Source organism: Acutalibacter sp. 1XD8-33 (genome assembly GCF_003612555.1).
Classification (GTDB): Bacteria; Bacillota; Clostridia; order Oscillospirales; family Acutalibacteraceae; genus Acutalibacter.
Window position 1 is genome coordinate 1 of sequence record NZ_RAZF01000020.1, and the last position, 51,132, is coordinate 51,132.

Sequence of the window (51,132 nt, forward strand, 5' to 3'; positions counted from 1 at the left end):
ACGGGGTTGTATGCGGGCCGCTGGTTGCGGTCAAGGATAACGGCCCCGCTTTCGTCCGTTTCTTCCCCGCGCTTCAATTCAAGGTAGATCGTTTTCACGCTCATTCCCAGCCGTTCTGCTATGTCCGCCGCCCGGTCGTTTAACTGATACCACGCGGAAATCTGCTTTCGGTCTGCGAATGTCAAATATCTGTATTTCCGCAATATTTCTCACCCCCGGTTCTGTTGTTCTCCTATTTCTTTGCAAAAAAATTAGGCTACACAGGCCGTTTGACCTTGTGTAACCTAATTGTAATGCTTGCCTATGGGAGACTTTTTTCCAAAACCTCTTGATTTGTCCTTGCTACAAGGAGTATAATGTACTATTAGATGCAAAATGAAATGATGAGGGGAAGGTTGTCTTGCGGATGAGGTTCAAATTTAGGCCCCGGACCCGGGTCCGGCGGAATTCCTATGAGATCAACATGACAGAAGGGCCCATTTTAAAGAAACTGGTGCAGTTTTCCGTTCCACTGGCTCTTTCGGGAATCCTTCAGCTTCTGTTTAACGCTGCAGACATTGTGGTGGTGGGCCGCTTTGCCGGCAGCCATTCTCTGGCTGCTGTGGGCTCCACAGGCGCTCTGAACAATCTGATTGTCAATCTGTTTATCGGCCTATCCATTGGAGTCAACGTGCTGGTCGCGCGGTATTATGGCGCGGGCCAGGGAAAAGACCTTTATGAGACGGTACACACCGCCATCCTTACCGCCGCTATCTGCGGGGTGGCCCTTATTTTTTTGGGAATCGGGCTTTCCCGCCCGCTGCTGGAGATGATGGACACACCTGCGGATGTCATTGACCATTCCGTACTGTACATGCGCATTATTTTTGCCGGTATGCCGGCGGGAATGATCTACAATTTTGGCGCGGCGGTGCTTCGGGCGGTGGGAGACACCCAGCGTCCTCTCTATTTCCTGCTGATCGCCGGGGTTATCAACGTGGTGCTGAATCTGTTTTTCGTCATTGTCTTGCATATGGGCGTGGCTGGAGTGGCTACCGCCACCGTGATTTCCCAATGCGTCTCCGCCGTCCTGGTGGTGCTTTGTCTGATGCGCAGCGAGGGAGTCTACCGCCTGAACCTGAAGGAACTGAAAATACATAAATCTAAACTCATTGAGATGACCCGCATCGGCATTCCGGCGGGCATCCAGGGGTCCATGTTCTCCATCTCCAATGTACTGATCCAGTCCACGATCAATTCTTTTGGAGCCATCGCCATGGCGGGCAGCACTGCCGGAGGAAATATTGAGGGATTTGTGTGGACAGCTATGGACGCCTTCACCCAGGCGACCCAGAGCTTTGTGGGGCAGAATTACGGGGCGAAAAAGATGGACCGGGTCAGGAAGATCATGTGGAGCTGCATGGGCCTGGTGACAGGCGTCGGTCTGGTGCTGGGCGTAAGCGCCTATCTGGCGGCGCGTCCTCTCTTGGGCATCTACTCCTCCGACCCGGCGGTGATTGAGTATGGCCGGGCTCGGATGCTGCTGGTCTGCGTGCCCTATTTTACCTGCGGGGCTATGGGGATCTTCGTGGGCGGAATGCGGGGCCTGGGCTCCTCTCTGACCCCCATGATCAACACAGTGTTCAGTGTGTGCGTGCTGCGGGTGGTCTGGGTATACACCGTGTTCGCCCTTTGGTCCACCTGGGAGGTGCTCTTCCTCTCCTACCCGGTGACCTGGGTGGTGGCCTCGGTGATCGGCGGAATCTGCTATATGGTCATCAAGAAAAAGGCTGTAGCCCGGCTGACTCCCCAAGGCGCGAGGTCCCAATAAAAATAATCTTCCCTGTTACATGCGGGCCGTCTGCCTTGATTATGGCAAGCGGCCCGCGTTTTCGCGCCCTGCCGCTGGCTGAATCCACTTGTGAATTCGGGCAAAACTCCTGTCAGTGCAGGCTCCCAATCCAACGGCGCTGGTTCTGCTCCCGGGATTTTACACATATATTGCAGTGTATCGTAATTTATGGTAACCACACTTGGAAATCGGTATTTACCGATTTCCAAGCTGGGCGGCTAGGCTGCCTGGTTCAAAAGAGGTGGAGTACCTCTTTTGAACTGCGTTAACTATAACGGTAGAACCGCGCCCTTTGCGGCGTAGAGGGGAGAGTGCCGGTATGTCCAAGTCTTTTGAGAGGGTCCGCCGCCATCTGGCGGCAATCGTGGTGGCCGTGGTGGCGATTGCACTGACACTGGCCGCGGCGGCAGACCTATGGGGCCGCTGGGAGAGAGAAAAGGCTCCCGCAGAGGCGGTTTCCGGAGAAATCACCAACTGGGGGCTAAGTTTCCAGCAGGAGGGCCAGCCTCCGGTGGCCAACGCTACGGAAGAGTATCTGGCTCAGTTCGACAGCGTATACTGTATGCCCACAGAGGAGAAGAAGCTGTACCTCACCTTTGACGCGGGCTTTGAAAACGGCAGCACAGAGAAGATTTTAGACGCTCTGAAAAAACACGGCGTCAAAGCAACATTTTTCCTGGTGGGGAATTATTTTGAAACCCAGCCAGGTCTGGTCCGCCGCATGGTAGAAGAGGGCCATACCGTGGGCAACCACACCTACAGCCATCCGGATATGTCCTCCATTGGGGACGAGGAGAGCTTCCGTCAAGAGCTGGAAAAAAACGAGGCCTTATATAAAGAAGTGACCGGGGAGGAAATGCCGAAGCTCTACCGCCCGCCCCAGGGAAAATTCTGCGAGAGCAACCTGAAAATGGCGCAGAAGCTGGGCTACCGCACCATATTCTGGAGCCTGGCCTATGTGGACTGGTATGAGAACGACCAGCCTACCCCCCAGCAAGCCTACGACAAGTTGCTGCCCCGGGTGCATCCGGGGGCGGTGGTGCTGCTGCACAGCACCTCCAAAACCAACGGGGAGATCCTGGATGAGCTCCTGGGCAAGTGGGAGGAGCTGGGGTATTCCTTTGGAGATTTGGCTGGGGACTTGCAATAGAGCAAGAAATGGCATATAATTGCCGAACCGGCAGGGATGGTCTTTGAACGGGAACAGCTCCAAAAGGTTGGTACAGACAATCTCTTCCTTTTCGGCGCGGAAGTGTCCTGGGCAGGAGTACCCTCCGGGCCAGCATCGAACAACCTCGTCGCATTTCATGATGTAGATAAGACTTATTTAGAGATTATTATTTGTCGAGCTTTTCAGTCAATTCCGTTTTTTCAATAAAATCGAGTATCTTCATTCTAAAATAGTCCTTTGTTTTACTTTCTTGGTCCTAAAAATTTATCCCCATTCAAATGAATCATATGATCGGGCATATCTGCAATCCAAACTTCAGTTTCCCAAGCCAGCGATTCTGAGAACTTCTTAAAAATTTTAAAATCAAGGAAAGCGGTAACATAAATCTTTCCTGCTGTAACGCCAGCAGTCATTTCTTCAATTTCTTTTATTCGTTTTGGCTCCATCGGTCCGACAGAAGTAACGAATTCGATAAAATAAAGCCAATTTTTTCTTCAGAGTAGAGGACAACATCGGGCATTTTATCATGAAGAGTAATTGTAAATCCGAGATCTTGTAGCCTTGCTACATTTTTTACCAAATCCTTTTCTGTAGTATCACCAACATAAAGACACTCGGAATTTGGAGCAAAGCGAGGGGCAAACTCTTCAATAATCGCCTTTTGCAGTTCATTGTGCTTGCCAGGTGAAAAAGTAAAATCCTCACCGTTAATCCGAACAGGCATTTTTCTCATTGTCCGCTTAGATGCATAAAGGTCAATCAATGTTTCGTGAGATTGTAAGAAATTTATCTTTTCTGCCTCCCAATACGCTGTACCAAAGCTATGGATAAGAGCGAGCATTTCATCTGTTAGACGATAGCGATAATTCGGACTGTTGGTCTCTTTTCCATTATCCTCAATAAACGCAGCGTTTCTAAAATGGTGCATAGCTTGTTTTCGGAAAGTCTCTCGGCTGTTTTCTGCATATGTAACGCCATAGTTTTCTTTTGTAAATGCAATAACATCGTGAATACGAATCCAGTTGTTTGTTGCACTCGTCCACAAGTCTTGCTCTTTTATATTTGCCATAGCAAGGAGAGCAAAACAGCACAAATCTGCCTGCTGTTTTGCTGGCACTTGCAACTCTTTCAGTATTTCTCCTGCTTCCTCGATTTTGCTCATAAATAAAACTCCTTAAAATTTGATCGCAGCCTGTTTCTGTCATATCCCGCAATTTTATCAGTTCTTTTCCCATTCGCTCTATACTTTCCAAAGGCGGCACAGGCATAGAGTTGATTTCTGTAGAATTGACCTGTGTAGATCCGTTTAATATTCTGTAATAGCTATCATAGAGGGTGGAATTGAACAGCACATATAAACCATAAACAATACACTCAGACAAATCCCTCAAACCGCCGATAAAATTGATTTTATTTTGTGTGCTGGTTTTTGCGTAATCGGGATATTTTCTTGCCAAATATACGCCGCACTGCAAGCGTCGGTGTTCTTCCTTAGCGGTAAATCTTTTTACAAACAGATAATTTGCATTGGGCTGTAATAATCCCGCTTGACTTGTAAGAATATATTCATGCTCTTTTCCGATAGGGAAAATGACTTTTCCATCTTGAATGTGTTGTGCATAGAAAAGAGGAACTGCTTGATCTTCTGCCATATCACGCAAAACTTCTCTATTTCTAAAATCAACAGTCAAGCCTGTTTTCATCTTTAACCCAATACTCGGCAATGTGTTTGTCCATCTATTGAGCTGTTCAAGTGTTTCTATCTCTTGCTCATTTGTAACCAAATATACATAGGTATCCTCACCTGAAACAACTGTAGAGTAAGGAGCTTCAAAGACAGTTTTATCAGAGAAGTCCCTGTTACTTTGTGTTGTTGTAATAGATATTTGTGAAGGAACATTTGTCGTCTTTCTTACTTTAATTATGATAGTTTCACTTTCCTTTTCAAATACTTTATCACGGCTGACAAACAAGTGAATATGTTCCAAAACTCCTTCACTCAAAAACTTTTGACGGAACTTTTTGAAATATGCTCCTGATGTCCAAGAGCGAGGAATGATATATACTAATTCGCCATTTGGAATAAGATTAAACATTCCCATAGCGGCAAACAGAAAATATAAATTAGGGGCACCATAGCAAACATCAGGCATTGCCTTAGCCTCTGGAGCATCTTTTGCAATCTTCATATACGGCGGATTTCCAATCACCATATCGTATTTAAGAGGATTAGGTTCAGCACCAAGCATTCCATTATACTCTATCATGTGACTCAAAATATAGTTATCTTCTCGTATTTCATAGTCAACTCTTAATGTAGAATGCTGACAAACCCACTGAAGATTTGCTCTCAACAACTCAATGATTTGAGGATCATTTTCATAACATACCAAGTGTATATGCCGTAACTGTGGTATCCTTTGTAATCTTTCAATTAACGCAATAGACAATATGCCAGAGCCAGCTCCGGCATCAAGAATATAAAGCTGCTCTTTATTTACAGGCACTTCAAATAACTCAGCCATAAATACAGCAGTTTCTTTACTTGTAAAAAACTGACCGTAATTTTTTCTCTGAGTTTTTGGCATCTTTTCAATATATCTGTTTGTTGTCTGAATAGCAAAATCAAGTAGGCTCATTTTCGATAAACTCCATTACATCACCAATATCGCAAGTTAAAGCAGAACAAATTTTACAAAGACTCTCCAAAGATACAAACTCATTGCGACTCATCTTAGCCAGTACATTAAAACTAACTCCTGCAACTTTTTTCAAATCAGTCCGATTCATTTTCTTATCTATAAGTAACTTCCATAGTTTATCATAGCTGATAGTCATTTCGACACTCCATTCATTGGGACTATTTGTATTATATCACACAATAAACGGAAAATCAAGCTACACTCATATATACATGAGAAAAACTTCCGATTAAATGAAAAAATGGCAGAACAGCAATTGCCATCCTGCCATACTATTTATACATAAATCAGATCTGTATTTACAATCTCAATTGCCCTGCCACGGATATTATTCATTCTCCGCACCCATTCAAGCTGATTGTCTGATTTCAACTGTTCCGTCACGCCTTCACGCTCTGCCATCTGCTTTACCAGCCGAGAAAACATTTCCTCTGCTTGCTTATCAATATCAGCAAGGTAGCTGTTTAACTTACCGCTTGTGAGCAGAGTAGTATAAGTCGCTCGCCTATGCTCTTTCAAATAGCATTTGTGCCGCTGTCCCCCATACGCCGATGAGCTTTGTTTCTTCTTCGGGCACTTCGGTCATGTTCTCAGAATTGCACAGAAATTGATCTATTTGTGTGGTTGGCAGGAGTTGTTTCATGAGAACGGACTAATGGACGATGGGACTGCAAATCTGTTAAGGGGTATGAGGGGTAAAGTGGCGGGATCAGGAGAATCGATGGCCTTTCCGATATCATGAATGGAGGGGGGAGCGCAAGGGGTACTTCACTAAGGAAGTGCCCCTTGTTGCATTTTAGGAAATTTGTAAAGACGGTTGGCTATGATGAATTTGTAGGAATAATTAAATATACTGGAGGAAACTACAATGAAATCATTATTTGAACAATTCGGCGGCACATACCGAAAGGAAAACGACTATGTCATTCCAAATCTTGAAATGCCAGATATAGCAAATTTTGAAATTGGTATTTACGGTCAACGGCATCTATATTTTTTGCAGCATTATCGGTATCCTTTAGGATTGCTTGGGAAGATAATTTGTAAGTTAGCGGAGGTAAGCCTACCTGCTTTTCAAATTGCTTTATGAAGTGGCTTTGGTCGCAAAAACCTGTGGTCAAAGCCACTTCTGTTATTGTTTGGGTGTTGTGCATCAATCGTTGTGCCTTGCGGATGCGGTTTTGAAGTTGAAACTGGTGCGGTGTAAGCCCCACTTCTGCTTTAAAACTTCGGATAAAATGGTATTTACTGATAAATGCGTTTTGTGCCATTTCTTCAATACTAAATTTAGCTTCGGGATATAATTCCAACCGCCTTTTTAGGTTATTGATAAATGGATTTTGGTTTTCAGAGTGCCAATCTGTATAAGCGGCAAGCGAGTTTAAGCAGTCCAATAATTGTAATATCTGATACTGATTGATTCTTTCTGTGTTGAAAGCATTCATTAACAGAGCCATTATGTTATGCCTTATTTTATCGGCGGTATAGTGTGCGGCAATATTTTTATCAATACATAAACTCAGCAAAGTATAGCTGCTATGTGCTGAAATACTATGCGGCATATATGGGCAAATAATAAAGGTCTGATTTTTTCATAAACCTTTTCATTATTATTCGCAGTATGCACAATAGAGCCATCTAACACAATGCCGATTGTATGCACGGAAACATGGTTATGTGTGGGATAGGATATTGTTGAATTTTCGCAGAAAATCAATTCTATGCCCATATTTGAATTGTATATGTAGCGTATGCTGTTTGCTGCCATAAGTATTACTTCCCTAACTATTTATGTGCCTGCCAGATATTGTGCTTTATTTCTCGCTGAGGTTTTCATCTCCCCATTGTTTCATGTGTTCAAAAACGGGAATGAAACTTTTGCCTAAGTCAGTAAGGTTATACTCCACACGGGGAGGTACTTCTTTGTAGTCATAACGGGTAATGAAGCCGTCGGCTTCCAGTTCCCGAAGCTGCTTTGTCAGGCTTGATTCCGTAATGTCACCAATATGCCTGCGAAGCTCTCCAAAGCGGTGTATATCCCGAAAGGCGATGTAATAGATGATTTCAATTTTCCATTTACCGCCCAAGATTTTCTGTATGGTAGAAACTGTTTTGCAGCGTTCAACAGCCAATGTACTTTTTTTCATTCCTGCCACTCCTTTCTGACATAGTATAACACACCTTTTCTCAAAAATCAATGTACCGTTTCAATATATGTACTACAAAAAAGTACAGTACTTGTAAAATAATTGTACGCAAGTACAATTAGTATAGACTACAGAAAAGGAGAGGTGTTTATGCACTACACAGGAACAATTTGGCGACCGCCGTATGAAGCGGCATCATTTTTGTTAGAAGTAACGGCAGGCTGTACGCATCATAAATGCAAGTTTTGTACCTTGTATAATGATTTGCCGTTCAAATTCAGAATGTCCCCTCTGGAGGATATTGAGAGTGATTTACGGGAGGTTAAAAGAGCAACAAAAGGTTGGAACAGCGGGCGTATTGACCGAGTATTTTTGACGGGAGCTAACCCCTTTGTTTTGTCTTATGACAAATTAACTGCGATTGCAGAGCTAATCCGTAAATATCTCCCGTCAGTTACATCTATCGGCTCATTTGCGAGGATTACAGATGTTACCCCTAAAACCGATGAGGAACTTGCCAAACTGCGGGCTTTTGGGTATGACGGTCTGACAATAGGAATAGAAACAGGCGATGATGATGCCCTGCGGTTTATGAACAAGGGATATACCTCAGCGGACATTCTGGAGCAATGCCAGAGATTAGATGCAGCAGGCATTCATTACAGTTTCTTTTACTTGGTGAGCATTTCTGGAGCAGGTCGTGGAGAAATCGGAGCAAAATTGACGGCTGATATATGCAATCAGATACACCCTACGCTTATCGGGGCAAATATGCTTACGATTTATCCCGATTCTGAACTTTATGCTGAAATACAGCGTGGGAACTGGCAAGAGGAAGGCGAACTTGAAAAATACAAAGAGGTACGGACGCTCATTGAAAATTTGCAGATACCGACCATCTTTGCGGCAATGGGAGCTTCCAATGCGTACCAGTTTCATGGGAAACTGCCGAAAGACAAGAAAAAGCTGTTGGCGTTTCTCGATGAAATCATAGGAAATGTCAGCGAAGAAGAATTACAGCGGTATAGAAAAAGTGTTCATCATCTATAAGTGAAAGGAGGAGCAATCATGCACTTTACAGGCAGAACTTGGCGACCACCGTATGAAGCTCATTCGGTCATCATACAGGCTACCTCTGGCTGCACCTATAATAAATGCAAGTTTTGTAGCCTGTATAAAAATGAGTGCTTCCGAATGTCGCCCATTGAGGAATTTGAGGAAGATTTAGCGGAGATAAAAAGCTATCAGCCAAACGCCCGAAGAATTTTCTGGACGGGAGCTAACCCTTTCGCAATGAGTTATGAAAATCTCAAGCTGCGGGCGTTGACGGTAAGGGACTATCTGATTAAGTGTCAGACAATGGCTATGTTTGCGAGCATCCGTGATATTAAAGACAAAGAAGTATGGCAGCTTAGAAAATTGAGAACGATGGGCATTAACGGACTGAGCATCGGCGTGGAAAGCGGCGATGATGAAACGCTTGCCCTTGCCAATAAAGGATATACCTCGGCGGATATTCTGGAGCAATGTAGGAAATTGGACGAAGCGGGCATTGAATACTACTTTGTTTATATGACAGGGCTTGCGGGAAAAGGCGGCGGATACCAGAATGCAAGGAATAGTGCAGAGCTGTTCAGTCAGCTTAATCCGTATTTTATTTCCGTGGACTCTCTCACGCTTTTTCCAGACACAGAGCTTTACCAGATGGCACAGCAGGGCTTGTTTGTACCTGCCGAAGAAAAAGAGCGTATCCGTGAATTGCAAATTCTAATCAATAACCTAAATATACGCACACACCTGTTTGCGAACACGGTATCTAATTTCACGCCCGTAACGGCGTATCTTCCCTATGACCGTGAAAAGGTAACAAACGAACTGCAATTTGTTTTAGATAATACAGACGAAAGGGAGATGCAGGAATATAGAAATAATTTGAAGTCTTTGGGATAAAGCTTGTAATTGAAGTTATAGCCCACCAAATAAAAAAAACAGCGTTTTGGTGGGCTGTATCTTCACGCCCAAATGAGAATAGTTTAGCCCTTCAGACCTGTTTTAAAGTTTGGAGGGATTTTTTATGTTCTTTTTTCGGGCAGTATTCTATCTACTCATGTACCGCAGAGTTTATTCATACATAGCATATCGGGGATTGACAAAAAGCCAGTCAATGTGGTTCAACGCCACCTGACTGACGCTCCCGATCAGCATATCCGTTGTCGTTCCGGCCCGTAATGCGTTCGAATAATAGTTGCCGCTGATTACTTCATCTACCTTCCGAAGAATCTCTAACAGCAGTCCCTTCACGGGGGAATCAAAGGGACACTGGACGCAGATACAGGGAACGATCTTGGTGTGAGGATTCTTCTACCTCGATGATACGATTCTCGGTAATCAGTGTGATTGCCCTGCTGATAGCACTACTCTTTCCAATACCAGGGGCCCCAATAGCTTCTGACGGTCTGCTTTGTCACTCCATGCTCCTTAGCTACGGAGCAGATCAACCGGGAGCGCATCCGGTCATTAGCTACGAAGGACAGCACAGGATCTATCATCGTGTACCTCTCGTACATGGTTTTCCTCTGGTCAGCATTCAGATCATTCACACCTACAGGCACAACCCCTGTAGTCTCAGACAGCTCACCACTGGTACACTCAGAGCAGGATTTCAGAAGAGTATCCAACCCCATCTACACGGGCATTGTTCTCTTGATGCAGTCGCTCACCAGCCCCCTGTCACCCTGCACGTCCAGCACTCGGATGATGGTATCACCAGACCGGAGCAGATCATGCTTCTTCACCAATGCCCCCCAATCAGTGACACCATGCCTGAGCCAGTAGTCCCTTGAAGCATCCAACAGCTTCACCGTCAGCGGCTTCATCAGGAACTTTCGATAGACACACTCCCTGACCATCAGATTACTGTCCGCTTTGGTGCATACGAAGTCCGAGGTATACTCCCCGACCTCCAATCCATCCAGCAGGACATTGCATCTGATCTCCTTGATTTCATCCGATGCTTGCAGCAGGTCGGCGTAGACATACTGGATAGTGTCATACGTTCTGCACACCTCGGCGCACTTACCCAGCACCCGCTTCTCACATCGACCCTTAAAGTTTTTCTTTCTCCTGTTGGCAGTCCTCCCCTGTGGGAACATCCTGCATCAATCCCCAAAAACAGTCCCCAAAAATAAAGTCAGCTTACTTTTGGGAATTGGGGCCTGTGCTTTTGAGAAAACTGACTGCCTCAAAGCCCCTGATTGCAAGAGTTCCAAGCCTGTTGCCATTTCCCCAAAAACGCACTCATCAAATATCACCATGTCGTAGGGCAATGTGATTTATCCTGTAAGGGGCAAAGTCGTTTATCCACCCGGCCCCCAGGCCGGTAGCCCCTACTCCATGGTGATATAGCGCAGAATGTTCCCAAAATCCTTGTATTAGGCAGGGAAAGGATAGTCCGGAGGACAAAAATAAGGCCCTGCGTCGTCAGACGCAAGGTCTTATTTTTCTATGTCGGAGGCTAAGTGTTAGTGCCCTGAACAGGATAGATCACATTGCCCTACGACATGACCGTTACTCCCACTCAATCGTAGCCGGAGGCTTAGAGGTTACATCATATACCACACGCGTAACGCCAGGCACTTCGTTTACAATTCGATTGCTGACGCGGCCCAGCAACTCATATGGCAGCTCTACCCAATCAGCTGTCATAAAGTCAGTCGTATTTACCGCGCGCAGAGCAATCGTCTCGCCGTAGCTGCGGCCATCTCCCATTACTCCCACGCTGCGCGTGCCCGTTAATACCGCAAAATACTGGCCAATTTGGCGTTCTAACCCAAAGTGGGCAACCTCTTCCCTAAAAATTGCATCAGCATTCTGCAGCGTTTCTATCCGGTCTGGGGCTATTTCACCTATAATTCGTACAGCTAGGCCAGGACCAGGGAAAGGCTGACGCCAGACTAATTTTTCCGGAATACCCAGTTCCAGCCCCACACGGCGGACCTCGTCCTTGAACAGGTCCCGAAGAGGCTCCACCAGCCCCTCGAAGCCGATGTCCTCCGGCAGTCCGCCTACATTATGGTGAGATTTAATCACTGCGGCCTGTCCTGTGCCGCTTTCTACCACATCTGGGTAAATGGTTCCTTGACAAAGTAGCTCAACCCTCCCCAGTTTCACTGCCTCAGCCTCAAATACTCGAATGAACTCTTCTCCAATGACCTTTCGCTTTCGCTCAGGATCGGTAACTCCCGCCAGCTTGTCCAGGAACCGGCCAGCGGCGTTGACTCGGATCAGGTTCATGTCGAATTCTTGCCGAAAAACCTGTTCTACCAGGTCCCCCTCATCCTTACGCAGCAGGCCATGGTCCACAAAAATGCATGTCAAATTTTTCCCGACAGCCCGGTGTACCAGCATAGCCGCCACGGAGGAATCCACCCCGCCGGAAAGCCCGCAAAGCACCTTTCTGCCGCCGATGCGCTCTTTCAGGGCCTCTACTGTCTCCTGAGTAAAGGAGTTCATTTCCCAATCTCCTGTACAACCACACACTATATATAGGAAGTTGTGGAGAATCTGACTGCCATGCTCTGTGTGAGCTACTTCAGGATGGAACTGTACGCCGAAAAGTTTGCGCTCCCGGTTTTCCATGGCGGCAACCGGACAATGAGCACTTTTCGCGCAGGAAGAAAACCCTTTCGGCAGCTGGGCTACCGCATCATTATGGCTCATCCAGGTGACACTCTGGGGCACTCCCTCAAAAAGCGGGCTCCCGATCTCAAAGCTGGTCGTAGTTTTCCCAAATTCCGGCGCAGACGCGGGTTGAACCATGCCGCCCAGCATATGGGCCATTACCTGAGCGCCATAGCAAATTCCCAGCACTGGGATCCCCATCTGGAAAATTCCAGGGCTGCACAGCGGAGCGCCGGAAGCATACACGCTGCCCGGTCCGCCAGTAAAAATAATCCCTTTATAATGAGAAAGGGATTCTGGAGAGGAAGAATAGGGTTTGATTTCACAGTAAACATTCAGATCCCGTACCCGGCGGGCGATCAGCTGGGCGTATTGGCCGCCAAAATCCAGCACCACCACAGCCTGATGACCGGACTTGGGAGAAACAGGAGCATGTTCCATAATTGGCACAACCCTTCTTTTGAAAAATTACTTTTAGTCTACCATATTCCTCCTTGGAAAGCAACTGCGAAAATCCAAGAAATTTCACCTTATGGCCGCCTTTGCCGAGATTTTCAAGCGAAAGCCCAGATTGAGGGGGCAGAAGCCTCTTGCTCGTTCCGATACGCAGACAAAAAAGCCAACGCAGCTTCCGCCGCGCCGGCTTTTTTGCTTCGTACTTAAATTACTTGGAAGGTAAAGGAAATGATTGCTCTTACTTCAGCTTGTAGACGTCATAGTCGTCGCTGTAGGCGTCGAAGCCCTGCAACTTGATGTTATCGTCATACTTGCCCTGGTAGTTCTTACAGACCTCATCCACATTCTGGCCTTCGCAGTAACTGACCAGATCGCTGAGCAGCTTGTCGAAGGTAGCCTCGTCCTCGGCCATGAGGATCTTCGGGATCTCAGACTGGCACTGGTCCTGAATGGCCTTCAGGTTGATGCCGATGGGGCTCTGGGGATCCATTACGTCGCCCAGGTTGGTGCACTGGTCGGTCTTGAACTTCTGGCCGATCTTGGGATTCTCCTCGTCATAGGTGCACATGTTGCCCTGGATATAAACCACCCAGTTCTTGGTCTCGGCCTTGTCGTTCAGAGCGAACTTCATCGCGTCCACATAGTCGGAGTGGGCGGGCTGAGTCCACATCCAGGCACCGGCAGCGTCCTTCTGTTCGGGAGTGATCGCGCCGTAGTCCAGCAGCAGCTTGGGCAGACCGTCCTCGTCGTGCTCGCCGTTCCAGATGGGTCCCTCGGGGCCGCCGCAGACCTGATAGTCGGAGCCTTCCTTAGAGATCATCCAGGTGTACAGGTCAAAGATACGCTGGGGACGCTTAGCATCCTTGGTGATTACATTCACGTTCCAGCCGGGAGAACCGGCCTCGTCGCCATAGGTAACGGTTACGCCTTCCGCAGGGGGGAACTGGGGGAAGGAGGCGAGGTCGTCATAGTTGGGCGCGCCGATAACCTCATAGGAGGTGGGCTTGTCGGTAGAGCTGGAATTCTGTATAGTCAGACCACGGAAGTTGTTGCCATCGTCCTGAGAGAAGTCATACCAGAACAGAGCGGGACGACCATTGGTCATCTTCTCTTCCCACTGCTGCTGGTTGTCAGAGAACACATCGGCAGTCCACAGGCCCTCGCGGTACCACTGGTTACCGATCTTCAGAGCTTCCACGAACTTGGGTTCGCGGACAGCCAGATTGATCTTGCCGTCCTCCTGGGTGAAGTAGCTCTCAACCACATTGCGGCCGCCCAAGGAACGGAACAGGGGACGATAGATGAAATAGCCGTTGTTGCCGTTGGTGCAGGCAAAGGGGATGATGCCCTGATCGGTGTAAGAGGTGTTGCCGGCATCGGCGAACTCCTTGGCCTTCAGCAGGTACTCGTGCAGGCCGTCCAGAGTGCTCAGGTCGGGCTTGCCTACCTGGTCGTACACATAGGTGTTCACAATCCACTGCTCGTTGCCACCGGTAGAGGCCTTGCCAGGAGCGCGGGGCCAGTTGGGAATGCTGTAGAGCTTGCCGTCCACCTTCAGCAACTCGCGGGTCTCCTCGCCCACGTCCTCCGCGAAGGTGCAGCCGTCATACATGAACTGCTCAATGTCTACCAGAGCGCCGGCACGGACCACGTTGTTCAGCACGCGGCCGCGGTCCAGGATCATGGCGTCGGGCAGTTTGCCGCCGGACAGCATCAACTGCAGCTTGGAGTCCTGGTCAGCGTCAGGCTTGGTATAGGTAGCCTTGACGTTGAACTTATCCTGCATGTACTTGGAGAAGCCGTCCTTGCCCCACTCCTTGATGATAAACCAGTCGTAATAGGCGTACATGGTGAACTCGTAGAGCTCATCGGTGGGGTCAGGGCCGGTGGAGACGGTGCTGGTCTCGCCGCCCTCGCTGGAGCTGCTTTCGCCGTCGTTGGTGCCGCCGGCACTGCTATTGCCGCCGTTATTCCCGCAGGCCGCGAACACGCCCACGATCATAACCAGAGCCAGCAACAGGGCCAAGATTCTCTTGCTCATAGTTTTCGTCCTCCTAAAATAATATTTTCATTCAGGCTGGGGCGGACTCCCATTGCCGCCCCGCCGGGAATGACATGGTGGAGCTTATCCCTTGATGGAGCCGATCATGATGCCCTTGAGGAAGTAGCGCTGCAGGAAGGGATAGATGGCCACGATGGGCACAATGCTGGTGATCATGGTAGCCATGGTGATGGACCGGGCGTTGGTCTGCTTGCCCTTCATGGCGTCGCCCACATGGCCCGCGCCGCTCACCGTGGCCGCCATGCGCTCCGCGTAGGCCGCCTCGCTGATGATGTTCAGCAGCACGGAGGTCATGGGCTTCAGGTTGGGGTCGGTGATGTAGATGTTGGGCATGAACCAGTCGTTCCAGTGGAACACGCCGAAATACAGGGCGATGGTGGCGATGATGGGCGTGGAGACGGGCCAGTAGATCTTGAAGAAGATGGTAATGTAGTTGGCGCCGTCAATACGGGCGGACTCCTCCAGGGCGTCCGGCACAGACTGGAAATAAGAGCGCATGAGGATCATGTTCCAGATATTCACCAGATTGGGGATGATGTACACCAGGAAATTGTCCTTGAGGCCCATATTGTTGATCAAAAAGTAGGTGGGAACCAGACCGCCGCCGAAATACATAGGGATCAGGCAGAAAAAGGTATAGAACTTCTTGCCTACCAGACCCTTTCGGGAGAGGCCAAAAGCCAACGCGCCGGTAACCACAAGGCCCGTGGCCGCGCCGATGATGGTGCGGGCGAAGGTGATACCGTAGGCCTTCCAGATGGTGGGATTGCCGAAGATCTGGGCGTAGTTCTGCAGGGTGAAAATCCGGGGATAGATGGTGATGCCGCCCAGGATGGTATCGTTGGCGTTATTCAAGGAAATGGCCAGCGAGTTCAGGAAGGGATAGAGCGTGGTGACGAACACCGTGAACATGATCACCACCATGAGGATGATAATAACATAATCGCTGAACACTTTCTTTGCTTTCATCTTATGCTTGGATGCTTTTACACCTGTCATTTGGGATATGCCCCCTTTCTCCTCTTATTTTTAGAACAGCGCGCTCTCACCGGCTTTGTCCGCAATCTTGTTAGCGGCCAGAAGCAGGATGAAGTTGATGACGGATTTCAGCAGACCGGCCGCAGTACCAAAGGAGAAGCGGCCCTGGGAAATGCCCGTGTTGAAGATGTAGGTGTCGATGACGTTGGCGGTCTCTTTCAGCATGGGATTGCCCATCTGCCGGGTCAGCATCATGATCTGGTCGAAGTTGGCGTTCAGGATGCCGCCCACGTTCATAATAAGCAAGAGGATAATGGTGGGCTTGATTGCCTTGATGGTGATGTGCCACATCTTCTGGGCCCGGGTGGCGCCGTCGATGTCCGCGGCCTCGTACATTTCCGCGTCTACGCCGGCCATGGCCGAGATGAAGATGATGGAGTTCCAGCCCAGTTCCTTCCAGATGTCCGTCACCAGGGCGATGCCCCAGAAGTACTTGCCGTCCTGGAAGAAGCCGATGGGCTTGTCGATGAGACCGGCGCCCATGAGCATCTCGTTTACCGCGCCGCCGTCTGTAGACAGGAAATCGAACATCAGAAGAGCGCACACGGTCCAGGAAATGAAGTGGGGCAGATAGCTGACGGTCTGGATGGTCTTTTTGATGGTCTGATTGCCCATCTCATTGAGGAACACCGCGAAAATAATGGGACACACAAAGCCGATGGTCAACTTCAAAAGGCTGATAACCAACGTGTTGCGGAGCACCAGAGGCAGGTTGGGGTCGCCAAAGATGTACTCAAATTGCAGGAGGCCTACCCACTGGCTCATGCCCGGGAAGTCTCCCAGGCGGTATTCCTGGAAGGCCATAACCAAGCCATAGATCGGTATGTAGCTGAACACGAACAGCAGGAGAATGCCCGGAAGCACCAGCACCTGCAGGTCCCACTGTTCAATCGCCCGCGAGAAGAAGCCAGGTTTCTTTTTCGGGGCCGAGGCTGCGTTTGGATTAGTCAATGCTCATCACTCCCATTGGCTTTCCCGACTGAGGGAAAGCCATAATTATTGCGGGGGGTATACCCCCCAAAAAATTTGCCTGAACCTGAAAATCCTTGGCGATCCCTCCCCGTATCATTTCTTCCGCGTTGCGGATATTAGGCCCATGCCGCCGTACCCGTTTTCGTCAGGACGGGCCTGTACCGGCGGTATCCGGCCTGGGAGAGAGCGTCTCTCCGGAATCGCTATATAACAAAACTACTAAGCTATATAACAATCTTCTTTGGACATTATATCATACCAATCACAAAATTGCAAGCAAAAAACAGATTTTTTATAAATAAATTGTTAACTATGCCGCACTGTAGTGAAAATGTGCCGAAACAAGCCCGATTGCCATATGGATTTTTACCCCTTTCCCCTTGAAAATCCCAGGAAACACGCCCGGAATCCCTTGCTATTTTTCCCATTTTAGGGTATACTGGCAATACTTGGTGCTGTCTATTCAAGCATTGGGAGAAAGGATAGATCCGCATGCCACTTATTGATGGAAAAGCCGGCTGTGCAAGTACCGTAGGCCCTCCGGGAACGCGGTTATGAAACTGCCGCAAGCCCTCACCCCGCTTTTAACTCCTGATTTCGGGCAAAACGCCCCCTTGCTTTCTATAATAAATGTAGAGCAGGTTGAAACTCAATGTAAGAAAGGAATGTGATATTTATGAAAAAAGTCGCGTTGATCTTAGGCAGCGACAGCGACGCCCCCACCGTCTCCCCTGCCAAAAAACGTCTGGACGGCCTTGGGATTCCTGTGGAAGCCCATATTATCTCCGCCCACCGTACCCCAGAGGCCGCTGCGGAGTTTTCAAAAAACGCTCGAAAAAACGGCTTCGGGGTAATTATCGCCGCCGCCGGAAAAGCCGCCCATCTGGCGGGAGCCCTGGCCGCCAACACTTCCCTGCCGGTTATCGGCATCCCCATCAAATCCTCTACTATGGACGGATTGGACGCCCTGCTTTCCACCGTGCAGATGCCCTCCGGCGTCCCCGTTGCCACGGTGGCCATTGACGGCGCGGACAACGCCGCCCTTTTGGCCGCCCAGATTCTAGCTGTGGAGGATCTGGACCTGGCCGTCCGGCTGGAGAACCTGAAATCTGATATGAAGCAGGGCGTTTTGGCAAAAGACGCCGCGCTGCAGAACAGGGACTGGTAGCGTCCTCATTTTGCCCGCCAAAAAACATATCGAATTCCGTCATAGAGACTCACCTTCAGAAAGGATGCCGTTTAGATGAAAAAAAGCATTATGAGAAAGTATGCTAAGCTGGCCGTACAAAAAGGCGTAAACCTGCAAAAAGGCCAGGGGACTGTCATTCGCGCCAGCGTTTCCGAACACGAATTCGCCGAGATGGTTGCCGAAGAAGCCTACCGGGCCGGGGCCAAATGGGTGCGCATCGACTGGAATGATCAGGCCGTCACAAAGCTGGCTTACCGCCACGAAACCGTCACCCAGCTCAGCCGGGTGGAGGACTGGGAAGTGGAAAAGGCGAAGCACAGCGTCAAGGAGCTCCCCTGCATGATCGCCATTGCCTCCGCCGATCCGGACGGCATGAAGGGCGTAAATCCCGTAAAGCTCCAAAAGTCCATGATCGCCCAGAGCAAGGTGTTCAAGCCCATTCAGGACGAGATGGAGAACAAATACCAGTGGACGATTGTGGCCGTGCCCTCCAAGGCCTGGGCTAAAAAAGTATTTCCCGGGGAACGTACCAGCACCGCCGTGGAAAAGCTCTGGGGAGAAATCCTTAAGGCTGTGCGTATCACCGAGGACAATGATCCTGTTGCCGAGTGGAACCGGCACAATGAAACCCTGCGGGAAAAATGCCAGGCCCTCAACGCTCTGAACCTGGATTATCTCCACTATAAGAGCTCTAATGGCACCGACTTCACCTGCTGGCTAATTCCCGGCGGAAAGTGGTGCGGCGGTTCTGACACCCTAAAAACCACCGGCGTAGAGTACAACCCCAATATGCCCAGCGAAGAAGTCTTTACCTCTCCCCTCCGGGGTAAGTGCGAAGGCACCGTGGTGTCCACCCTGCCCCTCTCCTATCAGGGCACGGTCATCAACCAGTTCTCCATGGATTTTCAAAATGGCCGGGCGGTGGCCGTCCACGCTCCGGAGCATCAGGAGCTTCTGGAAAAGATGATTTCCATGGACGAGGGCGCCGCTATGCTGGGCGAGCTGGCCCTGGTGCCCCACGACTCCCCTATCTCCAATTCCGGCGTGCTGTTCTACAACACCCTGTTTGATGAAAACGCCGCCTGCCACATCGCCATGGGCCGGGGCTTCAACGAGACGGTGGAAGGGGCTGAAAACATGAGCGACGAGGAACTCAGAGAGACAGGCGTCAACGACTCCTTCATCCATGTGGACTTCATGATCGGCTGCAAAGACCTGAATATCACCGGACATACCCGGGACGGCAAAGAAGTGGCTATTTTCCAAGACGGAAACTGGGCTATCTAAATTTATACTTTTTGAGAGTGATACTGTGTAGCCTCCGAACGCACAGAAACGCGTTCTCCGGCGGGAGGGGCTTCGAGTCTCGCCTGCCGGCTCGGTCGGCGACGGGAAATCGCCTCTGGCGATTGTCACCCCCTTCCACCCCCACCACCTTTAAAAAGGTGGACGAAACTTTTACGCTGGTTAGCTGAGTGCGCTAAAGTTAGCGGAATGCGTGGTGGCGGATCCAACGCCGCCTTTGCGTTGGCGAGGATTCTCAAGGGCGAGTAGCCCTTGAGTCGCCGAAGGCCATGCCCGTACTACTCCAAAAAAGTATAACTATTATTAAAAAGGAGCTGCATATATGACTACCGACTGTGAACACCTGGCTCCCAAGCAGGAGCAGAATTTAAAAAGCTACAGCGACAGCTACAAAGCCGCCGGAGTGGACGTTACTGCCGGATACCAGTCTGTGGAGCTGATGAAAAATCATGTGGCCCGTACCAAAATTCCCGGCGTTGTCTCGGGGATCGGCGGGTTCGGCGGGCTGTTCGCTCCGGATCTGTCCGGAATGAAGGAGCCCCTGCTGGTTTCCGGCACAGACGGCGTGGGCACCAAACTGAAAATCGCCATGCTCATGGACAAGCATGACACCATCGGCATCGACGCGGTGGCCATGTGTGTAAACGACGTGATCTGCTGCGGCGCGAAACCCCTCTTCTTCTTGGACTACATCGCCTGCGGCAAGAATTATCCGGAAAAGATCGCTTCCATTGTCTCCGGTGTGGCCGAGGGCTGCGTACAAGCCGGGTGTGCCCTGATCGGCGGCGAGACCGCTGAACATCCCGGCATGATGGCCCTGGACGACTATGATCTGGCTGGATTCACCGTGGGCGTTGTGGATCGGGAAAAGGTGATCGACGGCAGCAGGCTCCAAACAGGGGACGTGCTCATCGGGGTAAGATCCTCGGGAGTCCACTCCAATGGTTTTTCTCTTGTGCGCAAGGTGTTCGGCATTGGCAAGATGGACGGTGCCGGGGACGAGTCCTTGGCGGGCGCGGCCATGGGTCTGGCGGTTTCCGTGGCAAAGATGCTGCAAAACGATCAGGCTGTGGTCAGCCGGCACTATGACGAGCTGGGCTGCACCCTGGGTGAAGCGCTGCTCACCCCCACCCGCGTCTATGTAAAGCCTGTCCTCTCCGCCATAGAGGCGGCGGACGTAAAGGCCATCTCCCACATCACCGGCGGCGGGTTCTATGAGAATATCCCCCGGATGCTCCCGGAGGGCATGAGCGCAAAAATAGAGAAAGCCGCCATCCCCACACTCCCTATTTTCGACCTGATCCAAAAGACCGGAGGAATCCCGGAGCGGGATATGTACAACACTTTCAATATGGGCGTGGGCCTGTGCATGGCCGTCTCCCCTGATACGGCCGGCAAAGCCCTTGCCGCCCTAAAGGCCGCGGGAGAAGAGGCCGTGGTTCTGGGAGAGGTAGTTCCCGGCGACCGGGAGGTGCTCTTATGGTAAAGATCGGGGCGCTGGTATCCGGCGGGGGCACCAATTTGCAGCAACTGATTGACGCCCAGGCCGCTGGAAAGCTGGGAGGCGGCGAAATTGCCGTGGTGATCTCCAGCAAACCAGAGGTTTACGCCCTTGAGCGGGCAAAAAAAGCCGGGATTGAAGCCGTCACCCTCAGCCGGAAGGAATACTCGGATGTGGAAGCCTACAGTCAGGCGCTGATTGACGCCCTCAAGGCCCGGGGAATCGAATTGGTGGTGCTCTCCGGCTTTCTTACCATCACCAGCGACGCCTTTGTGCGGGCTTTCCCGGACCGGATCATGAACGTCCACCCGGCCCTGCTGCCGGCCTTCGGGGGCAAGGGCTTCTACGGCCTCCATGTTCACGAGGCGGTTCTGGCCCGCGGCTGTAAGCTCACCGGGGCCACGGTACACTTTGCCAACGAGGTCTGCGACGGCGGACCCATCATCCTCCAAAAGGCGGTGGAGGTCAAAGATGGCGACACCCCGGAGATCCTGCAAAAGCGGGTGATGGAGGAGGCCGAATGGCAGCTGCTGCCCGAGGCCGTGTCCCTGTTCTGCCAGGGGCGGCTGACAGTACAGGACGGAATCGTACACATCGCGCCGGAAGAATGAAAGGAGAGCATCTCATGAAACTGATGGATATTTTTCAGGACCTGAAGCAGAACGCCTACCCCGGCCGGGGCATCGTCATCGGCAAAAGCCAGGACGGCAGGCACGCCGTGGCCGCCTATTTCATCATGGGCCGCAGCGTGAACAGCCGCAACCGGATCTTCGTGGCCGAGGGGGACAACCTGCGCACCCAGGCCCACGACCCCGCCCTGCTCACCGACCCCTCCCTGGTGATCTACTATCCCGTGCGCGTCTATGACGGGGGCATGATCGTCACCAACGGGGACCAGACCGACACCATCTACAACCTGCTGCAATCTGAGGACCGCCCCTGCTGCGCGGGCAGCTGCTTTGTGAAAGCTCTGCGCACCCGCACCTTTGAGCCGGATCCCCCGTTGTTCACCCCCCGGATCTCCGGCATTTTGGAATATGGAGACAGCGGCTTCACCTACAAGCTCTCCATCCTGAAGAGCACAGACGGCGATTCCTCCGCCGCCCAGCGGCAGTTCTTCGAGTATGACCCCCTGCCCGGGCTGGGGCACTTCATCCACACCTATAAATGTGACGGCAACCCGGTAGTGCCCTCCTTCGAGGGCGAGCCCAAACCCGTGGAGCTGGAGGGCGGCATCGACGCCTTCGCCAATTCCCTCTGGGAGAGCCTAAACGAGGCCAACAAGGTGTCTCTGTTCGTGCGGTATGTGGACCTGGAGACCGGCACGGCGGAGACCCGGATTCTCAATAAGAACCAGTAGACCTCTTGGGGGAAATACTTTTTAAGTTATTGAAAGGCCTCCATGCGCAGAGCAACGCGCATTCCGGCAAGGTCGTGGGCCTGCGCGGGTCTCACCTGCCGGTTCGGTCGGTTCGCGGCGTGTCTGCCACTGGTAGACGCTCACCCCACACCCGCGCCAGCTTAAGACCAGCTGGACCGGTCGATGTTGTTCACTGTAGCATTCCAAGCTAACCAAGGTAAAGTTTTCGTCCACCTTTTTCAAAAGGTGGTGGGGTTCTCAGGGGTGAAACCCCTGAGCCGCCGGAGGCCCTCCACTACTCAAGAAAGCATTTCCGCAAGAGTTCTATTGAATTTTCCATTTTAGAAAGGCTGGTCAACATGGCAAACGAAATCTCTTTGAAATACGGCTGTAATCCCAATCAGAAGCCCTCCCGCATCTTCATGAAGGAGGGCGAGTTGCCGGTGCGGGTCCTCAACGGCAAGCCCGGCTATATCAATTTTCTGGACGCCTTCAACAGCTGGCAGCTGGTGCGGGAACTGAAAGAGGCTACCGGCCTGCCCGCCGCCGCGTCTTTTAAGCATGTGAGCCCCGCGGGCGCGGCGGTGTACGTGCCCCTCAGCGACACCCTAAAGAAAATCTACTTTGTGGACGACCTCACCCTCTCCCCCATTGCCAGTGCCTATGCCGCCGCCCGTGGCGCGGACCGGATGTCCTCCTACGGGGACTGGGCCGCCCTCTCCGACGTGTGCGACAAGGAGACCGCCGCGCTCCTGGCCCGGGAGGTATCCGACGGCATCATCGCCCCCGGCTATACGGCGGAGGCTCTTGAGATTCTCAAAACCAAGCGCAAGGGCGGGTATAACGTGGTCCAGATCGATCCGGACTATGTTCCCGCGCCGGTTGAGCATAAAGACGTGTTTGGCATTACCTTTGAGCAGGGGCGCAACGAGCTGAAAATCGACGGCACTCTTCTAGAAAACATGCCTACCGCCAATAAGACTCTCTCTGAGGAGGCCAAGCGGGATCTGATCGTGTCCCTGATCACCCTGAAATACACCCAGTCTAACTCTGTGTGCTATGCAAAGCACGGTCAGGTTATCGGCGTGGGCGCGGGCCAGCAGAGCCGGGTCCACTGCACCCGCCTGGCAGGCAACAAGGCGGACAACTGGTATCTCCGCCAAAGCCCCAAGGTGCTGAATCTGCCCTTTAAACCCGATATCCGCCGCCCGGACCGGGACAACACCATCGATGTGTACATCTCCGACGAATACATGGACGTACTGGCGGACGGCATGTGGGAGCAGTTCTTCACAGAGAAGCCCCAGCCCTTTACCCGGGAGGAGCGCCGGGCCTGGCTGGACGGCATGACCGGCGTGGCCCTGGGCAGCGACGCTTTCTTCCCCTTTGGCGACAACATCGAGCGTGCCCACAAGTCCGGCGTGGCGTTCATCGCCCAACCCGGCGGATCCATCCGGGACGACAACGTCATCGAGGCCTGTGACAAATACGGCATCGCCATGGCCTTCACGGGCATCCGTCTGTTCCACCACTGATGTTTATCCAGCAGGACTGGCTGATGCGGCAGATCGAGATGATTATCTCCGCTATCATACGGCTGTTTTTCGGCAAAGACGGTCAAGGCTCCGGCTGGGAAGAGGCGCTCCGGCAGACGCGCGCCGCAGAACTGAAGGAGGAGCTTGCCGGCCTGCTGGATGAAAAACAGCTGGGCAAGGCGGAGGACCTGCTGTTTCAGAGCCTGGACCCGGAGGACGGGAGCATCCTGGCCGTGGCGGTGGACTTTTACCAGCGGGCCAATGCCATGACGGACCAGGAGCTGGAGGCCCAGGGATTTACCCGGGAGGAGCTTCTGGAGGGGTTGGGCCAGGCTGTAGAACGGTACGGAGTCTATCTGCCGGGGCTTTGGGATAGGCCACCGGAATCATAACCGCACCTGCAGAGAGGAGATACATCCATGCGAAAGGCAATCTTTTGGGACTTCGACGGCACTCTTACCTTCGGAGAACCCAGCTGGCGTTCCTGCCTAATGATGGCCCTGGGGAATGCGGCTCCGGAATATGAGATTACCCCGGAAAAGCTGGCTCCCTTTTTGAAGCATGGCTTTCCCTGGCATCCGGACGGAAACCCGACTTTGACCGGCAGGGCCTTCTGGGAGGAGCTTTTCTCCCTGTTCGCTCTGGCTTACGAGGCCTTGGGAGTCCCCGCGCCCTTGGCGGCGGCTGCCGCCAGAAGGGCGCGGGAGGTGGCTATGGACCCCAAAAATTACCGGGTGCGTCCAGACGCTGCCGCCACTCTGGCCGTGTGCGCCTATAAGGGATATCGGAACTACATCCTCACCAACAATTTCCCCGAGTGGGAAAGCCTATTTGTCCAGCTGGGCTTGGGACAGTTTTTCTCTGGGATCGTGAATTCCGGCGTGGTGGGCATCTGCAAACCGGATGTGAGAATTTTCCGAAAGGCGGAACGCGTTGCCGCCTTTCCCTCTTTGATCTGGATGGTGGGGGACAACCCGGTCGCGGACATTCAAGGGGGAAAAAATGCCGGCTGGCATACGGCCCACATCGCCAAACCAGGCGCGCCCAGCTCCGGGGCCGAGATCACGGTAAACAGTCTGAGTGAACTGCTGAAGTACTTATAAATATAAAAAGGATGGTTTTCCTATGAAAATTTTGGTAATCGGCAGCGGCGGACGGGAACATGCCATTGTCCGCAAGCTGCGGGAGAGCCCCAGGGCGGACCAACTCTTTTGCGCCCCCGGAAATGGCGGCATCTCCCAAGACGCGGAGTGCGTCAACGTCAGCGCCATGGACCAGGCGGGTATGCTGGCCCTGGCTCGGGAAAAGGCGGTGGATTTGGTGTTTGTGGCCCCGGACGATCCATTGGGAGCCGGCATGGTGGACTACCTGGAGGCCGGGGGCTTTCCCTGCTTCGGTCCCAACAAATTGGCCGCAGAAATCGAGAGCAGCAAGGTATTCTCCAAAAACCTCATGAAAAAATACGGGATTCCCACCGCCGCGTACGAGGTGTTCGACGACTCCGCCGCCGCGCTGGATTATATCCGCTCCCAAAACAAATACCCCGCCGTTATCAAGGCCGATGGTCTGGCCGTGGGCAAGGGCGTCACCCTTGCCCAGAATGAATCCGAGGCTGAAGCCGCTCTCCACGCGCTGATGGAGGAGAAAATCTTCGGCGACTCCGGCAGTCAGGTGGTGGTGGAAGAATTTCTCACCGGCCCGGAGGTGACCGTGCTGGCCTTTACCGACGGCCATGCCGTGCGGCCTATGGTGTCCTCTATGGACCACAAGCGGGCTCATGACGGCGACCAGGGCCCCAATACCGGCGGCATGGGCACCATTGCCCCCTCCCCTTTCTACACGAAAGAGATCGCAAAAGAATGTATGGAGAAGATCTTTCTGCCCACCATGGAGGCCATGAACGCCGAGGGGCGCAGGTTTAAGGGATGCCTCTATTTTGGGCTGATGCTCACCCCTGATGGCCCCAAGGTGATCGAGTATAACAGCCGCTTCGGCGACCCGGAAACCCAGGTAGTGCTTCCGCTGCTGGAGACGGACTTTGTGGATATCATAGAGGCTGTGGTCAACGAGCGCCTCTCCGATCTGGAAATTCGCTGGTCCTCCGATGCCTGTGCCTGCATCATTCTCGCCAGCGGCGGCTATCCGGGCAGCTATGAAAAAGGAAAAGAGATCTCCGGCTTGGATGAAAACGGCCAGGCGGAAGGCGTTACCATCATCCACGCGGGCACTAAATGGGAAAACGGCAAATTTTATACCGCCGGTGGGCGTGTGCTGGGTATTACGGCCAAGGGCGGCACCCTGGAAAAAGCTCTCCAAAAAGCCTATGCCGCTGCGGAGAAGATCCATTTTGAGGGCTGCTTCTGCCGCAGCGATATCGGCACCCGCGCCCTGGGCCGCTAAGCGCCGGGCAAGGAGACGCGTATGCAGGAAATTAAGTGTCCAAACTGCGGCAAGGTGTTTCAGGTAGACGAGGCGGGTTATGCCCAGATCGTCCAACAGGTACGAGGCAGGGAGTTTGAGAAGGAGCTGGCCGGAAGAGAACAGGCTCTGGCGGAACAGCACTGCCAGAATCTAAAAATCGCCCAAACCAGCCATGAACAGGCTCTGATAGAAGTCCGCGCCGAAAACGCCAAGGCTCTGGCGGAAAAAGACCAGCTTATCATCCGGCTCAATGAGCAGCTGAAGCAGACCGGCACAGAAAAGGACCTGGCCGTTACCCAGGCTGTCACTGAAAAGGACCGGGAGCGGGTGGATGCTCTGGCAAAAAAAGAGGCGGAGTTGGCAGCGCGGGAAAAGCGCATCCTAGAGCTGGAAAACCAGCTCCAGCAGACCGGCGCCGAGAAAGAACTGGCCGTTACCCATGCCGTCACTGAAAAGGAGCGGGAGCTTGCCAGCCAGAAAGAACAGCTTCTTACCCTGCGGGGCGAGCTGGAGCGGGAACAGTCTGAGAGCCAGCTGAAAGAGAAAGCTCTCAAGGAGCAGTATGAGGCTCAGTTAAAGGCCAAGGACCAGCAAATCGAGTATTATAAAGATTTTAAGGTCCGGCAGTCTACCAAAATGGTCGGCGAGAGCTTGGAGCAGCATTGCCAGAACCAGTTCAACCAGCTGCGCATGGCGGCTTTCCCCAACGCCTATTTTGAGAAGGATAACGACGCCCGCACCGGCAGCAAGGGGGATTTCATCTTCCGGGAGAGCGAGGACGGAACCGAGTTCATCTCCATCATGTTTGAAATGAAAAACGAGATGGACGAGACCGCTACCAAGCACAAGAACGAGGACTTCTTCAAGGAGCTGGATAAGGACCGCCGGGAAAAGGGATGCGAATACGCGGTGCTGGTCTCCATGCTGGAGGCGGACAGCGAGCTATATAACGGCGGCATTGTGGATGTATCCTACCGGTACGAAAAGATGTACGTGATCCGGCCCCAGTTCTTTATCCCCACCATCTCCATGCTGCGCAACGCCGCCCGTAATTCCCTGAAATACCGGCGGGAGCTCCGGGAGATACGAAACCAGCAAATCGATGTGGAAAACTTTGAGGCCGCCATGAACGATTTCAAGGACAAATTCGGCAGAAACTACCGGCTGGCCAGCGAGCGTTTTCAGGCGGCTATCAAGGAGATCGACAATTCCATCGACCATTTGCAGAAGATCAAGGACAACCTGCTGGGGTCCGAGCGCAACCTGCGCCTGGCAAATGACAAGGCCGAGGATCTGAGCATCAAAAAGCTGACCAAAAACTCCCCTTCTGTGCGGGCGATGTTCCAGGAGGCAGGCCAAGATTCATAAGCGGCCTTCCGTTTCGCCGCAACCAATACTCAAACGAAGGATGATATACACTATGAAAGCGCCCATTACCTTTGCCATCGCCGGCTTTGGGGACCGGGGCAGCACCTACGCCTCCATGCAGGAGCTGTTCCCCGGCCGCATGAAAGTTGTGGCGGTGGCGGACCTGAATCCGGACAAAGTGAAGAAAGCCAAGGAGCTCTATGGAATCCCGGAGGAAAACTGTTTTCAATGCGCTGAGGAAATGCTGGCAAAGCCCCGGCTGGCAGATGTGGCAATCATCTCCACCATGGACAGGCAGCACGTTGGCCACGCCCTCCCCGCCCTGGAGCAGGGTTACCATGTGCTCATGGAAAAGCCCATTTCCCCAGATCTTCAAAAATGCCGGGAAATTTTAGCCGCGGCGGCCGCCCATCCCCATCAGCATGTGATTCTCTGTCATGTGCTGCGCTACACCAAGTTTTACAATACGCTGAAAGAGATTATTGACAGCGGGAAGATAGGCGATGTGGTTTCCATCTGCGCCAATGAAAACGTGGGATATTGGCACCAGGCCCACTCCTTTGTGCGGGGCAACTGGCGGAACTCCGACGAAACCAGCCCCATGATTCTACAAAAGTCCTGCCATGATATGGACATTCTCACCTGGCTGGTGGGGAAAAAATGCAAGTCTGTGTCCTCCATCGGCGGAATCCATCTGTTCAAGCCCGAATGCGCTCCCGAAGGCTCCACTCCCTACTGCCTGGGCGGCTGCAAAGTAAAGGACAACTGTATTTTTGACGCGGAGAAGATCTATATCACCGGGGAAAAAACCGGATTGCTCCACGGCGGGAACTGGATCAGCTCCATCCTCAGCGTAGAAAACACTGTAGAGTCCACCTATGCCGCTTTGAAAGACGGTCCCTATGGCCGGTGTGTGTTCCACTGTGACAACAACGTGGTAGACCACCAACAGACCAACCTTTTGATGGAGGACGGATCCACCATCAGCTTTACGATGTGCGCTTTTACTGAAAATTGCTACCGCTATTTCAAGGCCATGGGCACAAAGGGCGAGATAGAGGCGGATATGAAGTCCAACACCATCCGGCTCCGGGTTTTCGGCCAGGGCGAGGAGGTTCTCGACCTAAACACCACCAAGGATCTCAAGGGCCACGGCGGCGGCGACAGTGGAATTATCGCCGATTTTCTGGACATGCTGATCGACGGCGCGCCGCCCACCGAGCGCACCACCACCCTGGAAAGCTCCATGGAAAGCCACTATATCGCGCTGGCAGCGGAGGAATCCCGTCTGAACGGCGGCGAACGGATCGATCTGGACGCTTTCCGGGCCCGGCATAGTTAACGCGGATTCCGCTTTCGCTGGCGAGTATGTGGCGTCTCGGCTTTCTTGCCAGTTTTATAAACAGAATAGGGCAGGACAAAAAAGCAGGCGGATTCTCTCCGCCTGCTCTTTTAAGGACATCCTATCTGGAATGCCACTCCACTTTTTTCATAAGGGACAGAAGAAGCGCGCTTTTGGGGTCAACGCTCCACAAAGCTGAAGGCCTCATCCTGGTAGAGGCATTGATAGCGCTTGCCTGAAACAATCTCTCCTTCCAGCAGCTTTTCAGAAGCCAAATCCTCGATCCGGCTCTGAATCACCCGGCGCAGGGGCCGCGCCCCATAGACCGGATCGTAGCCTAATTTTGCCACGGCGGCTATCGTCTCCGGCGCAAACTCTACTTCCACTCCTAGCTCCCGCAGCTTGCCTTGCAGAGCCTCCAGCATCTTTCCAGCGATTTTCGCCGTGTCCTCCTCCGTCAGCTTATGGAACACGGTGATATCGTCCACGCGGTTGAGAAACTCCGGCTTAAACAGGTTCTTCAGCTCACCCATCACCGTCTCTTTGATCTTCTCAAAGTCCCGCTGGCCACTGTTCCCGCTGCCAGCAAAGCCTAAAGAGCTCTGCTTTTCCATAATCAGCCTGGCTCCCACGTTGGATGTCATAATGATAACCGTGTTTTTAAAATCCACTGTTTTGCCCTGGGAATCCGTCACCCGGCCGTCCTCCAGAATCTGCAGGAGGATATTGAACACGTCCGGATGGGCCTTCTCGATCTCGTCAAAGAGCACCACGGAATAGGGTTTCCGGCGCACCGCCTCAGTAAGCTGCCCTCCCTCGTCGAAGCCCACATAGCCGGGAGGGGACCCCACCAGACGGGATACTGTGTGTTTCTCCATATATTCCGACATATCGAAGCGCACCATGGCCTTTTCGTCTCCGAACATGGCCTCGGCCAGGGCCTTGCACAGCTCGGTTTTGCCCACGCCTGTGGGACCCAGGAAAATGAAGGAGCCGATGGGCCGGTTCTTATCTTTTAATCCTACACGTCCCCGGCGGATAGCCTTGGCAATGGCGGAAACGGCCTCGTCCTGACCAACTACCCGGCGGTGCAGAGTTTCCTCCAGCTTCAGCAGGCGCTGGCTCTCCTCCTCCGTAAGCTGCGTGACGGGCACCCCGGTCCACATGGAAACAATATCCGCGATATCCTCCGCCGTGACCACGCTGTCGCTGCGTTCATTCTTTGCAGCCCACTCATCCCGGGCCTTTTCCAGTTCCTCCTGGAGCTCCTTCTGCTTATCCCGAAGAGCCGCCGCTCGCTCGAAATCCTGGGAGTTTACCGCCGCGGCCTTATCCCCCTCCAAATCCTTGATCTGCTTTTCCATATTCTGTAAGCTGTCCGGAGCGGTGAAGGCCCGCAGACGTACCCGGGAGGCTGCCTCATCCACCAGGTCGATGGCCTTATCCGGAAGGTATCGGTCAGAGATATACCGGGCGGAGAGCTTCACGGCGGCGTCAATGGCCTCGTCGGTAATCTTCACCTTATGATGGGCTTCATACCGGTCTTTAAGCCCCTGCAAAATCTGCCCGGCCTCCTCCTGGGTGGGCTCCCCCACGTTCACCGGCTGGAACCGGCGCTCCAGGGCCGCGTCCTTTTCAATATGCTTGCGGTACTCGTTGATGGTGGTGGCGCCGATCACCTGGAAATCCCCCCGAGCCAGGGCGGGCTTGAGGATATTGGCCGCGTCTGTAGAGCCCTCCGCCGAGCCCGCGCCGATGATGGTGTGGAGCTCGTCGATAAAGAGGATGATGTCCCCGTCGTTCTTCACCTCGTCGATGGCAGACTTGATCCGCTCCTCGAAGTCGCCCCGGTACTTGGTTCCCGCCACCATACCGGTAAGATCCAGGGAGACCAGCCGCTTCTTTTTCAGAATCTCCGGCACATCGCCTGTGTTGATTTTCAGGGCCAAACCCTCGGCCACAGCCGTCTTGCCCACCCCGGGCTCGCCGATGAGTACCGGGTTATTCTTTGTGCGCCGGGAGAGGATCTGGATCACCCGCTGGATCTCCTCAGAGCGGCCGATCACCGGGTCGATCTTTCCCTGGGCGGCCAGCTCCGTCAGGTCCCGGCCAAACTGCTCCAGGGCCTTGCCGGATTTCTTCTGGCCTGCCTCTCCCTCATGATTTCCCGCGAAGGAGGCGCTGCTCACCATGGAGGAGAGCTCCCGCACCACCCGGTCCGGGTCCACACCCAGGATCTTCAGAAAGCGCATGGCATAGCAGCTCTCGTCCTGCATAATAGCGATCAAAATGTGCTCAGTGCCTACGTAGGCGTTGTTCAGCCTTGCCCCCGCCATGGCCGCGACCTGTAGAATCTGTTTGGTGCGGGGAGTGAAGTTCTCCGGGGTGAGGCTGGTCTTTTCCCCATAGCCGATCCGCTCCCGCAGGAGCTTTTCATAGCCCTCGGCGGTAACGCCCAGCTTGTTCAGCACGGTATAGGCCACGCCGCTGCCCTCTTTCAGCAGACCCAGCATGAGATGCTCACTGCCGATGTAGTCGTGGCCCAGCTCCTGGGCGGATTCCACCGCCAGATTCAGAGCCTGATTTGCCTTTTCCGTAAAACCGTTGAAGCGGTACATAAAATCACTCCTTTTAGAAATTTACAGACCTTGGGGACGCCGTCCCCAAACCCCTGCAACCTTTGAAAAGGTTGACGAAACTTTTACCCTGCTTCCTCACTTCGTTCGTCGCAGACATTTTACGTTTTCTGGCTGAGCTGACCAACGTAAAAGTTTTGCAGACTTCGCTCTGCGAAGTCTTAGCTTTCTTCAAAAGCTCGTGGGAGTTTGAGGGGTGAGCGTTCTGCCGGATACTTGGCAAAGCCAAGTATTGCAGACAAGCTGCGAACCGACCGAAGCGGGGAAGCTCCCCCAGTGGGGAAGAGTTCATGCAAGCATGAACTCTCCCGACCGAGTCGGCAGACGAGACCAGCTGAGACCCAACGCCCCACAGTCTTAGTATGCCCGTTTTATTCCCCCATCCGCAGGGGCTCCAGCGCTTCCCGCAGGAGCTTTGCCCGCAGCTGGTCCCGTTCGCCCTCGCTTAGCTTTCGTCCTGCGGAAGTCATTAGCGTAGCCGGTTGAACCTTTACCGAAAGGGCATTCATGGTTCCCAAGTCCACATCGGCCAGCAGCCCTTGCGCGATTCCCAGCCGTACCAGCGACAGTAGCTCCGCCGCCTCGCCACCGGACAACAGCCGGGCGGATTTCAAGGTCCCCGCCGCCCGTGTGATTTTGTCCTGCCAGGCCAAGGAGCCGCCCATCTCCTGGCGAAGCCTCCGCTCCTCGTTCATCAGCTGCCCGGCGATGGCGGAGAGGTTCTCAATGGCCTGGTTCTCGCTGAGCCCCAAGGTGATCTGGTTGGACAGCTGGTACAGGTCCCCCACGGCCCGGGTCCCCTCCCCAAAGGCTCCCCGCAGGGTGAGCCCCAGCTTGGAGAGATTGGCCCCCATCCGGGCCATGCCGCCGCTCTCTGTCAAGGCAGGCAGATGGAGCATCACAGAGGCCCGCATTCCCGTGCCCAGGTTGGTGGGGCACTGGGTCAGGTAGCCGAATTCCTGGTCAAAGGCGAAGTCCAGGTTTTCGCCCAGCAGCGTGTCAATACGGTCGGCGGTCTCGGCGGCCTCCTTCAGGGCCATCCCCTCCCGGAGCACCTGGATCCGCACATGGTCCTCCTCGTTAATCATAATGGCTATGCTCTCATCCTCTGAAACCAGCACCGCTTTACCCTGGCGGTCCGCGATGAACCCCGGGCTCACGATGTGCCGTTCCACCAGAGAGGCCGCCGCCTCGTTGGTAAGCTCCTCCAGCTGCAAAAAACGAAACTCCCGGGAGAGGACGCTGTTGCCGTTCAGCAGAGCGCCCCGCACCTCTTGGACTACCTTTTCCTTTTGCGCGGCGTTGGCCCTGGCCGGAAAGGGCTCCCGGCGCAGATTTCGGGCCAGCCGCACCCGGGTGCTGGCGGTCACATCCGGGCTCTCCCCAGCCTTCTCATACCATTTTTTTGCTTGGTTCGTCTCTGCCATACTTCATCCATCCTTTCTCTGCAAACGGGGAAAGCTCCTCTATTCCAACCCGTTTTTCGCCTTGAGTTCTTTGATTTGGTCCCGCAGCAGAGCTGCGTTTTCAAAGTCCTGCAGCTGGATTGCCTCCTGCATCAGGCGCTCCTTCTCCCGAAGCTCCGCCTCCGCCGGCTTTTCCTGGCGGGGGCTGGCTACCATCTGATGGTTGGGGTCCGACACCCGCAGGGCCGAGCCCCCCGGAGACTTCCCCTTGTGCCGGGCCGCGCCATGAATCCGTTGGATCACTGGCAGCAGCTGGGCCCGGAAGGTCTGATAGCACTCTCCGCACCCAATCTGGCCAGTCTGGGAAATCTCCCCAAAGCTGGCCCCGCAGCCGGGGCAGCGCTTTACCTCTGCCGCCGGAACCTCTCTCAGCAGCCCGCCCAGCAGACTGCCAAAGCCGCCCCAGTCTCCCAAAATGTGGCCATAGCCCTGTTTCTTCGCGCATTGGGCGCAGAGATGGGTTTCCGTAAGCTGTCCGTTCACCATGGACTTGATGTGGGTTGTAGCGGCCCGCTGACCGCAGGATTGACACAACATATAGCGCACCTCCAAATTATGATTCTATATCTGGAATATCTTCCTTCTCTTTACTCCGCTTTACGGCGTCCCGCAGGACGCTTCGGTAGTCATCATAGGCATAGTCCTGATTCCACGCGTCTCCCTGGCGCATGGACAGGTAGATCCTCTGGAAATGCTCCTCCCCCGTCAGGGTAAAGGACCCGTTGAAGGAGAGCAGCGGGTCCTCGCAACCGGCGCCTACCTGGAAATCCCCGTACAGGCTGTCGAAGCGCTCCTTCGCCCAGACAAAAGCCTGCGCGGCCTCTTCCAGCCGGTCCGGGCTGTCCAACCCGCCAAGGCACACCTCAAAATGCCTGTCATAATGATTGTAGCTGGCATATTTCCACTCAAATCCCAGCTCGGTCAATTTCTCCTCCAGAGCGGTATAGAAGCCCTGGGCCGCCAGCCACTCCTCCAAATAGTGCTCGATGATCTGGAACTTCCCTTTGGAGCCGGGGGCCGTCCAGGCGGGAAACTGGGTGCCGTCCCCGGCCAGAACCTGATGGACCGCGCCTTCGCTCTGCCCGGTACAGGAAAATTCCATTTGGGGGTATTTTTCCCCCAGTCGCTCCAGCAGGGCCCTGTCCTGGTCCTTGTGGAATCCCTTGAACACCCATCCGCCGCCCCTGCACCCTGAGAGCAGGAGCGCCACGGCCAAAGCCAGCAGGAATACCCGTCTCATCTTTCCCGCCTAGGCCCTGGTGGCCAGCAGCATATTTTTCACGATCATGGCCCGTACCGTGTCTCGGAGCTCTCCCGGCACAGCCACCAGTGCCTTCTCCGAAGCAGCCGCCTGAATCAGTTCCGCAGAGCGCTGGTCTAGCACCCCGCTTTGGAGCATATTCCCCAATATGGCCCGAGTGGTGGCCCCGTCCAAAGAACTGCCTATTCCGTTTACAATATGCATAATCATATCCGTGGTGGAGAGCTTCAGCCGGGTGATCCGCACATAGCCTCCGCCTCCCCGGCGGCTCTCCACCAAGAACCCCTGTTCCGGCGTAAACCGGGAGGTAAGCACATAGTTGATCTGGCTGGGCACACAACCCAGCACATTAGCCAATTCATTGCGCTGAATCTCCGCAATCCCCCCGGCCTGATTCAAAAGCTCCAGAATATAATTTGCCACGCTGTCGCTGATCCGCATCTCTGTCCCTCCATGGTTTGTCTTTGACTTTCTTTGACTTTAAGTTTACTCAGTTTATAACAAACTGTCAAGGTCAAATAAGATCAAATTCTACTGTTCCAGCCCCTAATAAAGGTTATTTCCTCTTCTTTTCTCTCTTATTCTCTCTCAATCGCTTTTTCCAAAAAAGATTTTTTCAGCTGTCACAGTTTTTCTACCAGGGAATAGTATGGAATGTAAACGAAAGGAGGCGTTCCCAAATGTGTAACAACGGTTGCTCTTGGATCTTCATCATCATCCTGCTCCTGCTGTGCTGCGGCGGCTGCGGCAACGGCTTCAACAGCATCGGCAACGACTGCGGCTGCGGCAATGGCTGCAACAACGGCTGCTGCTAAGTCTGTCTGAAGCGTCCCCTAGTCCCCTAGCGGGCGCAATTTGGGTACGAAAAGAGGGTGCTGCTTTTCAGCAGCACCCTCAATTTATTTATATGCGTTTTTTTCTTGTGCAGTTCTTACGGCCGGAAGGCAAAATACATTCCCGCGCTGCCATGGCTGCAATAGTGCTCCTTTGCGGCCATGATCTCCTCTTTGCTGATTTCTCCCGAGAGGATCTTCTGGCAGAGGGTGAGCATATCCTCCACCACTCTGGGACGGATCGGATTGAAATATGCAGATTTTCTCCCGTTGAAGTCCGGCTGATGGCGCATATCGCAGCCGTTCTCCTGGAGGACATGTCCCCCCAGCCAGGCGTAATCCTTCAGTCTGGGCAGATGTTTTGCGAAACGCTCCAGATTATCCCGGTAGGTCTCGATGTAGGGAAGCATCTGGTCCTCCGGGCAGATCATCAGGGCAATATAGCCGGAACCGATGGCGTCGCCGGTGCACAGCAGCTTGTGGAAGTCGTCCGCGAACACCACAGAGTCCGGGGTGTGTCCTCCCAGCTCCAGGGTTTCAACCACCACTCCGCCGCCCAGATCGATCTTGGTCCCCTCCTCGATGGGGACCAGCTCCGGCCATTGACTCCCCTGGCTGAACGCCGCCGGGAATTTCTCCGGATGCTCCCGGAGTCGGGCAATATCGTTTTTATGCAGATAAATTTTGGAGAAACGCTCCGCTTTATGCATATGGTCTCCATGGGGATGGGTAACGGCCACCTCCACAGGCAGGCGGGTCAGCCGCCGGACAAGCCCAGGCAGGTCCCCCTGGCCCATGCCGGTGTCGACCAGCAGCGCCTTTTCCTTCCCCTCGATCAGGTAGCATGTGGAGGTGAAAAAGTCGTCGATCCTCCACACGCCCGGCTGAAGATTGTACACCTGGAACTGGCGCTTTCGGTCCTGCTCCACCAGCCATTTCACAGTTTCTCCGCCGGCAAAAGCCCAATCCCAGGCGGCTTGACCGTCCAGCCCTTCCGGCACATCCAGGCAGGAGATGTTTTCGCCTCCAACCACCCGGATGCCCATAACGGTGCGTTCCACGTCCGCGTAGACCTTCCCGGCTCGTACCTGGCAGTCCTGCCCGGCCAGGGCATAGGCCCGCAGAGGCACCTGGCTCAATTGGCGGGCCTCATAGGGATCCGCATGGCCGCCCACCACGCAGACCGCTGAAAACCACTGGGGGAAATGGGCCCCCAGCCGCCAGACCGCGTCCCCGCAGGCGGCAGTACCTGTCAAAGAGATCCGAGTTTCCTCCACCTGCTCGCAGTTTTTCCAGGCGAAGATCAAGTCGCCCAGATCCTCTTCCCAGGCATCCATGCTCCCTTCCGGCAGAACCACCGCCGCCAGAATGGCTCCCGTCTCGCCCTCTGCCATCTGCTCCAGGCGCCGCTCTGCCGCCGCCTCGCTCTCCGCCAGACAGAGCGCCAGAGGCTGTTTCTCCTCCGCTTTCTCTCCCTGCCATACCCAGGAAAGCTCCTGATTTTTTCCCGCTTTCTTCCAGTTTTCCACTGAGAATCCTCCCTTCTATTAGGGCCGCACGGCCGTGCCGTCGGTGGTCCTGGCCAGAAGCCATCCCGGCTCCCGATAGGAGCAGGGATACTTGGCGGCCTTTTCCTCGTCGATATCCACACCCAGACCTGGCTTGTCGTTGGCGTAGAGGTAGCCGTCCCGCACCTGAGGACATCCGGGGAATACCTCCTGCTCCTCCTCCGAGAAGCCCGCGAACTCCTGGATGCCGAAATTGGGGCTGGCCAGATCCAGATGCAGCTGCGCCGCCGCCCCCACCGGGGACAGGTCTCCGGGGCCGTGCCAGGCCGTGCGCACCCCAAAGGCCTCGCACAGAATTGCCAGCTTCCGGGCCGGGGTCAGTCCGCCGATCTGGCTCAGATGCACCCGGATGTAGTCGATGAGCCCCTTGGCCACCAGCTCCCGCCACTCCAGGGGGTTGTTGAACAGCTCGCCCATTGCGATGGGCACCGCCGTTTGGGCCCGCATGGCCTGGAACCACTGGATTTGCTCCGGGGGCAGGGCGTCCTCCAGGAAGAACAGCCGGTAAGGCTCCAGCTGCTTTGCCAGACCGATGGCCTGGATGGGCGTCAGCCGCTCGTGGACGTCGTGGAGCAGTTCGATCTCATACCCCAGTTTGTCCCGCAGGTGGGCAAAGAGCTTCACCACTCCCTCGCAGTACTGATGCGCGTCGTAGTAGGCGCCGGGCTTGCTGTTCTCCGGGGAGACGATCCGTTGCTTCCCCTTGCCCATCTGGCCCCCGTAGACCCCCATCTGGCACCGGAGATAGCGGTAGCCCTGCTCCATATACTTGCAGACGTTCTCCTCCACCTCTTCTGGGGTGGCTCCGTCCGTGTGCCGGTATACCGCCGCGGCCTGACGGCATTTCCCGCCGAACAGGTCGTATACCGGCATGTTCGCCATTTTGCCCTTGATGTCCCATAATGCCTCGTCCACGCCGGAGAGGGCGTTATTCAGCACCGGGCCGTTCCGCCAATAGGAGCTTCCCATGGCCGTCTGCCAGATGTCCTCAATGTCCTCCACGTTCCGGCCCTCCAGAAGGGGCTTGAGGTACTCGTTCACCGCCGTGGCAACAGCCTCATAGCGCTGGGTGAAGGTGGCGCAGCCCAGGCCGTAGAGCCCCGGCTCGCTGGTCTCCACCTTGACCACCACCAGATCAATGCCCCGGGGGGCGGTGAGGATGGTCTTGATGTTCCGAATGGTTACCATATGATCTCTCCTTTACTCGTCTGAATTCAATACACTCTCCGCGTATTTGGATGCGGCCCGGCCCCAGCAGCCGGGGTCCTCCCCCGCCGGCACATGCTCCGGCATTCCGGGGAGGATCAGGCCCCCGTCCACCTTGACGGTCATGCCAGTGATGTAGGAGGCCTTCTCTGAGGCCAGAAAGGCCACCGCCTCCCCGATATCCTCCGGCGTGCCGCAGCGTCCCAGAGGGATTTTTTCCCCCAAAACACTCCAAAAATCCGGCCTGCCCTCTGCCTCCAGCTCCTCCTTGGTACGGATCCGGGTCGCGCCGGGGGCCACGTTGTTCACCCGGATGCCATAGGGGGCCAGATCCAGGGCGATGGACTGAATCGCCCGGTTCAGCCCGGCCTTCAGCCCGCCGTAGAGGAAGTCCCCCGCATAGGCCCGCTCCCCCCGGGTGGAGGTGATGTTCACAAGGCTCCCATGCACCCTGTGCTTCACCATATGCCGGGCGGCGGCCTGCATCATCAAAATGTAATTCTGGAAGTCCAGCCGGAACAGCAGCTCGAACACCTCCGGCGTCATATCCAAAATGTTCTCGAAGCGGGTGACCCCGGCGTTGTTCACCAGCAGGTCCAGGCCGCCCAGGGCCTCCACGCTTTTTTCCAGCAGCTCCACCCCGGCTCCTGGCTGCTCCAGAGAGGCCTGAAAGCAGAAGCACTCTCCGCCGTACTCTTTTTTGAGGGACTCCGCAACCGCCTCCCCCTCCGCCTGCTTGGTGGAATAGGAGATGGCCAGATCATAGCCCTCTCTTGCCAGAACTCTCGCGATTCCCCTGCCGATGCCCCGGCTGGCCCCGGTGACAATGGCCTTTTTTCGTTCCATACACAAATCCTCCTAAGAATATAGCTTCTAGAGCGTGTTCACACAAGTTGAGTACCCGGATTTTCGAGGGGATTTTGAACAGGTTCAAGGAGAAAAAACGCAGGCAATCTCGGAATTGGCAAGTTTTTTTGACACAGAAACTGCCAAAATCCACCGAAAAGGCGAGTACGATTACTTGTGTAAACAGGCTCTAAATCTCCGCCCCTCTGAACTTCACGCAGGAGACCGTCGGAAAGGCCAGCTCCGCCGCCTTCTCCCCCAGCGCTCCCGTGGCCTTGTCCAGGGGGAACACCACGACGCTCCCGGACGACTGATTGGCCGCCGCCAGGAATTCCCCGTCCGGGCTGATGTGAAAACTCCTGGGCTCCTTCCCCCCGCTGGAGAAAACCCCTGCAGGCTCCAGAGCGCCGTTCTCCCGCCAGCGGAAGCAGAAAATCCGATCCGTGCCCCGCACCGAGACATAGAGCCAGTCTCCCTCCGGCGTAAAATGAATGTCCGCCGCCAGAGAGCCCTCTGTCTCCGGCTGGCTGATATCGTACTCCCCAAAAAACTCGATGGCCTCCTCCGCGCCCCGATACCGGAAGCCGTACAGGGTCTTTTCCAACTCGTTCACCAGATAGAGCCAGTTCCCGCTGGGATGGAAGGCGAAGTGCCGGGGCCCCTGGCCGGGGGCGACGGATACCCAGGGCTGGGCCTCATTGGGGCTGAGCTCCCCCTTCTCCCCGATCCGGTAGCGAAAGAGCCTGTCCTGGCCCAGGTCGGCCACCAGCAGCTCCCGGCCGTCCGGCGAGGGCAGCGAGGAGTGCACATGGGCCTTTTCCTGGCGCACAGGATTAGCGCTGTGACCCTGATGCTCATAAAACGCGCACACCGCTCCGCTGTCCTTGTCCAGACCCGTCAGCGTGCCGCCCGCGTATCCAGCCACGTACAGAAAGCCCTTGTGGCTGCACACATGGCAGAGCCCGGACCCGGGCACGGAAAACCGCTGGATTTCCCCGCCCAGAGGCTCCAGGGGAATCTTCACCACCGAGGCCTGGCCCTTCCGCTCCTCCACGCCGTAGAGCCAGTCCCCCACCGGCAGCACATAGGAGGAATTCACAAGGCCGGACCAGCTGTGGACCTTTTTCAGGCCCGTGCCGTCCAGTTCCAGAAGCGCCGCGCCCTCTCCCGGCTGGCTGGCCGTGTATCCGCTGGCGAAGAGTTGATATTGTTTCATGGCTGCTACCTTCCTTTCAGGCCTGGATATAGGGAAAGCCGGCCCGCAGTGCGCAAACACACAGGGGCCGGCTCACGCCTATTGTCCCAGTTTATTTTATTTTGGTCAGTATATCACACCAGGACAAAAAATGCAATGCTTTCCTTTCGTTGGGAGTGCCTAAAGCGAAGAGTTATTGAGAGATACGGAGTGGCCTCCGCCGCCACAGACCGGCGGCTACGGCAAGGTCGTGGGGCTCCGCGCCCCACACCCACGCCAGCGTAAGGCCCGCTGGACCGGCCAAAGCTGTCCAGGGAAAAAGTTTCGTCAACCTTTTTAAAGGTTGCGGGGTTTTCAGGGGTGGAACCCCTGAACCGCCGGAGGCCAAAACATCGTCCCCCAAAACATTCCCCTTTAGTTGGCGTTCAGCTCGTCCAGGAGAGGCTGCACCAGCTGCATCTTCTCCTTCACCCAGGCGTTCCAGTTGGCCTCCAGGTCGCCCTCCTTCAGGATCAGCTGGGCGTACTCCTCGTCCAGGCTCATGTTGGCCTGGGTCTTGGTCCGGGAGCTGAAGAACTCGTAGTCGTACTCTCTGGGCAGCAGGCTGCTGTCGTCGCTGATCTCATCCCGGAGCTGGTAGAACTTCTTGATGGTGTCCCGGGTCTCCTTGGTGTAGTTGGGAGTGACGAACTGGAAGTCGTCGCCCAGAATCACGCCGCCGAACTGGGTGTCCGCGCTGGGATACTTGCTGCCCAGGATGGACTTGGCGTTGCCGGTGATCTCGTTGGGCAGCAGGCTCACATACTCGCCGTCGGCATCTCTCTCCCAGTCCTCGCCCTCAAAGCCCATGTTGCAGACCTCCTGGCCCTCGGGAGTGGAGCAGAAGTCCAGAATGTCCATGGCGCGCTCGAACTGCTCGTCGGTGATGTCGGGGGAGAAGATGATGGAGCCGTAGAAGTTCATATCCTGGCGGTAGTAGTACTTGCCGTCCTCGCCCACCAGCTGGGCAATGTGCAGGGCCTTCTCAGGATCCAGGCCCAGGTTGGTCTGCAGGCCGTGCTGCATCCGGCTCTGGATCATGTAGCCCATGCCGTCGTCCAGCACGATGCCGGCGGTGCCGCCGATGTAGAATTTCTCGGTGCCCTCAAAGCGGGTCAGGGTGTAGAACTCGGGATCCAGCAGGCCGCTCTGGTACAGGTTCTGGTACTTCTTCAGACCCTCCAGGGTGCGGGGATCCGCAGGAGCCCACTGGAACTTGCCGTCCGCGTCCTTGTAGTAGCCGTCGCCGATGTTGATGGACTCGGGGAACACGGTGCCGGGATAGATCTTGGGCACGTCATAGGTCCGGATGCTGATGGGAACCAGCTGGCTGCCCACCTTGCCGGGATCCTGCTCCTTGAACTTCTTGGCGATCTCCTCCAGCTCGGAGGGGCTGTAGGTGTCCTTGATCTCCACATCGCAGGCCTCCATCCAGTCCTTGCGCATGTAGAGCAGGGCGTGGTAGCTCAGGCGCTCGGCGGGACGGTTGTTCACGAAGATGGAGCGGAACAGCACATAAGTGCCGCCCAGGTTCTCCTCCGCCACAGCCGCGCCGGGAACAAAGGCCTGGGTCTTAGCCACGTTGGGCCAGCGCTCCTTCCAGTCGTCGGGGAAGCGGTAGACGGCCTCCTGGCGGGCGTAGTCGGCCAGCTCGCCATAGTTGAAGCCCCAGTGAGCCACGTCGGGCATGTCTCCGGAGTTAATCCAGATGCGCAGGCGCTCGTTCCAGTCGGAATCGTCCATGGTGGCGGCGGTCAGGTCGAACTTCACGTTGAACTTGTCCTGCCAGAATTGGCCCCAGGCGTCGCCGTCATAGTTGATCTCCTGGCCGGTGATGCCCTCTTTGTACCAGGAGAGTTCCACCTGATTCTCATAGCCGCTGTCATTGGTCTCCTGCTCAGAGGCCTCGCTGCTGGACTCGTCGGAGCTGGTCTCCTGGGAGGAGGAGCTCTCAGAGGAAGAGGAGGAGGAGCTCTGGGAGGAGCTGCTCTCGCTGTTGTTCCCGCCGCAGGCGGCCGTGCTCAGCGCCAGAAGGCCAGCCAGAAGCAGGGGAAGAATTCGTTTCGCAAGTTTCATTTTTCTAGTCCTTTCCTTTCTCATATTTTTCTCGGGATTCTCTCATGGATTCTCTCGGTTTGGGGCCCCACCTCCTTTCAGAACCAAAATTTTACGCTATTACCTCTGCAACAAACAACAGGAAACACTATGTCGGGACTACGTCCCGAAGGGGCCTAACGGCCCATAAAAGTACGGTTAAAGCCTCCGGCGGCTTAGGGGCTTTGCCCCTAAGAACCCTTACCAGGTGCCTAACGCACCTGGACCGCGCAATGCTTCCTACAGTTAAATACGGGGGTAATATTATGCCTTCACCGCGCCAATCATTACGCCCTGGGCAAAATGCTTTTGCAGGAAGGGGAACACGCACATCACCGGCAGAATGGTAACGATGACCGCCGCCATTTTTACGCCCATGTCGAAGTTCTGCATGGCCTCCATGGCCGCCGCGCTGGTCACGTTGTTCACGATACTGGACTCCATCACAATGGACCGCAGAACCAGCTGCAGGGGCTGCAGATCGCTGTTGCGGATGAAGATCAGGGCGTTGTACCATTCGTTCCACCTGTCTACCAGATAGAACAGGGTCAAGGTGGCGATAATGGGTTTAGAGAGGGGCAGGATAATATGGAAGAGCACCCGCCACTCCCCCGCGCCGTCCAGCCGGGCGGACTCAATAAGGGAGTCCGGCAGAGACTGGAAGTAGCTGCGCATGATCACAAAATAGAACACGTTCACAGACCCCGCCAGCAGCACAGACCACAAATGGTTTGTCAGACCCATCTCTTTCATCTGTAGATAGAGAGGGATAATGCCGCCGTTGAAGAGCATGGTAAACAGGATGCCCCCAATGATGATCTTTTTGCCCGGATAGCTGCCCCGGCTGGTGCCATAGGCCAGCACCATGGTGAGCAACATGTTCAGGGGCACGCCCATCAGCACAATCAGGAAGGAGGTGCGGAAGCCCGTCCAGATCCGGTAGTCGTTCAAAAGCATCTCATAGCTGCGGAAGGTGGGGTTGGTGGGGAACAGCATGAGGGGGTTGTCCACATACTCCTTCTGGGTGGCAAAGGAGATGGAGACCGCGTTCACAAAGGGAATGATGATGATCAGCAGCCATATGGTCAGCAGAGTGAATACGAACACGTCCACCCCGTCGATCTTCCGTTTTTTTCCAGCTATTTCACGCTTCATAAGTAATCTCCTTTCTCATGCGAACAGTCCGCTGCCGCCCAGGGCCTTGGCCCCCCGGTCCGCAGCCACCAGGAACGCGCAGTTCACAACCGAACGGAACAGGCTGACGGCGGTGGAAAATCCGAAGTCCGGCGTGGAGCCGAAGGAAATGTTGTAGATGTACATGTCCAGGATCTCCGAGACATCCTTCACCGCCGGGTTGGACAGGTTGAACACCTGATCGAAGCCGCCGGACATCAGATTGCCCATCTGCAGCACGAACATCACGGAGATGGTGGGCAGAATGTTTGGGATAGTGATGCGGAAGATCTTCTGCAGGCGGGAGGCTCCGTCCAGGTCCGCCGCCTCGTACTGGTCCACGTCTATGCCAGAGATGGCCGCCATGTAGATGATGGCTCCCCACCCGGCGGACTTCCAATCCTCCGTTATGTACAGAAGAGGCTGGAACATTTTGGCGCTGCCCATGAAGTTCACGGTCTCCCCGCCAAAGGCCGCGATGACACTGTTCACCAGGCCGTCATAGGAGAGGATGTTGATGACAATGCTGGCCACGATGACCCAGGAGAGAAACTGGGGAAAGGTAAGCACCGTCTGCACCACCTTCTTGTAGCGCTTCAGCCGCAGCTCGTTAAAGAGCAGGGCCAAGATGATGGGGATGGGGAACTGGAACAGCAGCCTGCCCGCGTTGATCCACAGGGTGGTGCCCACCGACCGCAGGAACGACGGGTCCCGGAATACGTACTGAAAATTCTCCATGCCGCACCAGTGGCTCCCCCAGATTCCCAGCTTAGTGCTGTATTCTTTAAAAGCCAGCTGCAAACCCGACATGGGCCCATAGGCGAATATGATAAACCACGCGATGCCAGGCAGCATGATCATATAGATCGCCTTGTTTTTCCATATTTCTTTGAATACCGAATCTTTCTTTTTTACCGTTTCCGCCCTGCCCTTCATTTCTCAGAACCCCTTTCCTTTGTTTCCAGAGAAGTCATTGTACGCTTTATACAAAGCTCGCTCTGCTTCTCCCTAAAACTCATAGCATTATGATAACAGAACCAAAACATTTTTCACAGCAACAATGTTTTGCTCTACTATAACAAAATTTATTTTCACTATGGATTTCTCTCTTTTTTATTTCTTTTTATGCAATTCGTTAATTCTGTCTCTTTCCCTTTTGTCTTTCTTCCTGTATACTGATAGAAAATCCAATTCATTCCATGGAGGAATTCCTATGGGGAAAAAACTGCGGGGGCTTTCCACCACGCAAATGCTTCGAATTTTTCTGGCAATGATGCTTCTTTTTGTAACCGCGCTGTCCTCGGTCACCTTTCTCTTCGCCTACCGCTTTTCTGAGCGCCAGTTTGCAAAATCCTTCCAGGCCTTTTCCCAAAACATCGAAACACAGCTGGACGCTCAGTTTGAGGGTATCGAAAAATCCATCCGGCAGTTCACCTATTTCTCTAATATGCAGGAAATCCTTTTCAGCAAGGACCCCATCGTCTACCTGCAAAACATCTCTGGCTGCAACCAGCTGCTGGATTATCTCCGGCAGTCCTCTCCCCTGATTGCTGAAATCATGATCGACAGCCCCTTCGGGCACTCCTTCTTTTCCGGCTCCACAGGGAAATACCAATATAAGCAGTTGGTAGAAACGATCCGGGAAGAATCCCCCGGGTTCTCTGGACCCTTTTTCCGCACACTGCCCGATGACTCCTCCCCTCTGCCTCAGCTAATCTACTGCTTCCGGGTAAACAATACCCAGCGCCGGGGATTTCTGCTGGAAGAATACGCAATCGGCGTGGCCCGTGTTAACGTGAACCAGCTGATTAACCTGAAAGGCGCGGGAGACTATGAAAACGAGATCAAGGCCCTGCTCTATCAAGACGATGTGGTATACACCAGCCGGGATGCCTCCCCGGAAGAGCTGGCTATGCTTCAAGAGTATGACCAGCACGAACTTCTTTCCGGCAGCGTGGAGTATATCCGCCATGCGGTCCCTCTCAAGGATATGAATCTGACCATGATCGATCTGGTTCCCAAAAACAGTCTGCTTCGGGACATTCACGCCACACGAAATATCCTGTTGCTGGCAATGCTGGTGGTTTGTCTGCTGCTGGCGGTTTTCACCGAGCTGATTGTCCATGAGATCTCCAACCCCATCAAACAGCTGGTAACCGACATGCAGAGGATTCAACAGGGAAAGAAGCGCCGCATGGCTCTGCCGGGGTTGAAGGACCTCCGCTATGTGGCGTATACCGTAAATGAAACGCTGGAGGTACTGGAGGCCGCCAGCCTGCGCCAGCAAGAGATGTCCCTGCGCCTATATCAGACCACCCTCGCGCAGAAGCAGGCCCAGCTGAATGCCTACCGCAACCAGATCAACCCCCATTTCCTCTTTAACACATTAGAGAGTATGCGCAGCATGGCCCGCCACTACAAGGCGCCTATGTTGGAGGCCATGCTCACCTCCCTGGCCGCCCTTTTCCGCTACAGCTTGCGCAGTGAAATCATCGTGTCTCTGGAAAAGGAGCTGGCCCACACCCGGCACTATTTCACTGTGATGGATATGCGGGCCCCCCAGCGCTATGAACTGCGGGTGCATGTTTCTGATGAGGCCCGGACCCAAAACATCCTCTCCATGATTCTTCAGCCGTTGATTGAGAACTCCATTCAGCATGGCTTCATCCAGAAAAAAGGGCCCTGCATCATTTTGATACAGGGCCGAAAAAATCCGGATGGCTCCCTCTCTCTCGCTGTCACGGACAATGGCAGGGGAATGTCGCAAAACGACCTGCTCCAGCTCCGCCACGCCCTGACAGAGAAGGGCAACGCCGCCCAAAACGAGCATATTGGCCTGGATAATGTGGTTCAGCGGCTGCGGCTATTTTACGGAGAAGGGTTTCGCTTTTCCATCCGCTCCATGCAGGGGCATTTCATGACAGTGCAATTTCAAATCCCCCATAGCCCACCTGGCCTGCATCCTACTCCCGGCAACTTTCCGGCGTGATCCCCTGGTATTTTTTGAAGAGCTTGCCAAAATAGCTGTAATTGTTAAACCCCACTTGCTCGGAAATTTCTTGAAGCCGTTTATCCGTGGCGCGGATTAAATAGGCCGCGTAGTTGACCCGTACCAGCTGGATAAAGCGCATCACCGGCACTCCCGCTCCCCGCTTGAACAGCACGCAGAAATAGGGCTCTGAAAAATGGTAGTGCTGGGCTATCTGTCCTAGAATCAGGTCCTCGCCCATGTTTTCGCACAGATACAGCTGAATCTCCCCCACCAGGTCCTTGGCAGAAAAGTGGAACCGGCATTGCAGCGCGTACCAGGCCTCCTTCAAAAGCACGGGGAGGTTCTCCTCCACAGAGGCATGGGCCTGGCTCACGCCCCAGCCCTCTCGGCAGGGAAAGGCGGCCAGGGCGGAGCGGGCGTCGTTGGACAGAACCAGAAAGCTCTTTCCCGCCCCCTTCACGGACAGGGGCAGCAGCTGGACCCCCTCCCAGGGCTCCAGGGATATGTCCGGGTCCTCGTGCAGGCAGAGAAAGCCGCCGGTATAGCGCCGGAATTCCTTCTCCCAGGCCGCCGCTTTCTTCAGGGTCAGCTCCGGCGGGTCCTGCCAGTCCAGCTGGGGAAGAGCGTTCCGCCCTTTCAGGTGCTTTCGGAGAATCCCCGCCACCTTGCCAATCTCCTCCGGGTCGTAGGGCTTCAGCACATAGCCGCACACGTCCAGCAGAATGGCCTGCTGGGCCGCCTTGAAGTCCTCGTAGGCGCTGATGAGGACGAACTCGCAGCCGATTCCCCTCTGGCGGGCCATGGAGATCAGCTCCACTCCAGAGATTCCCGGCATGCGGATATCGGTAAACACCACGTCTGGCTGATTTTCACATAGAAACGCAAAGGCTTCCTGGGGATCGGTGAACCGTCCCTCAATGGAAAATCCCGCAGCCTGCCAGTCGATTACCTCGGCCAACCCCTCCAGCGCCCAAGGCTCGTCGTCGATCATCACTGTTCTCCACATGCCCTTCACCTTTCTTTCCTTAATTTCCGGCAAAAGCAAGACAAAACATCAGAACCGGCTTTTGCCTTTTCCGATGCTTTGCCCGCTTCCTTTTTTACTTAAAACGGATTTCTCGCCGAATAGGTTTTCCCGCCAAAATGCAGATTATGGGCCAGCTCCACCACCATGCGCATCTCATTGGGAGAATGCATCTCCTGGCCTAGAATTACTACGTTGTCAAAGTAGAAATCCTGCGGCCTGCTCATTTCGGTTGCCATCTCGAAGCCCCGGATGATGGAAACCGGGAACTGGCCGTTGAGGATCTCTACGTTCTTGAAGTATATCTTCTCCACCCGGCCCCGCTTTCTATCCAGAGAATATTTGGAGTCCAGCACCTTGATGTCGATGAACTTCTCCTGGGCGTCCTCAATGCGGATGTCCTCGTAGACGATGTCGTGGATGTAGGGCCTGTCCGCGTTGTGGATGGTGAGCACGCCGCCGGATTGGTTTCCTTCATACTCGCAATGGACGATGTCGATGTCCTTGAATACGATATCGCAGACCTCGTCACAGCGCACCTCGTAGCCGATCTCCACCGCATTACCCGGCTCGGCGTTCCACAGCACGCAGTGCTCCACTCGGATGTCCCGCACGTCCCGGTTGGCCGCCGGGTCGGGATAGCTGGCCGCCTTGATGCACACGCAGTCGTCGGAGGCCCGGATGAAGGAGTTGCGCAGGGTCACATGCTCGCAGCCCACGATGTCGATGCCGTCGCCTGTGCACACCCGGGACATGATGTTCACGTCCTCGATCTCCACGTTTTTGCAGGCGCCGGGCACCAGATGCCAGGAGCCGCCGTCCACCATAGTGACGCCCTGGATCTTGACATTGTTGCACAGCACAATGCGCATCAAGGGCTTGCCGCCGCCGTTCTCCTCCTTGGGATGCCACACACAGCCGTTTAGAATGCCGTTGCCCAGGATCTGGACGCCGTCGGCGATGTAGGCATCCAGGCAGCCGAACACCATGCAGCCCTCCTCCAGATAGACCGTCTCCCCGGCCTTCACATGGAGCACGCCCACATTGTAGATCTTGCCGCTCTCAAAGAGATGGTCCACCTTTTCGGGCTTGGGCACCCAGTGGGAGCACAGGATGTACAGGGGGGTTTTCAGGTCGCCGTCCAGCTCCAGGGTGAGCTTCTGGGGATGGTCCAGGGTAAAGGAGAGCTTGTTCCCCTCCCGCTGGGGCACGATTCCGGCCTTTGCGGGCCGGACCACCGCCTCCAGAAACTCCTTCTGCACCTGGACCTCCACCTGGATGGGAGAATCGTCCCGAACCACGGGAATAACGTAGTCGAAGCTGTCCGTGTGGTAGACTGTCTGAGGCTGTCCGTTACACACCACCGTATACAGGGAGGACTGCTCCACCTGATCCCAGGTGTTCACCTGGAACAGGGGCTCCTGAATTCTGGCCGGATGGGGATTGTACCTTACTGCCATAAACTTTCACTCCTCTTCTTGTAGGGGGCCGCCACATTCCTATATTGATAGGCCCCCAATATTCAAGAAAAGTATAGCATTCAAACCCCTTTCAGAACAGTAACAATCCTTTTATTCACTCCTACAATATTAAGCAGGTTGACCAATTTCGTTCTATTAGTGAAATATTTCTCAGCGTTTTGAGATAAGTTCTTTCCCTATTTGGAATTGGAGACGGAAATGACAACCTATTTTCAGAAGAGAATTTGAAAAAATTTTTAATTTCTGCTTTTCGCTTTTAAAAACAAAGCACCACCTGATTCTCAAATGAGAAACAGGCGGCTATATCAATCCTCGTCTTCTGTTGCGAAACCATTGTATGGGAAATCAGGAAAAACTGATATTGTGAACTCCAAAAGACAAAAAGCCCTTTGAGAAAAGAATTTCTCCTTTCTCAAAGGGGAATTCGACAAACCGGAATTGTTACTTTATCACTTTTGTATTTCTGTCAATGCTTTTTGAATATCCTTATAAACCAGCGGCTGCATACTATCATCGTAATCACCTATAACCTTTCATAAATCAGCGTATTCTGATTTGGTTTATATAACAACCTCTGGATATTTGCCGTTACAGAGCCATTTATTGGGATTTCGACCCTGTTTTCCGGGAACCGCGGAATTATCACACCTATTTTAACTTGTGCTCTTGAAAGCCCGGAATCCCTTGAAACGACCGGCATTGCCGGTCGTCGTGACCCGGAGGTGGGGAGCATAGCAATCCCACCTCCTTTCTCCTGCTTGCTTTTCGACCTTGCCCATACCGCCCCAAAACCTGTGATTCTGAGGCTTGCCCAAACTGGCCCACATTGGCCCGACACGGCCTGCGCTGGTGCTGGGCGGGGCTTTCCCGTCTCACAGTCCTGCAAGCCCCCCGACACGTGGGGCCTCACAGGGGCTATCAGGAGCCGACAGGCGGCAATGAGTGGCAAAGAAAAAGCGCACCGCGATATACGATGCACTCAGGGCTGGCATTCTTTTTTCCATCAAGCGTGGGTACTGGTGGCTCCGGCATAGGGGCCGGAGTTGGTGTATCCGCTGGTATGGAAGTGGGAGTTGCTTTCACGGTAACTGTCAGAGTGGCATCAGAGTCGGTGTTAGACTGCTTTGGCGCAGGCGTGGGGTCTGCTGCCTTTGGTTGTTCGATGGGGTCTTCACCTTGCATGTCGGTATCTTCTAAACTGGAAATGGGCGCCTGTGAACTTGCAAGTTTCGTATGGGGAGAAGTGGTTTGACTTTCGTTTTCAGCTTTAATGACAGATTATTTGATTGTTGATACAATCGGTTTGATGTGGTACAAAAAAAGTAGACACCTCCAACTCACGGAAAAGGAGTAAAATAACGAGAGTAAGGAAGGTGGATAAAATGGCGCGGGAACAAAGGAAATATGAGAAGGAGTACAAGGTGCAGGCAGTAAAGCTGACGGAGGAGATCGGAGCGGGAAAGGCAGCGAAGGAACTGGGTATACCTGTGGATACGCTGTACGGGTGGCAGAAAGCGGTGCGGGAGGGACGGCTGGAGGCAGGCCCCGGCACCCGAGGTCCTGGCGAGGCCATGAGCTTGGCAGAGGAGTTGACGGCGCTGCGCAAGCAGGTAAAAGCTCAGGAGCGGGAAATCCGGCGGCTAAAGGAAGAGAACGAGTTTTTGGCGGAGGCCAGCGCTTTTTTCGCCGCGAGCCGTCGGAAGTCAGCAAGGAACAGCGAATGAGGTTTCTTGCGCAAAAGACGGACGGCGGCAAGAATAAGGGGAAGATTTCGCTGTATTGCCGGGTCTTGGAAGTGAGCCGGCAGAGGTTTTATCCGTATCTTTCCCAGCAGAATCGGCCCTGGAAGTACCAGGGCCTGGCGGATGCCATGCGGGAGATCCATGACGAGGATGTCTGCAATGACACCTATGGGCGCAAGCGGATGTACCATGCACTGCTGCTGAAGCAGCCAGAGGGTGTCGCCATCCCCAGTGAGCGGACGGTTTACCGGGTGATGAAAGAGATCAGCCTGGTCCACCATCCGAAACGCAAGCCCAACGGCATCACCAAGGCAGACCGGGAAGCCAGAAAGTCGGATGACCTGCTGAAACGGGACTTTTCAGCGGACAAGCCTCTGGAAAAGTGCGTCACCGACATCACTGAGTTGAAAGCGAAGGATGGAAAGCTGTATGTCTCAGCCATCTTCGACTGCTTTGATCTCACCGTCCTGGGCCTGGTCATGGATGACAACATGAG

45 protein-coding genes and 3 pseudogenes are annotated in these 51,132 nt (G+C 54.3%); 21 read left to right on the forward strand and 27 right to left on the reverse strand.

Annotated features, from left to right (window positions below; all coding sequences use genetic code 11):
• The coding region (locus D7X94_RS12265; RefSeq protein WP_243111302.1) for a helix-turn-helix domain-containing protein at positions 1-185 on the reverse strand (185 nt) is incomplete at its 3' end.
• Positions 186-406: 221 nt separating this feature from the next.
• Between D7X94_RS12265 and D7X94_RS12270 the strand changes: the two genes are divergently transcribed.
• A complete protein-coding gene (locus D7X94_RS12270) occupies positions 407-1,810 on the forward strand; it encodes an MATE family efflux transporter (protein ID WP_243111303.1) in 1,404 nt (467 codons plus the stop codon).
• 340 nt (positions 1,811-2,150) lie between these two features.
• Positions 2,151-2,981, forward strand: a complete 831-nt coding sequence (locus D7X94_RS12275; protein WP_120427984.1) for a polysaccharide deacetylase family protein — start codon at positions 2,151-2,153, stop codon at positions 2,979-2,981.
• A gap of 263 nt (positions 2,982-3,244) precedes the next feature.
• Here the strand turns inward: D7X94_RS12275 and D7X94_RS12280 are convergent.
• From D7X94_RS12280 to D7X94_RS12295, 4 genes and pseudogenes are all read right to left on the reverse strand, one after another.
• A pseudogene (locus tag D7X94_RS12280) lies at positions 3,245-4,164 on the reverse strand (BsuBI/PstI family type II restriction endonuclease).
• Between the two features lie 796 nt (positions 4,165-4,960).
• A pseudogene (locus tag D7X94_RS19265) lies at positions 4,961-5,641 on the reverse strand (Eco57I restriction-modification methylase domain-containing protein); the annotation flags it as partial.
• A complete protein-coding gene (locus D7X94_RS12290; RefSeq protein WP_120427985.1) occupies positions 5,628-5,840 on the reverse strand; it encodes a helix-turn-helix domain-containing protein in 213 nt (70 codons plus the stop codon). The gene D7X94_RS12290 and the pseudogene D7X94_RS19265, both read right to left, overlap by 14 nt.
• Before the next feature lie 140 nt (positions 5,841-5,980).
• On the reverse strand, positions 5,981-6,223 hold the full coding sequence (locus D7X94_RS12295; RefSeq protein WP_120427986.1) for a TnpV protein: 243 nt from the start codon (positions 6,221-6,223) through the stop codon (positions 5,981-5,983).
• A 421-nt stretch (positions 6,224-6,644) separates the two neighbouring features.
• Between D7X94_RS12295 and D7X94_RS19270 the strand changes: the two genes are divergently transcribed.
• Complete coding sequence (locus tag D7X94_RS19270; RefSeq protein WP_243111307.1) at positions 6,645-6,794, forward strand: hypothetical protein; 150 nt, start codon at positions 6,645-6,647, stop codon at positions 6,792-6,794.
• 10 nt (positions 6,795-6,804) lie between these two features.
• Here the strand turns inward: D7X94_RS19270 and D7X94_RS19665 are convergent.
• Together D7X94_RS19665 and D7X94_RS12310 are read right to left on the reverse strand one after the other, a co-directional pair.
• Positions 6,805-7,266 (reverse strand): annotated as a pseudogene (locus D7X94_RS19665) (helix-turn-helix domain-containing protein); the annotation flags it as partial.
• Positions 7,267-7,518: 252 nt separating this feature from the next.
• A complete protein-coding gene (locus D7X94_RS12310) occupies positions 7,519-7,851 on the reverse strand; it encodes a winged helix-turn-helix transcriptional regulator (RefSeq protein ID WP_120427987.1) in 333 nt (110 codons plus the stop codon).
• A 150-nt stretch (positions 7,852-8,001) separates the two neighbouring features.
• On the opposite strand from D7X94_RS12310, the gene D7X94_RS12315 reads away from it, so the two are divergent.
• The gene (locus D7X94_RS12315) at positions 8,002-8,901 is read left to right on the forward strand and encodes a B12-binding domain-containing radical SAM protein (RefSeq protein ID WP_120427988.1); all 900 of its coding nucleotides are present in this window, start codon (positions 8,002-8,004) and stop codon (positions 8,899-8,901) included.
• Between the two features lie 18 nt (positions 8,902-8,919).
• Complete coding sequence (locus D7X94_RS12320; protein WP_120427989.1) at positions 8,920-9,801, forward strand: radical SAM protein; 882 nt, start codon at positions 8,920-8,922, stop codon at positions 9,799-9,801.
• 464 nt (positions 9,802-10,265) lie between these two features.
• Here the strand turns inward: D7X94_RS12320 and D7X94_RS12330 are convergent, their stop codons facing one another.
• The 3 genes from D7X94_RS12330 to guaA form a co-directional block, all read right to left on the reverse strand.
• A complete protein-coding gene (locus tag D7X94_RS12330) occupies positions 10,266-10,451 on the reverse strand; it encodes a hypothetical protein (RefSeq protein WP_147401722.1) in 186 nt (61 codons plus the stop codon).
• An 84-nt stretch (positions 10,452-10,535) separates the two neighbouring features.
• Positions 10,536-11,003 (reverse strand): hypothetical protein, encoded by a 468-nt coding sequence (locus D7X94_RS12335; protein ID WP_199715111.1) that lies wholly within the window; start codon positions 11,001-11,003, stop codon positions 10,536-10,538.
• A gap of 415 nt (positions 11,004-11,418) precedes the next feature.
• Positions 11,419-12,972, reverse strand: a complete 1,554-nt coding sequence (guaA, locus tag D7X94_RS12340) for a glutamine-hydrolyzing GMP synthase (protein WP_120427991.1) — start codon at positions 12,970-12,972, stop codon at positions 11,419-11,421.
• On the opposite strand from guaA, the gene D7X94_RS18200 reads away from it, so the two are divergent.
• Entirely contained in the window at positions 12,964-13,194 is a 231-nt protein-coding gene (locus D7X94_RS18200) for a hypothetical protein (protein ID WP_147401723.1), read from the forward strand. The two genes, guaA and D7X94_RS18200, sit on opposite strands and share 9 nt — an antisense overlap.
• Before the next feature lie 31 nt (positions 13,195-13,225).
• Here D7X94_RS18200 and D7X94_RS12345 read toward each other — a convergent pair whose 3' ends face one another.
• From D7X94_RS12345 to D7X94_RS12355, 3 genes are all read right to left on the reverse strand, one after another.
• Positions 13,226-15,028 carry a hypothetical protein gene (locus D7X94_RS12345; RefSeq protein WP_120427992.1) on the reverse strand — a complete coding sequence of 601 codons (1,803 nt, stop codon included), beginning with the start codon at positions 15,026-15,028 and terminating at the stop codon, positions 13,226-13,228.
• Positions 15,029-15,112: 84 nt separating this feature from the next.
• Complete coding sequence (locus D7X94_RS12350) at positions 15,113-16,048, reverse strand: carbohydrate ABC transporter permease (RefSeq protein WP_199715113.1); 936 nt, start codon at positions 16,046-16,048, stop codon at positions 15,113-15,115.
• Between the two features lie 30 nt (positions 16,049-16,078).
• Complete coding sequence (locus tag D7X94_RS12355; protein ID WP_243111306.1) at positions 16,079-17,038, reverse strand: ABC transporter permease; 960 nt, start codon at positions 17,036-17,038, stop codon at positions 16,079-16,081.
• Positions 17,039-17,735: 697 nt separating this feature from the next.
• Here D7X94_RS12355 and purE point away from each other — a divergent pair.
• The 11 genes from purE to D7X94_RS12410 all read left to right on the forward strand — a co-directional run bounded on the left by purE (position 17,736) and on the right by D7X94_RS12410 (position 29,080).
• Positions 17,736-18,227, forward strand: a complete 492-nt coding sequence (gene purE / locus D7X94_RS12360) for a 5-(carboxyamino)imidazole ribonucleotide mutase (RefSeq protein WP_120427993.1) — start codon at positions 17,736-17,738, stop codon at positions 18,225-18,227.
• A 75-nt stretch (positions 18,228-18,302) separates the two neighbouring features.
• Complete coding sequence (locus D7X94_RS12365; RefSeq protein WP_120427994.1) at positions 18,303-19,535, forward strand: aminopeptidase; 1,233 nt, start codon at positions 18,303-18,305, stop codon at positions 19,533-19,535.
• A 340-nt stretch (positions 19,536-19,875) separates the two neighbouring features.
• A complete protein-coding gene (gene purM / locus D7X94_RS12370) occupies positions 19,876-21,039 on the forward strand; it encodes a phosphoribosylformylglycinamidine cyclo-ligase (protein WP_120427995.1) in 1,164 nt (387 codons plus the stop codon).
• Positions 21,033-21,665, forward strand: a complete 633-nt coding sequence (purN, locus tag D7X94_RS12375) for a phosphoribosylglycinamide formyltransferase (protein ID WP_120427996.1) — start codon at positions 21,033-21,035, stop codon at positions 21,663-21,665. Before purM ends, purN begins: the two co-directional genes overlap by 7 nt.
• A gap of 14 nt (positions 21,666-21,679) precedes the next feature.
• Positions 21,680-22,414 carry an IMP cyclohydrolase gene (locus tag D7X94_RS12380; protein ID WP_120427997.1) on the forward strand — a complete coding sequence of 245 codons (735 nt, stop codon included), beginning with the start codon at positions 21,680-21,682 and terminating at the stop codon, positions 22,412-22,414.
• Positions 22,415-22,773: 359 nt separating this feature from the next.
• Positions 22,774-23,949, forward strand: coding sequence for a phosphoribosylaminoimidazolecarboxamide formyltransferase (locus D7X94_RS12385; protein ID WP_120427998.1), 1,176 nt, complete (start codon positions 22,774-22,776; stop codon positions 23,947-23,949).
• Complete coding sequence (locus D7X94_RS12390; protein WP_120427999.1) at positions 23,949-24,341, forward strand: DUF6483 family protein; 393 nt, start codon at positions 23,949-23,951, stop codon at positions 24,339-24,341. The genes D7X94_RS12385 and D7X94_RS12390 overlap by 1 nt, the downstream gene beginning before the upstream one ends.
• A 27-nt stretch (positions 24,342-24,368) precedes the next feature.
• Positions 24,369-25,052, forward strand: a complete 684-nt coding sequence (locus D7X94_RS12395) for an HAD family hydrolase (protein ID WP_120428000.1) — start codon at positions 24,369-24,371, stop codon at positions 25,050-25,052.
• Between the two features lie 22 nt (positions 25,053-25,074).
• A complete protein-coding gene (gene purD, locus D7X94_RS12400; RefSeq protein ID WP_120428001.1) occupies positions 25,075-26,349 on the forward strand; it encodes a phosphoribosylamine--glycine ligase in 1,275 nt (424 codons plus the stop codon).
• 21 nt (positions 26,350-26,370) lie between these two features.
• Positions 26,371-27,738 (forward strand): DUF2130 domain-containing protein, encoded by a 1,368-nt coding sequence (locus D7X94_RS12405; RefSeq protein ID WP_120428002.1) that lies wholly within the window; start codon positions 26,371-26,373, stop codon positions 27,736-27,738.
• 52 nt (positions 27,739-27,790) lie between these two features.
• On the forward strand, positions 27,791-29,080 hold the full coding sequence (locus D7X94_RS12410) for a Gfo/Idh/MocA family protein (protein ID WP_120428003.1): 1,290 nt from the start codon (positions 27,791-27,793) through the stop codon (positions 29,078-29,080).
• A 179-nt stretch (positions 29,081-29,259) separates the two neighbouring features.
• Here D7X94_RS12410 and D7X94_RS12415 read toward each other — a convergent pair whose 3' ends face one another.
• From D7X94_RS12415 to D7X94_RS12435, 5 genes are all read right to left on the reverse strand, one after another.
• A complete protein-coding gene (locus D7X94_RS12415) occupies positions 29,260-31,698 on the reverse strand; it encodes an ATP-dependent Clp protease ATP-binding subunit (RefSeq protein WP_120428004.1) in 2,439 nt (812 codons plus the stop codon).
• Between the two features lie 389 nt (positions 31,699-32,087).
• Positions 32,088-33,143, reverse strand: coding sequence for a protein arginine kinase (locus tag D7X94_RS12420; protein ID WP_120428005.1), 1,056 nt, complete (start codon positions 33,141-33,143; stop codon positions 32,088-32,090).
• A gap of 39 nt (positions 33,144-33,182) precedes the next feature.
• A complete protein-coding gene (locus D7X94_RS12425; RefSeq protein ID WP_120428022.1) occupies positions 33,183-33,719 on the reverse strand; it encodes a UvrB/UvrC motif-containing protein in 537 nt (178 codons plus the stop codon).
• 16 nt (positions 33,720-33,735) lie between these two features.
• On the reverse strand, positions 33,736-34,422 hold the full coding sequence (locus tag D7X94_RS12430) for a hypothetical protein (protein WP_120428006.1): 687 nt from the start codon (positions 34,420-34,422) through the stop codon (positions 33,736-33,738).
• Positions 34,423-34,431: 9 nt separating this feature from the next.
• Entirely contained in the window at positions 34,432-34,884 is a 453-nt protein-coding gene (locus D7X94_RS12435; RefSeq protein ID WP_120428007.1) for a CtsR family transcriptional regulator, read from the reverse strand.
• Positions 34,885-35,123: 239 nt separating this feature from the next.
• Here D7X94_RS12435 and D7X94_RS19540 point away from each other — a divergent pair, with 239 nt between their 5' ends.
• The gene (locus D7X94_RS19540) at positions 35,124-35,258 is read left to right on the forward strand and encodes a hypothetical protein (RefSeq protein WP_279221787.1); all 135 of its coding nucleotides are present in this window, start codon (positions 35,124-35,126) and stop codon (positions 35,256-35,258) included.
• Positions 35,259-35,374: 116 nt separating this feature from the next.
• Here D7X94_RS19540 and D7X94_RS12440 read toward each other — a convergent pair whose 3' ends face one another.
• From D7X94_RS12440 to D7X94_RS12470, 7 genes are all read right to left on the reverse strand, one after another.
• Positions 35,375-36,805 carry an MBL fold metallo-hydrolase gene (locus tag D7X94_RS12440; RefSeq protein ID WP_120428008.1) on the reverse strand — a complete coding sequence of 477 codons (1,431 nt, stop codon included), beginning with the start codon at positions 36,803-36,805 and terminating at the stop codon, positions 35,375-35,377.
• 18 nt (positions 36,806-36,823) lie between these two features.
• Positions 36,824-38,032 carry an enolase C-terminal domain-like protein gene (locus tag D7X94_RS12445; RefSeq protein WP_120428009.1) on the reverse strand — a complete coding sequence of 403 codons (1,209 nt, stop codon included), beginning with the start codon at positions 38,030-38,032 and terminating at the stop codon, positions 36,824-36,826.
• 12 nt (positions 38,033-38,044) lie between these two features.
• Entirely contained in the window at positions 38,045-38,896 is an 852-nt protein-coding gene (locus tag D7X94_RS12450; protein ID WP_120428010.1) for an SDR family NAD(P)-dependent oxidoreductase, read from the reverse strand.
• A gap of 190 nt (positions 38,897-39,086) precedes the next feature.
• Positions 39,087-40,112: a lactonase family protein gene (locus D7X94_RS12455; protein ID WP_120428011.1), complete on the reverse strand. Its 1,026-nt coding sequence runs from the start codon at positions 40,110-40,112 to the stop codon at positions 39,087-39,089.
• A gap of 393 nt (positions 40,113-40,505) precedes the next feature.
• Positions 40,506-42,206 carry an extracellular solute-binding protein gene (locus D7X94_RS12460; protein WP_120428012.1) on the reverse strand — a complete coding sequence of 567 codons (1,701 nt, stop codon included), beginning with the start codon at positions 42,204-42,206 and terminating at the stop codon, positions 40,506-40,508.
• Positions 42,207-42,488: 282 nt separating this feature from the next.
• On the reverse strand, positions 42,489-43,379 hold the full coding sequence (locus D7X94_RS12465; RefSeq protein ID WP_120428013.1) for a carbohydrate ABC transporter permease: 891 nt from the start codon (positions 43,377-43,379) through the stop codon (positions 42,489-42,491).
• Between the two features lie 15 nt (positions 43,380-43,394).
• Complete coding sequence (locus D7X94_RS12470) at positions 43,395-44,333, reverse strand: ABC transporter permease (protein ID WP_120428014.1); 939 nt, start codon at positions 44,331-44,333, stop codon at positions 43,395-43,397.
• A 277-nt stretch (positions 44,334-44,610) separates the two neighbouring features.
• On the opposite strand from D7X94_RS12470, the gene D7X94_RS12475 reads away from it, so the two are divergent.
• Positions 44,611-46,386 carry a sensor histidine kinase gene (locus D7X94_RS12475; protein ID WP_158591016.1) on the forward strand — a complete coding sequence of 592 codons (1,776 nt, stop codon included), beginning with the start codon at positions 44,611-44,613 and terminating at the stop codon, positions 46,384-46,386.
• Here the strand turns inward: D7X94_RS12475 and D7X94_RS12480 are convergent.
• Both D7X94_RS12480 and D7X94_RS12485 read right to left on the reverse strand, forming a co-directional pair.
• Complete coding sequence (locus tag D7X94_RS12480) at positions 46,361-47,395, reverse strand: response regulator transcription factor (RefSeq protein WP_147401725.1); 1,035 nt, start codon at positions 47,393-47,395, stop codon at positions 46,361-46,363. The two genes, D7X94_RS12475 and D7X94_RS12480, sit on opposite strands and share 26 nt — an antisense overlap.
• A gap of 98 nt (positions 47,396-47,493) precedes the next feature.
• Complete coding sequence (locus tag D7X94_RS12485; RefSeq protein ID WP_120428017.1) at positions 47,494-48,873, reverse strand: glycosyl hydrolase family 28 protein; 1,380 nt, start codon at positions 48,871-48,873, stop codon at positions 47,494-47,496.
• Between the two features lie 1,403 nt (positions 48,874-50,276).
• Here D7X94_RS12485 and D7X94_RS12495 point away from each other — a divergent pair.
• Both D7X94_RS12495 and D7X94_RS12500 read left to right on the forward strand, forming a co-directional pair.
• Positions 50,277-50,618, forward strand: coding sequence for a transposase (locus tag D7X94_RS12495; protein ID WP_120428018.1), 342 nt, complete (start codon positions 50,277-50,279; stop codon positions 50,616-50,618).
• Positions 50,615-51,132: IS3 family transposase (locus tag D7X94_RS12500; RefSeq protein ID WP_147401726.1), on the forward strand; the 518-nt coding region annotated here is incomplete at its 3' end. The genes D7X94_RS12495 and D7X94_RS12500, both read left to right, overlap by 4 nt.

What these genes read in the sequence shown, in the direction of transcription:
- D7X94_RS12430 (WP_120428006.1), bottom strand. Translation starts at nt 34,422, where the DNA reads ATGAGACGGGTATTCCTGCTGGCTTTGGCCGTGGCGCTCCTGCTCTCA.
- D7X94_RS12335 (WP_199715111.1), bottom strand. Translation starts at nt 11,003, where the DNA reads ATGTTCCCACAGGGGAGGACTGCCAACAGGAGAAAGAAAAACTTTAAG.
- D7X94_RS12415 (WP_120428004.1), bottom strand. Translation starts at nt 31,698, where the DNA reads ATGTACCGCTTCAACGGTTTTACGGAAAAGGCAAATCAGGCTCTGAAT.
- D7X94_RS12480 (WP_147401725.1), bottom strand. Translation starts at nt 47,395, where the DNA reads ATGTGGAGAACAGTGATGATCGACGACGAGCCTTGGGCGCTGGAGGGG.
- D7X94_RS12395 (WP_120428000.1), top strand. Translation starts at nt 24,369, where the DNA reads ATGCGAAAGGCAATCTTTTGGGACTTCGACGGCACTCTTACCTTCGGA.
- D7X94_RS12460 (WP_120428012.1), bottom strand. Translation starts at nt 42,206, where the DNA reads ATGAAACTTGCGAAACGAATTCTTCCCCTGCTTCTGGCTGGCCTTCTG.
- D7X94_RS12290 (WP_120427985.1), bottom strand. Translation starts at nt 5,840, where the DNA reads ATGACTATCAGCTATGATAAACTATGGAAGTTACTTATAGATAAGAAA.
- D7X94_RS12410 (WP_120428003.1), top strand. Translation starts at nt 27,791, where the DNA reads ATGAAAGCGCCCATTACCTTTGCCATCGCCGGCTTTGGGGACCGGGGC.
- D7X94_RS12315 (WP_120427988.1), top strand. Translation starts at nt 8,002, where the DNA reads ATGCACTACACAGGAACAATTTGGCGACCGCCGTATGAAGCGGCATCA.
- guaA (WP_120427991.1), bottom strand. Translation starts at nt 12,972, where the DNA reads ATGGAACATGCTCCTGTTTCTCCCAAGTCCGGTCATCAGGCTGTGGTG.
- D7X94_RS12405 (WP_120428002.1), top strand. Translation starts at nt 26,371, where the DNA reads ATGCAGGAAATTAAGTGTCCAAACTGCGGCAAGGTGTTTCAGGTAGAC.
- D7X94_RS12385 (WP_120427998.1), top strand. Translation starts at nt 22,774, where the DNA reads ATGGCAAACGAAATCTCTTTGAAATACGGCTGTAATCCCAATCAGAAG.
- purM (WP_120427995.1), top strand. Translation starts at nt 19,876, where the DNA reads ATGACTACCGACTGTGAACACCTGGCTCCCAAGCAGGAGCAGAATTTA.
- purD (WP_120428001.1), top strand. Translation starts at nt 25,075, where the DNA reads ATGAAAATTTTGGTAATCGGCAGCGGCGGACGGGAACATGCCATTGTC.
- D7X94_RS12435 (WP_120428007.1), bottom strand. Translation starts at nt 34,884, where the DNA reads ATGCGGATCAGCGACAGCGTGGCAAATTATATTCTGGAGCTTTTGAAT.
- D7X94_RS12465 (WP_120428013.1), bottom strand. Translation starts at nt 43,379, where the DNA reads ATGAAGCGTGAAATAGCTGGAAAAAAACGGAAGATCGACGGGGTGGAC.
- D7X94_RS12270 (WP_243111303.1), top strand. Translation starts at nt 407, where the DNA reads ATGAGGTTCAAATTTAGGCCCCGGACCCGGGTCCGGCGGAATTCCTAT.
- D7X94_RS12445 (WP_120428009.1), bottom strand. Translation starts at nt 38,032, where the DNA reads ATGGTAACCATTCGGAACATCAAGACCATCCTCACCGCCCCCCGGGGC.
- D7X94_RS19270 (WP_243111307.1), top strand. Translation starts at nt 6,645, where the DNA reads ATGCCAGATATAGCAAATTTTGAAATTGGTATTTACGGTCAACGGCAT.
- D7X94_RS12420 (WP_120428005.1), bottom strand. Translation starts at nt 33,143, where the DNA reads ATGGCAGAGACGAACCAAGCAAAAAAATGGTATGAGAAGGCTGGGGAG.
- D7X94_RS12320 (WP_120427989.1), top strand. Translation starts at nt 8,920, where the DNA reads ATGCACTTTACAGGCAGAACTTGGCGACCACCGTATGAAGCTCATTCG.
- D7X94_RS12350 (WP_199715113.1), bottom strand. Translation starts at nt 16,048, where the DNA reads ATGACAGGTGTAAAAGCATCCAAGCATAAGATGAAAGCAAAGAAAGTG.
- D7X94_RS12425 (WP_120428022.1), bottom strand. Translation starts at nt 33,719, where the DNA reads ATGTTGTGTCAATCCTGCGGTCAGCGGGCCGCTACAACCCACATCAAG.
- purE (WP_120427993.1), top strand. Translation starts at nt 17,736, where the DNA reads ATGAAAAAAGTCGCGTTGATCTTAGGCAGCGACAGCGACGCCCCCACC.
- D7X94_RS12345 (WP_120427992.1), bottom strand. Translation starts at nt 15,028, where the DNA reads ATGAGCAAGAGAATCTTGGCCCTGTTGCTGGCTCTGGTTATGATCGTG.
- D7X94_RS12450 (WP_120428010.1), bottom strand. Translation starts at nt 38,896, where the DNA reads ATGGAACGAAAAAAGGCCATTGTCACCGGGGCCAGCCGGGGCATCGGC.
- D7X94_RS18200 (WP_147401723.1), top strand. Translation starts at nt 12,964, where the DNA reads ATGTTCCATAATTGGCACAACCCTTCTTTTGAAAAATTACTTTTAGTC.
- D7X94_RS12495 (WP_120428018.1), top strand. Translation starts at nt 50,277, where the DNA reads ATGGCGCGGGAACAAAGGAAATATGAGAAGGAGTACAAGGTGCAGGCA.
- D7X94_RS12470 (WP_120428014.1), bottom strand. Translation starts at nt 44,333, where the DNA reads ATGAAGGGCAGGGCGGAAACGGTAAAAAAGAAAGATTCGGTATTCAAA.
- D7X94_RS12475 (WP_158591016.1), top strand. Translation starts at nt 44,611, where the DNA reads ATGGGGAAAAAACTGCGGGGGCTTTCCACCACGCAAATGCTTCGAATT.
- D7X94_RS12485 (WP_120428017.1), bottom strand. Translation starts at nt 48,873, where the DNA reads ATGGCAGTAAGGTACAATCCCCATCCGGCCAGAATTCAGGAGCCCCTG.
- D7X94_RS12455 (WP_120428011.1), bottom strand. Translation starts at nt 40,112, where the DNA reads ATGAAACAATATCAACTCTTCGCCAGCGGATACACGGCCAGCCAGCCG.
- D7X94_RS12380 (WP_120427997.1), top strand. Translation starts at nt 21,680, where the DNA reads ATGAAACTGATGGATATTTTTCAGGACCTGAAGCAGAACGCCTACCCC.
- D7X94_RS12310 (WP_120427987.1), bottom strand. Translation starts at nt 7,851, where the DNA reads ATGAAAAAAAGTACATTGGCTGTTGAACGCTGCAAAACAGTTTCTACC.
- D7X94_RS19540 (WP_279221787.1), top strand. Translation starts at nt 35,124, where the DNA reads ATGTGTAACAACGGTTGCTCTTGGATCTTCATCATCATCCTGCTCCTG.
- purN (WP_120427996.1), top strand. Translation starts at nt 21,033, where the DNA reads ATGGTAAAGATCGGGGCGCTGGTATCCGGCGGGGGCACCAATTTGCAG.
- D7X94_RS12390 (WP_120427999.1), top strand. Translation starts at nt 23,949, where the DNA reads ATGTTTATCCAGCAGGACTGGCTGATGCGGCAGATCGAGATGATTATC.
- D7X94_RS12275 (WP_120427984.1), top strand. Translation starts at nt 2,151, where the DNA reads ATGTCCAAGTCTTTTGAGAGGGTCCGCCGCCATCTGGCGGCAATCGTG.
- D7X94_RS12365 (WP_120427994.1), top strand. Translation starts at nt 18,303, where the DNA reads ATGAAAAAAAGCATTATGAGAAAGTATGCTAAGCTGGCCGTACAAAAA.